Source organism: Synechococcus sp. MIT S1220 (genome assembly GCF_047303025.1).
In the GTDB taxonomy this organism is placed as follows: Bacteria; Cyanobacteriota; Cyanobacteriia; order PCC-6307; family Cyanobiaceae; genus Parasynechococcus.
In genome coordinates, this window is sequence record NZ_CP138939.1 from 112,556 (window position 1) to 168,446 (window position 55,891).

The 55,891-nt window shown below is 56.3% G+C and carries 60 protein-coding genes and 1 riboswitch (2 of these 61 cut by a window edge); of the genes, 27 read left to right on the plus strand and 33 right to left on the minus strand.

The window, feature by feature from the left end; all coding sequences use genetic code 11:
• The 3 genes in view from SIB64_RS00610 to SIB64_RS00620 are tightly spaced (at most 11 nt apart) and all read right to left on the minus strand, a layout consistent with a single transcriptional unit that may run on beyond the window.
• Nucleotides 1-81, minus strand: partial view of a DUF2157 domain-containing protein gene (locus tag SIB64_RS00610; RefSeq protein WP_413441422.1) — the start only. Its footprint begins 1,116 nt before the window's first position; the window shows 81 of its 1,197 coding nt (coding positions 1-81); it begins with the start codon at nt 79-81; its stop codon lies beyond the left edge, outside the window.
• Nucleotides 74-1,051, minus strand: coding sequence for a pseudouridine synthase family protein (locus SIB64_RS00615; protein WP_413441423.1), 978 nt, complete (start codon nt 1,049-1,051; stop codon nt 74-76). Before SIB64_RS00615 ends, SIB64_RS00610 begins: the two co-directional genes overlap by 8 nt.
• 11 nt (nt 1,052-1,062) lie before the next feature.
• Nucleotides 1,063-1,803, minus strand: a complete 741-nt coding sequence (locus SIB64_RS00620) for a response regulator transcription factor (RefSeq protein ID WP_413442802.1) — start codon at nt 1,801-1,803, stop codon at nt 1,063-1,065.
• 133 nt (nt 1,804-1,936) lie between these two features.
• On the opposite strand from SIB64_RS00620, the gene SIB64_RS00625 reads away from it, so the two are divergent.
• Nucleotides 1,937-3,631, plus strand: a complete 1,695-nt coding sequence (locus tag SIB64_RS00625; protein WP_413441424.1) for an alpha-keto acid decarboxylase family protein — start codon at nt 1,937-1,939, stop codon at nt 3,629-3,631.
• Nucleotides 3,632-3,640: 9 nt separating this feature from the next.
• Here the strand turns inward: SIB64_RS00625 and SIB64_RS00630 are convergent, their stop codons facing one another.
• Nucleotides 3,641-4,165 carry a hypothetical protein gene (locus tag SIB64_RS00630; protein ID WP_413441425.1) on the minus strand — a complete coding sequence of 175 codons (525 nt, stop codon included), beginning with the start codon at nt 4,163-4,165 and terminating at the stop codon, nt 3,641-3,643.
• A 27-nt stretch (nt 4,166-4,192) separates the two neighbouring features.
• Between SIB64_RS00630 and SIB64_RS00635 the strand changes: the two genes are divergently transcribed.
• Both SIB64_RS00635 and SIB64_RS00640 read left to right on the plus strand, forming a co-directional pair.
• A complete protein-coding gene (locus SIB64_RS00635; RefSeq protein ID WP_413441426.1) occupies nt 4,193-5,353 on the plus strand; it encodes a cysteine desulfurase family protein in 1,161 nt (386 codons plus the stop codon).
• A 47-nt stretch (nt 5,354-5,400) separates the two neighbouring features.
• The gene (locus SIB64_RS00640; protein WP_413441427.1) at nt 5,401-6,156 is read left to right on the plus strand and encodes a hypothetical protein; all 756 of its coding nucleotides are present in this window, start codon (nt 5,401-5,403) and stop codon (nt 6,154-6,156) included.
• Here SIB64_RS00640 and SIB64_RS00645 read toward each other — a convergent pair.
• Complete coding sequence (locus SIB64_RS00645; protein WP_413441428.1) at nt 6,143-6,688, minus strand: DUF456 family protein; 546 nt, start codon at nt 6,686-6,688, stop codon at nt 6,143-6,145. The genes SIB64_RS00640 and SIB64_RS00645 overlap by 14 nt on opposite strands.
• Entirely contained in the window at nt 6,681-7,601 is a 921-nt protein-coding gene (gene rsmH / locus SIB64_RS00650; RefSeq protein ID WP_413442803.1) for a 16S rRNA (cytosine(1402)-N(4))-methyltransferase RsmH, read from the minus strand. Before rsmH ends, SIB64_RS00645 begins: the two co-directional genes overlap by 8 nt.
• 50 nt (nt 7,602-7,651) lie before the next feature.
• Between rsmH and SIB64_RS00655 the strand changes: the two genes are divergently transcribed.
• A complete protein-coding gene (locus SIB64_RS00655; protein WP_413441429.1) occupies nt 7,652-8,836 on the plus strand; it encodes an NAD(P)H-quinone oxidoreductase subunit H in 1,185 nt (394 codons plus the stop codon).
• Between the two features lie 505 nt (nt 8,837-9,341).
• Nucleotides 9,342-9,797 carry an acyl-CoA thioesterase gene (locus SIB64_RS00660; protein WP_413442804.1) on the plus strand — a complete coding sequence of 152 codons (456 nt, stop codon included), beginning with the start codon at nt 9,342-9,344 and terminating at the stop codon, nt 9,795-9,797.
• Here SIB64_RS00660 and SIB64_RS00665 read toward each other — a convergent pair.
• From SIB64_RS00665 to menA, 3 genes are read right to left on the minus strand one after another with little or no spacing between them, the layout of a single operon-like run.
• Nucleotides 9,784-10,983, minus strand: a complete 1,200-nt coding sequence (locus tag SIB64_RS00665; RefSeq protein ID WP_413441430.1) for an AMP-binding protein — start codon at nt 10,981-10,983, stop codon at nt 9,784-9,786. The two genes, SIB64_RS00660 and SIB64_RS00665, sit on opposite strands and share 14 nt — an antisense overlap.
• Nucleotides 10,983-11,951, minus strand: coding sequence for an o-succinylbenzoate synthase (locus SIB64_RS00670; protein WP_413441431.1), 969 nt, complete (start codon nt 11,949-11,951; stop codon nt 10,983-10,985). The genes SIB64_RS00665 and SIB64_RS00670 overlap by 1 nt, the downstream gene beginning before the upstream one ends.
• A 10-nt stretch (nt 11,952-11,961) precedes the next feature.
• Complete coding sequence (gene menA, locus SIB64_RS00675; protein ID WP_413441432.1) at nt 11,962-12,900, minus strand: 2-carboxy-1,4-naphthoquinone phytyltransferase; 939 nt, start codon at nt 12,898-12,900, stop codon at nt 11,962-11,964.
• A gap of 71 nt (nt 12,901-12,971) precedes the next feature.
• On the opposite strand from menA, the gene SIB64_RS00680 reads away from it, so the two are divergent.
• A complete protein-coding gene (locus SIB64_RS00680) occupies nt 12,972-14,387 on the plus strand; it encodes an isochorismate synthase (protein WP_413441433.1) in 1,416 nt (471 codons plus the stop codon).
• Here SIB64_RS00680 and SIB64_RS00685 read toward each other — a convergent pair.
• Genes SIB64_RS00685 through grxC form a run of 3 tightly spaced genes read right to left on the minus strand, consistent with a single transcriptional unit; the run spans nt 14,349 to nt 17,582 of the window.
• Entirely contained in the window at nt 14,349-16,355 is a 2,007-nt protein-coding gene (locus SIB64_RS00685) for a S9 family peptidase (RefSeq protein ID WP_413441434.1), read from the minus strand. The two genes, SIB64_RS00680 and SIB64_RS00685, sit on opposite strands and share 39 nt — an antisense overlap.
• A 42-nt stretch (nt 16,356-16,397) precedes the next feature.
• Entirely contained in the window at nt 16,398-17,321 is a 924-nt protein-coding gene (gshB, locus tag SIB64_RS00690) for a glutathione synthase (RefSeq protein WP_413441435.1), read from the minus strand.
• A gap of 3 nt (nt 17,322-17,324) precedes the next feature.
• Nucleotides 17,325-17,582: a glutaredoxin 3 gene (gene grxC, locus SIB64_RS00695; protein WP_413441436.1), complete on the minus strand. Its 258-nt coding sequence runs from the start codon at nt 17,580-17,582 to the stop codon at nt 17,325-17,327.
• A gap of 80 nt (nt 17,583-17,662) precedes the next feature.
• Between grxC and prfB the strand changes: the two genes are divergently transcribed.
• The 6 genes from prfB (at nt 17,663) to SIB64_RS00725 (ending at nt 21,494) form a co-directional block, all read left to right on the plus strand.
• Nucleotides 17,663-18,791, plus strand: a protein-coding gene (prfB, locus tag SIB64_RS00700; protein WP_413441437.1) for a peptide chain release factor 2 whose coding sequence is annotated in 2 segments (ribosomal slippage) — nt 17,663-17,737 and nt 17,739-18,791 — 1,128 coding nt in all. Because the reading frame shifts where the segments join, the coding sequence is not laid out codon by codon here.
• Nucleotides 18,792-18,906: 115 nt separating this feature from the next.
• Nucleotides 18,907-19,026 (plus strand): DUF3285 domain-containing protein, encoded by a 120-nt coding sequence (locus tag SIB64_RS00705; protein ID WP_413442805.1) that lies wholly within the window; start codon nt 18,907-18,909, stop codon nt 19,024-19,026.
• Nucleotides 19,001-19,591 carry an rRNA maturation RNase YbeY gene (gene ybeY / locus SIB64_RS00710; RefSeq protein ID WP_413441438.1) on the plus strand — a complete coding sequence of 197 codons (591 nt, stop codon included), beginning with the start codon at nt 19,001-19,003 and terminating at the stop codon, nt 19,589-19,591. Before SIB64_RS00705 ends, ybeY begins: the two co-directional genes overlap by 26 nt.
• A 34-nt stretch (nt 19,592-19,625) precedes the next feature.
• Nucleotides 19,626-20,039: a diacylglycerol kinase family protein gene (locus tag SIB64_RS00715; RefSeq protein ID WP_413442806.1), complete on the plus strand. Its 414-nt coding sequence runs from the start codon at nt 19,626-19,628 to the stop codon at nt 20,037-20,039.
• A gap of 23 nt (nt 20,040-20,062) precedes the next feature.
• A complete protein-coding gene (locus tag SIB64_RS00720; protein WP_413441439.1) occupies nt 20,063-20,656 on the plus strand; it encodes an anthranilate synthase component II in 594 nt (197 codons plus the stop codon).
• A gap of 115 nt (nt 20,657-20,771) precedes the next feature.
• Complete coding sequence (locus SIB64_RS00725; protein ID WP_413441440.1) at nt 20,772-21,494, plus strand: MBL fold metallo-hydrolase; 723 nt, start codon at nt 20,772-20,774, stop codon at nt 21,492-21,494.
• 118 nt (nt 21,495-21,612) lie between these two features.
• Here the strand turns inward: SIB64_RS00725 and SIB64_RS00730 are convergent, their stop codons facing one another.
• A complete protein-coding gene (locus SIB64_RS00730; protein WP_413441441.1) occupies nt 21,613-21,753 on the minus strand; it encodes a hypothetical protein in 141 nt (46 codons plus the stop codon).
• Nucleotides 21,754-21,843: 90 nt separating this feature from the next.
• On the opposite strand from SIB64_RS00730, the gene SIB64_RS00735 reads away from it, so the two are divergent.
• The 3 genes from SIB64_RS00735 to SIB64_RS00745 all read left to right on the plus strand — a co-directional run bounded on the left by SIB64_RS00735 (nt 21,844) and on the right by SIB64_RS00745 (nt 23,483).
• Entirely contained in the window at nt 21,844-21,975 is a 132-nt protein-coding gene (locus tag SIB64_RS00735) for a hypothetical protein (RefSeq protein WP_413441442.1), read from the plus strand.
• A gap of 240 nt (nt 21,976-22,215) precedes the next feature.
• Nucleotides 22,216-22,521: a hypothetical protein gene (locus SIB64_RS00740; RefSeq protein ID WP_413441443.1), complete on the plus strand. Its 306-nt coding sequence runs from the start codon at nt 22,216-22,218 to the stop codon at nt 22,519-22,521.
• Between the two features lie 716 nt (nt 22,522-23,237).
• Nucleotides 23,238-23,483: a hypothetical protein gene (locus SIB64_RS00745; RefSeq protein WP_413441444.1), complete on the plus strand. Its 246-nt coding sequence runs from the start codon at nt 23,238-23,240 to the stop codon at nt 23,481-23,483.
• 446 nt (nt 23,484-23,929) lie between these two features.
• Here the strand turns inward: SIB64_RS00745 and SIB64_RS00750 are convergent, their stop codons facing one another.
• Entirely contained in the window at nt 23,930-24,754 is an 825-nt protein-coding gene (locus tag SIB64_RS00750) for a hypothetical protein (RefSeq protein WP_413441445.1), read from the minus strand.
• A 49-nt stretch (nt 24,755-24,803) separates the two neighbouring features.
• Here SIB64_RS00750 and rnc point away from each other — a divergent pair, with 49 nt between their 5' ends.
• Nucleotides 24,804-25,517 (plus strand): ribonuclease III, encoded by a 714-nt coding sequence (gene rnc, locus SIB64_RS00755; protein WP_413441446.1) that lies wholly within the window; start codon nt 24,804-24,806, stop codon nt 25,515-25,517.
• Here rnc and SIB64_RS00760 read toward each other — a convergent pair.
• Both SIB64_RS00760 and SIB64_RS00765 read right to left on the minus strand, forming a co-directional pair.
• On the minus strand, nt 25,514-26,335 hold the full coding sequence (locus tag SIB64_RS00760) for an ion transporter (protein WP_413442807.1): 822 nt from the start codon (nt 26,333-26,335) through the stop codon (nt 25,514-25,516). The two genes, rnc and SIB64_RS00760, sit on opposite strands and share 4 nt — an antisense overlap.
• Before the next feature lie 5 nt (nt 26,336-26,340).
• Entirely contained in the window at nt 26,341-26,526 is a 186-nt protein-coding gene (locus SIB64_RS00765; RefSeq protein ID WP_413441447.1) for an NAD(P)H dehydrogenase subunit NdhS, read from the minus strand.
• Nucleotides 26,527-26,581: 55 nt separating this feature from the next.
• Between SIB64_RS00765 and rimM the strand changes: the two genes are divergently transcribed.
• Together rimM and SIB64_RS00775 are read left to right on the plus strand one after the other, a co-directional pair.
• Nucleotides 26,582-27,121: a ribosome maturation factor RimM gene (rimM, locus tag SIB64_RS00770; protein ID WP_413441448.1), complete on the plus strand. Its 540-nt coding sequence runs from the start codon at nt 26,582-26,584 to the stop codon at nt 27,119-27,121.
• 74 nt (nt 27,122-27,195) lie between these two features.
• Nucleotides 27,196-28,653 carry a mannose-1-phosphate guanylyltransferase/mannose-6-phosphate isomerase gene (locus SIB64_RS00775; protein ID WP_413441449.1) on the plus strand — a complete coding sequence of 486 codons (1,458 nt, stop codon included), beginning with the start codon at nt 27,196-27,198 and terminating at the stop codon, nt 28,651-28,653.
• Here the strand turns inward: SIB64_RS00775 and glmS are convergent.
• Together glmS and psaC are read right to left on the minus strand one after the other, a co-directional pair.
• Entirely contained in the window at nt 28,640-30,532 is a 1,893-nt protein-coding gene (gene glmS, locus SIB64_RS00780; protein WP_413441450.1) for a glutamine--fructose-6-phosphate transaminase (isomerizing), read from the minus strand. The two genes, SIB64_RS00775 and glmS, sit on opposite strands and share 14 nt — an antisense overlap.
• A gap of 62 nt (nt 30,533-30,594) precedes the next feature.
• Complete coding sequence (psaC, locus tag SIB64_RS00785; RefSeq protein WP_007099573.1) at nt 30,595-30,840, minus strand: photosystem I iron-sulfur center protein PsaC; 246 nt, start codon at nt 30,838-30,840, stop codon at nt 30,595-30,597.
• A 141-nt stretch (nt 30,841-30,981) separates the two neighbouring features.
• Here psaC and acpP point away from each other — a divergent pair, with 141 nt between their 5' ends.
• From acpP to rfbF, 4 genes are all read left to right on the plus strand, one after another.
• Complete coding sequence (gene acpP, locus SIB64_RS00790) at nt 30,982-31,224, plus strand: acyl carrier protein (RefSeq protein WP_413442808.1); 243 nt, start codon at nt 30,982-30,984, stop codon at nt 31,222-31,224.
• An 8-nt stretch (nt 31,225-31,232) separates the two neighbouring features.
• Nucleotides 31,233-32,480 (plus strand): beta-ketoacyl-ACP synthase II, encoded by a 1,248-nt coding sequence (fabF, locus tag SIB64_RS00795; protein WP_413441451.1) that lies wholly within the window; start codon nt 31,233-31,235, stop codon nt 32,478-32,480.
• 52 nt (nt 32,481-32,532) lie between these two features.
• Complete coding sequence (gene tkt, locus SIB64_RS00800) at nt 32,533-34,545, plus strand: transketolase (RefSeq protein WP_413441452.1); 2,013 nt, start codon at nt 32,533-32,535, stop codon at nt 34,543-34,545.
• A 145-nt stretch (nt 34,546-34,690) separates the two neighbouring features.
• Nucleotides 34,691-35,461: a glucose-1-phosphate cytidylyltransferase gene (rfbF, locus tag SIB64_RS00805; RefSeq protein WP_413441453.1), complete on the plus strand. Its 771-nt coding sequence runs from the start codon at nt 34,691-34,693 to the stop codon at nt 35,459-35,461.
• A 364-nt stretch (nt 35,462-35,825) separates the two neighbouring features.
• On the opposite strand, the gene SIB64_RS00810 is transcribed toward rfbF, so the two are convergent.
• The 12 genes from SIB64_RS00810 to ruvB form a co-directional block, all read right to left on the minus strand.
• Nucleotides 35,826-36,590, minus strand: a complete 765-nt coding sequence (locus SIB64_RS00810) for a cephalosporin hydroxylase family protein (protein WP_413441454.1) — start codon at nt 36,588-36,590, stop codon at nt 35,826-35,828.
• Between the two features lie 26 nt (nt 36,591-36,616).
• A complete protein-coding gene (locus tag SIB64_RS00815; RefSeq protein WP_413441455.1) occupies nt 36,617-37,411 on the minus strand; it encodes an NAD-dependent epimerase/dehydratase family protein in 795 nt (264 codons plus the stop codon).
• Nucleotides 37,412-37,816: 405 nt separating this feature from the next.
• Nucleotides 37,817-39,031: a methyltransferase domain-containing protein gene (locus tag SIB64_RS00820; protein ID WP_413441456.1), complete on the minus strand. Its 1,215-nt coding sequence runs from the start codon at nt 39,029-39,031 to the stop codon at nt 37,817-37,819.
• The gene (locus tag SIB64_RS00825; protein WP_413441457.1) at nt 39,031-39,561 is read right to left on the minus strand and encodes a dTDP-4-dehydrorhamnose 3,5-epimerase family protein; all 531 of its coding nucleotides are present in this window, start codon (nt 39,559-39,561) and stop codon (nt 39,031-39,033) included. Before SIB64_RS00825 ends, SIB64_RS00820 begins: the two co-directional genes overlap by 1 nt.
• A 350-nt stretch (nt 39,562-39,911) precedes the next feature.
• Nucleotides 39,912-41,120 (minus strand): NAD(P)/FAD-dependent oxidoreductase, encoded by a 1,209-nt coding sequence (locus tag SIB64_RS00830; RefSeq protein WP_413441458.1) that lies wholly within the window; start codon nt 41,118-41,120, stop codon nt 39,912-39,914.
• A gap of 1 nt (nt 41,121) precedes the next feature.
• Nucleotides 41,122-42,180 carry an SDR family oxidoreductase gene (locus tag SIB64_RS00835; RefSeq protein ID WP_413441459.1) on the minus strand — a complete coding sequence of 353 codons (1,059 nt, stop codon included), beginning with the start codon at nt 42,178-42,180 and terminating at the stop codon, nt 41,122-41,124.
• Between the two features lie 1,504 nt (nt 42,181-43,684).
• The gene (thiC, locus tag SIB64_RS00840) at nt 43,685-45,085 is read right to left on the minus strand and encodes a phosphomethylpyrimidine synthase ThiC (protein WP_413441460.1); all 1,401 of its coding nucleotides are present in this window, start codon (nt 45,083-45,085) and stop codon (nt 43,685-43,687) included.
• Between the two features lie 48 nt (nt 45,086-45,133).
• Nucleotides 45,134-45,240: riboswitch (TPP riboswitch) on the minus strand.
• A 26-nt stretch (nt 45,241-45,266) separates the two neighbouring features.
• Nucleotides 45,267-45,881: a HEAT repeat domain-containing protein gene (locus SIB64_RS00845; protein ID WP_413441461.1), complete on the minus strand. Its 615-nt coding sequence runs from the start codon at nt 45,879-45,881 to the stop codon at nt 45,267-45,269.
• A 142-nt stretch (nt 45,882-46,023) separates the two neighbouring features.
• Nucleotides 46,024-46,248 carry a DUF3188 domain-containing protein gene (locus SIB64_RS00850; protein WP_413441462.1) on the minus strand — a complete coding sequence of 75 codons (225 nt, stop codon included), beginning with the start codon at nt 46,246-46,248 and terminating at the stop codon, nt 46,024-46,026.
• Entirely contained in the window at nt 46,245-47,414 is a 1,170-nt protein-coding gene (locus SIB64_RS00855) for an amidohydrolase (RefSeq protein ID WP_413442809.1), read from the minus strand. Before SIB64_RS00855 ends, SIB64_RS00850 begins: the two co-directional genes overlap by 4 nt.
• The gene (locus SIB64_RS00860; RefSeq protein WP_413441463.1) at nt 47,411-48,187 is read right to left on the minus strand and encodes a tetratricopeptide repeat protein; all 777 of its coding nucleotides are present in this window, start codon (nt 48,185-48,187) and stop codon (nt 47,411-47,413) included. Before SIB64_RS00860 ends, SIB64_RS00855 begins: the two co-directional genes overlap by 4 nt.
• The gene (ruvB, locus tag SIB64_RS00865) at nt 48,184-49,242 is read right to left on the minus strand and encodes a Holliday junction branch migration DNA helicase RuvB (RefSeq protein ID WP_413441464.1); all 1,059 of its coding nucleotides are present in this window, start codon (nt 49,240-49,242) and stop codon (nt 48,184-48,186) included. The genes SIB64_RS00860 and ruvB overlap by 4 nt, the downstream gene beginning before the upstream one ends.
• A 50-nt stretch (nt 49,243-49,292) precedes the next feature.
• Between ruvB and smpB the strand changes: the two genes are divergently transcribed.
• On the plus strand, nt 49,293-49,787 hold the full coding sequence (smpB, locus tag SIB64_RS00870; RefSeq protein ID WP_413441465.1) for an SsrA-binding protein SmpB: 495 nt from the start codon (nt 49,293-49,295) through the stop codon (nt 49,785-49,787).
• Here the strand turns inward: smpB and SIB64_RS00875 are convergent, their stop codons facing one another.
• On the minus strand, nt 49,788-51,875 hold the full coding sequence (locus tag SIB64_RS00875; protein WP_413441466.1) for a serine/threonine protein kinase: 2,088 nt from the start codon (nt 51,873-51,875) through the stop codon (nt 49,788-49,790).
• 198 nt (nt 51,876-52,073) lie between these two features.
• Between SIB64_RS00875 and egtB the strand changes: the two genes are divergently transcribed.
• From egtB to SIB64_RS00895, 4 genes are read left to right on the plus strand one after another with little or no spacing between them, the layout of a single operon-like run.
• The gene (gene egtB / locus SIB64_RS00880) at nt 52,074-53,237 is read left to right on the plus strand and encodes an ergothioneine biosynthesis protein EgtB (RefSeq protein WP_413441467.1); all 1,164 of its coding nucleotides are present in this window, start codon (nt 52,074-52,076) and stop codon (nt 53,235-53,237) included.
• On the plus strand, nt 53,234-54,187 hold the full coding sequence (gene egtD / locus SIB64_RS00885; protein ID WP_413441468.1) for an L-histidine N(alpha)-methyltransferase: 954 nt from the start codon (nt 53,234-53,236) through the stop codon (nt 54,185-54,187). The genes egtB and egtD overlap by 4 nt, the downstream gene beginning before the upstream one ends.
• Nucleotides 54,188-54,207: 20 nt before the next feature.
• Entirely contained in the window at nt 54,208-54,444 is a 237-nt protein-coding gene (locus SIB64_RS00890; protein WP_413441469.1) for a hercynine metabolism small protein, read from the plus strand.
• The gene (locus SIB64_RS00895; protein WP_413441470.1) at nt 54,441-54,920 is read left to right on the plus strand and encodes a hercynine metabolism protein; all 480 of its coding nucleotides are present in this window, start codon (nt 54,441-54,443) and stop codon (nt 54,918-54,920) included. The genes SIB64_RS00890 and SIB64_RS00895 overlap by 4 nt, the downstream gene beginning before the upstream one ends.
• A gap of 26 nt (nt 54,921-54,946) precedes the next feature.
• Here the strand turns inward: SIB64_RS00895 and SIB64_RS00900 are convergent, their stop codons facing one another.
• Both SIB64_RS00900 and lysS read right to left on the minus strand, forming a co-directional pair.
• Nucleotides 54,947-55,210 carry a hypothetical protein gene (locus SIB64_RS00900; protein WP_006851112.1) on the minus strand — a complete coding sequence of 88 codons (264 nt, stop codon included), beginning with the start codon at nt 55,208-55,210 and terminating at the stop codon, nt 54,947-54,949.
• 27 nt (nt 55,211-55,237) lie between these two features.
• Nucleotides 55,238-55,891: the end of a lysine--tRNA ligase gene (lysS, locus tag SIB64_RS00905; RefSeq protein ID WP_413441471.1), read on the minus strand. Its footprint extends 855 nt past the window's final position; the window shows 654 of its 1,509 coding nt (coding positions 856-1,509); its start codon lies off the right edge, out of view; its stop codon occupies nt 55,238-55,240.

The following is a 55,891-nucleotide window of genomic DNA, read 5'->3' on the forward strand; positions in this document are numbered from 1 at the left end:
CGGATCAATCAACCCTGCGTCCTGCCAACGTTGAAGATGGAATGTCCAATCAGCAGGAGAATCGGAGGGAGGCTTAGCCATCTAGCCGTTTCGTGACCGTCCGATCCTGACGTGATTCAGTGACCGGACAGCAAAGGCGTAAGCCAGGGGCATCCAACCGCCAGGCATGCAACCGATACCCCCCATCACCCGGCGTGACGGACGCAGCGATCTCCCGGTCCAGCAGGTAAAGCGGATCCCCAAGCAACGGACTCCCTAGCTGGGCCAAATGAATGCGGATCTGGTGGGGCCGTCCGGTATGAATCGTCACCTCCAGCCGATCCCCGGCAGGCGTCCGCTCCAGAAGCCGCAGCTCGGAATGGGCTGAAAGCCGCCTGCGAATTGGCTCCTGCCGCAAGGGCTCGGGTCCCCAGATCCAACCCAGGCGCGGATGAGGCCGCTCGACCACATCACTTTTCACGCTGATGGGCTGTTCGATCTCCAACCCCGGAATCCGATGCGCCCATGCCTGATAAACCTTGCGGCAGTAACCATCGGGCCGAAACTGACGGGACAGCGATGCCCTGCGTTGAACAGTCCGAGCACAGACCTGCAGCCCGGAAGTGAACCGCCCGAGACGATGCACAGGCTTGGGGGGGTGACGTTCACCAGCAGCTCGGCTGCGTTGCTCCAGCAGTGATGTGAGCGTGTGCATCAGGAACCCGCCTCCCGGCATCACAGGCAGCCCGGCGGGTTTGTTGATCACAAGAAGGTCGCCATCATCCTGGATCACATCCCAGACATCAGGGATGGCGTCCTCCAGCCAAGGCGGGCGCACCCAGGTGATGAGCTCTCCTCCAGTCAGGCGGAGATCAGCCGTGATCTGCTCACCGTTGCGACGCAATTGGCCCGCCACGAGGCGACTGCGCCAGAGCTCCAGGGAGGAATGGCGATAACGACTGGTCATCCAGGTGCTCAGGCGTTGCCCGGATTGGGCTGCTGGAACACGGTCCTGATAAGACCAGCCGTTGTTGAATCCCGCCGGTAGCCAGCCCTCCTGCGGGTCCTCCACCGGCGTTGGCCTCAATTGACCAACCGATGTTCCAGGGCGTAACGCACCAGTTCGGTTCGGCTGGACGTGCCCGTCTTGTTAAACAGGCGACTGACGTACTTCTCGACATTTCGGATCGAGGTCTCCAGCTGCCGAGCGATCTCTTTGTTCATCAGTCCCTCCGCCACCAGCTGAAGCACGCTTGCCTCTCGGGGCGTGAAGCTGTGCACCACTGGATCCTTAGCCGGCAGCGCCTCTGCCTGGGCCAGCAGTGAGCGGATTTCAGTGATTTGCTTGGCCATCTGGCCCATGTCCGTGTCGGCAAAGCGGGCCGCCTCCTGCAGTAACCGCTGCTGACGTTGCGCCACATTGCGCACCCGAGCCACCAGCTCATCGGGATCGAACGGCTTCGGGATGTAATCGTCAACACCGGCGAGATAGCCCTGGGTGCGATCCGCCGTCATGCCCTTGGCAGTGAGAAAGATCACCGGCGTGCCGCCGAGCCGTTCGTCATCCCGCAATTTCTTCAGCAGTCCGTAGCCATCAAGTCGCGGCATCATCACATCGCTGATCACCACATCAGGCAGCATCTGCTGAGCCTTCGTGAACCCCTCTTCGCCATCCACTGCTGTGGTTACATCGAAGCCCTCGTCTTCGAGATAGGCCTGCACCGCGGTCCGCAGGCCAGGCTCGTCATCCACCAACAACAGCCGTGGAACGGGAACCGCAACCTCCTGCTCATCGGTGCTGGGCGTGGTGGGCGCGTCGCTCATGGCTGGGATCGCTCTTGGCGCAATGTATGGAGCCAACGCCTGGTGGACCAGTGCGGGTAACTCAACCCGTTCCGAACCGGTCTTCCAGCTGCAGCAGCGCTGACCAGACTTCGGGAAGTCGTCCTGGTCCGCCGTGTCCCCCAGCGTTGCGGAGTACACCCTGAACCGACTCGCAGACCTGGGCATCGAGCATGTCTTCGGGGTCCCCGGCGACTACGCGTTCCCGATCAACGACGCCGTTGAGGTGCATCCACGCCTGACCTGGGTGGCCTGCGCCAACGAACTCAATGCGGCCTATGCCGCCGATGGGTATGCCCGTCGCCGGGGGGCAGGCATCCTCTGCACCACATATGGTGTTGGAGAGCTGAGTGCGATCAATGGGGTGATGGGCTCCATGGCGGAGCGGCTGCCGGTGTTCCATCTGGTGGGCACTCCAAGCCAGCGGATCGTGAAACAAGGGCTGATCTGTCACCACACCCTCGGTGATCAGACCTACGAACGTTTCGAGGCGATCTCCGCAGCTGCCTGCTGCGTCAGCGCCCGGCTCACGCCAGACAACGCCGTGATCGAACTGGAACGGGTCATCAACAAAGCCCTAGAGGACTCCCGACCGGCTTACCTCACCCTGCCTATGGATCTGGCTTTGATGCCGATCAACGGCAGCCCGATCAGCGGTGAACCGCTCGGCAGCATCACGCAGCACCAGAGCGTCCGCCACGAACTGGATGCGGCGATTGAGCTCGTGATGACGCGACTCGCTGCCGCTGACCAAAGCGTTGTGATTCCCACAACCACTCTGCAGCGCTACGGCCTCATTGAGGTCTTCAACAACTTCCTTGAGGCCTCCGGCCTGCCCTATGCCACCACACCGATGGACAAGGGACTTCTCAGTGAAGACCATCCGGCCTTTATGGGCATGTACAACGGCACTCGCTCCTCGCCGAACTCTCTTGAACAGGTAATCGAACGGGCCGATCTGTTGCTGGATGTGGGTGGACTCGTCATGGAGGACCTCAACACAGGTCTTTGGAGCGATCAACTCGATCCACGCCGGATCATCAGCCTCAGAGCCGATTGGGTTCAGGCCGGAAACCAAGTGTTCACGGGCGTCAGCTTGGCCGATCTCCTCGCAGGACTGACCGATCGCCTAACGGCGGAAACCAGCGGCGAGAAGCGATGGGGGGAGGCGCGCCCTGTGCAGCCATCGCCCTTCCTGCCTCTGGTGGGAGATGGCGACGAGCTGATGCAATCCTCTCTGTTCTATGCCTGCTTGCAGCGCTTCCTGCAGGCTGGGGACCTCTTGGTCGCCGACACCGGCAGCTGCCTGCTGCAGCTCAATGCCCACCGTCTACCGGCCGACGTAGCGATGGAAAGTCAGACCCTTTGGGGATCGATCGGCTGGGGAACTCCCGCCACGCTCGGCTGCGCTTTGGCGGAGCCGGATCGGCGTGTGGTGTTGGTGAGCGGCGATGGAGCACATCAGCTCACGGCCCAGGAACTGGGGGTGATGCACACCGCCGGGACACAACCGGTCGTGATCGTGCTCAATAACGGTATTTATGGTGTCGAGGCATTGATCAGTGAAACCGGGCACGCTTACAACGATCTGCCGAAATGGAACTACAGCCGCCTGCCGGACGTGTTCGGTTGTGAAGGATGGTGGTCAGCTCGAATCAGCAGCCGCAGCGCGCTCGAACGGGCTTTTGCAGAGATCCGAAACCACAGGGGAGGTGCCTACCTGGAGGTGATGATTCCTGCGGAGGAAAGCCAACCCCTACCTGAGGGGCTGATCGAACAGCTGCATCAGACGCACACACCGAACGTTTGAACCGATTCCTCAGCGCGGGACAACCGGCAGCTTCTCCTGTCGCTCGGGGACCAGGGTTGAATAACCAAGCGAGAGAGCCTTCTCTTTCAAGGTGGAAGGGTCGGTCCCGGCCAGCTCAGGGAAGCAGGCAGCCCACCACACCAGGTGGTCCTCCCGGTTTCCCTCAATGATCGGCCCACCAGGATTAATCGTGCGTACGAACACTGCGGTCTCCGTGCGTTTCACCCGAACAGGGTCTGATGGACTGCAATACACCGTCTCTTGATAGATGTTGATGTCTGCAGGGGATTCCTCCCAGATGCTGAAGCGCCGGAGGGTGGGATCGCCGGCCTCCTTCTTCAGGCCATACATCCCGATGAGACGATTGCCGCCGGCATCGGGTTCTTCAATCAGCACGATCAAGTCCTGAGGACGCGATTTCTTCATCTGCTCGAGCACGTCCTTCCGATCGATCGACCATGCCCAATCCGGACGGAGCAGTGAGGACGCGACCACGATCGCCCCTGCAAGCGGCCAGGAAATCCACGAACGCATGCGCGGCAGCGGCTGAAGATCTGCACCATGGTGGCAAGAACACCCACAACCCACCTGTCCCAGTCACCACTTTCTCTGGATCACCAAGCCACCACGCCCTGTGCGCCGGAGGTGGTGGAAGCGATGGCGCCGTACTGGAAAGAGCACTGGGGAAACCCCTCCAGTCGTCAGCATCGGCTTGGCCTGAGCGCATCAGCCGCTGTGAATCTGGCGCGTCAACAGCTCAACAAGAGCCTGGCGCTGCGGCACTCAAGCCTGGTGTTCACCAGCGGAGCAACGGAAGCCAACAATCTGGCGCTGCTGGGACGAGCACGTCATCACGGCCAGTCTGGTCACCTGATCAGCGTGAGCACCGAACACCACGCTGTTCTGGATCCCCTAAGGCAACTGCAGCGTGAAGGATTCCGGGTCACGTTGCTGTCCCCGGGGGGTGATGGCCTAATCACAGCGGATCAACTCCGGACGGCCCTGGAACCCGACACGTTTCTGGTGAGCGTGATGGCGGCCAACAACGAGATCGGAATTCTGCAACCGCTCCAAGCGCTCGCTGCACTCTGCCGCGAACGAGGCATCAGCTTTCACTCCGATGCTGCCCAGGCCTTCGGCAACATGCCTCTGGAACCGGAACGTCTCGGCCTCGATCTTGTCAGCCTCAGCGCCCACAAGATCTACGGTCCAAAAGGGATCGGAGCTCTGGTGATCCGAGACGGGGAAAGGCTTTCACCACTCCTGTGGGGCGGGGGACAGCAGGATGGCTTAAGACCCGGAACGCTTCCAACGCCGCTGATCATGGGTTTTGCAGCGGCGGCCAGCCTGGCCGTAAGCGATCTGGAGCAAAGCCGAGCGCGCCGCTCGACGCTGCGGAACAAACTCTGGGAAGGACTGCAGCATCGCGTTCCTGGGGTGCTGATGAATGGTGCAGCAGAGCCACGACTGCCGCACAACCTGAACATCACCATCCCGGGGCTGAATGGGCGACGCCTGCATCAGGCCTTGCGTTCAAAACTGATCTGCAGCAGTGGGTCCGCCTGCAGCCGAGGGGAACCGTCCCATGTACTCCAGGCCCTTGGCCGCAGCCGCGCCGATGCGGAGGCCTCGTTGCGCCTCAGCCTGGGACGTGACACCACCGAAACAGACATCGATCGAACCATCGAGCTGATCAGTGAGGTTGCATTTTCACTCCGATGAAAAAACTGTCAAATCGGCTACCTTCCGCCCCATGCAGCTGGTGCGTGATGAGCGAAACCCCCACCGACGGAAGGCTTCACGTTCTCAAAGCCGTTGAGGACGGCTGGACTGCATTCACCAAGGCACCGTGGACTTTTGTTCTGTTCACACTGCTGCTGGGCGTCCTAACGATTTCCTTTCAGGTCGTCAGCGCCATCGTCTCAGCATTTGCAGGCAACGTGGTGATGAACGGAGGGGAGATCGTCCTCACCATTGCAATCTTGCTGGGTTCCTGGATCGTGAGTCTCTGGGGCGTGACCGGGATGGTGCGGGGATCCTGGATCGCGCTCGAGGGTCGCAAACCTGAATTCTCCGATTTCATTCGCTGGGACGGGAGGGCAGCCGGACGCGTGTTCCTGCGCTGGATTGCCCTGGGCATCTGCTTTGCAGTGATCGGTGCTGTCTGTGTGTTGGCTGGCTTCGGCCTCGGCCAGCTCAACGAGCTGCTGATCATCATCCCCGCCGTCGTGGCGATTGTTCTGTTCACCTACCTCTCGGTCAACCAGAAATTTCTTCCCTATGTGGCGATGCTGGAGGAGAAGGGGCCGATCGAGAGCATCCAACGGGGGCGCAGCGCCGTTGATCCGTCCTGGTGGTGGGTGGTTCTGCTGCTGATGGTCGACTCGATCATCATCAGCATCGGCGCTTTGCTCTGCGGCGTCGGACTGTTGGTGGCAGCCCCCGTTGTTGCCTGCATCACCACGGCCGCCTACCGCCAGTTGTTCGGCACAACCGATGGATTGGCCCTGATCAGCTCCGACTGAGCAGCACAAAACCACTGATTCCCATCAGCGCCAGAGCGACCTGGGCCACCCTGCTCACCAGAAGGCCAGCCACCACAGCCAGGCCGACCACGGCTCCGCGACGGCCAGCGATCAGCCAGCCCTGAATTCCAGGGCTTTTTATTGAGGCCAACCCTTCCGCCACAGCAGCTCCCAGCCAAGGGCCGAAGACTGCACCCAGGAGCGGACCACCCAGCGGCAAGGCCGGCAGCAGGCCCAACAGCCCAAGCATCAATCCCAGCCCTGCCCCAAGGGGCGCCCAGCGACTGGCCTGCAGCCGGCTCGAGGCCAGACCGAGCGCCATCAGGTCGGCGGTGAAGCCGAGTGCAAAAACCGCCAAAGACAACAGCACGGCGGGCCAAGCCGCTGCCCAACCGACGGCGAGCCACCAGAATCCCGCTCCCACCGGCAGCCAGATCAGCCCTGGCAGCAAGGGCAGCAACGTTCCGGGAACCGCCAAGAGCTGAATCAGCAGCGCAACCCACCAGAACCACGGCAGCAAGGGCTCAGCCATCGCCACCTGCTTGCTGAATGTTTGTGCGGCGACGGGCTATCCGCAGCTTCGCGCTGCGGCTGCGCGGGTTGCTCATTTCCTCCTTTTCCGAAGCCACGATGGGTTTACGGGTGACCCGCTCCAGGCGCGCATCGCGCAGAAAAGCGGTCTTCACCCGCCGGTCCTCCAGCGAATGAAAGCTGATGACCCCCAGCAGACCATCCGGTTCCAACCAGTCCGGCGCCCGCTGCAGCAAGTCGTCCAAAACGTCCAGTTCACGGTTCACGGCAATCCGCAGGGCCTGGAACGTCCGGGTCGCCGGATGAATCCGGCCCCGTCGCGCCTTGGGGGAGTAACAGCCCGCCACGGCATAGGCCAGCGCCGCTGTGCCTTGATAGGCCCCGGTTTGCGCCAGGTCTGATTTGATTCGACGCGCGATTCGACGGGAGAGGCGTTCCTCCCCATAGCCATAGATCAGATCGGCCAGTTCATGTTCCTCCAGCCGATCGATCAGTTCTGCTGCGGTTTCTCCCCCTCCCTCGGGGTTCATTCGCATGTCGAGCGGCCCATCCAGACGGAAGCTGAAGCCCCGTTCCGGCACATCCAGCTGGGGACTGCTCACCCCCAAATCGGCCAGGACCATCAGGGCAGGCTCTCTCGGGGTGTAATCCGCGAAGTTGGTGGCCACGATCTGAACCCGCTCACCAAAGGCATCCAGCCGCGCTGCCGCCGCCGCCCGTGCGGTGAGGTCCTGGTCGAGACCGATCAGACGGAGCCCTGGACGCTGTTCCAGCAGCAAAGCGCTGTGGCCACCACCGCCGAGGGTGGCATCGATCAGCAGGCCTTCCTGGCTTGGCAGCGCCTTCGCCGCCGCCAACACCGACTCCGCTAGTACGGGAATATGGCAAAACCCAGACGATGAAGACAAGCGAATCGTCAGCGGGGACTCCTTAAGATCTACCTAACGACGTCGCCATCGCTCCCATGACGCAGCTGGAAACGCGCACGGAGCCGATGGTCGTCAACTTCGGCCCACATCACCCGTCCATGCACGGTGTGTTGCGGCTGGTGGTGACCCTGGACGGTGAGGACGTCGTGGATTGCGAGCCGGTGATCGGCTATCTCCACCGCGGCATGGAAAAAATTGCCGAGAACCGCACGAACGTGATGTTCGTTCCCTACGTCAGCCGAATGGACTACGCGGCTGGAATGTTCTACGAAGCTGTTGTGGTGAACGCCCCGGAGCGGCTGGCGGACATTCCGGTGCCGAAACGCGCCAGCTACATCCGCGTGTTGATGCTGGAACTGAACCGCATTGCCAATCACCTGCTCTGGCTTGGCCCCTTCCTTGCCGATGTGGGCGCGCAGACGCCCTTTTTCTACATTTTCCGCGAGCGGGAGATGATTTATGACTTATGGGAAGCCGCCACAGGCCAACGGCTGATCAACAACAACTATTTCCGAATCGGTGGCGTTGCCGCCGATCTCCCTTGGGGATGGCTTGAAAAGTGCCGCGATTTCTGTGATTGGTTCGCTCCGAAAATTGATGAATACGAAAAGCTGATCACCAACAACCCAATTTTCAGACGCCGCATTGAGGGGCTGGGAACCATTGAAAAGCAAGATGCGATCAATTGGAGCCTGTCAGGACCAATGTTGCGCGCTTCAGGTGTCCCCTGGGATTTACGCAAGGTTGACCATTACGAGTGTTATGACGACTTCGACTGGAATGTGGCTTGGGAAAACGAGGGCGATTGTTTTGCTCGTTACAGAGTTCGGATCGAAGAAATGCGCCAGTCGTTGAAAATCCTGCGTCAGGCCTGCGACATGATCCCCGGTGGCCCCACTGAAAATCTTGAGGCCAAACGACTGAACGAAGGCAAAAAAAGCGAAGCCGCGGGATTTGACTTCCAATACGTCGCCAAAAAAGTGGCTCCTACATTCAAGATCCCCAACGGTGAACTCTACACCAGGCTGGAATCAGGAAAAGGTGAAATCGGCATCTTCATCCAGGGGAATAACGATGTCACACCATGGAGATTCAAAATCCGTGCTGCTGACAGCAACAACCTCCAGATTCTTCCCCACATCCTTAAGGGGCACAAAGTCGCCGATATCATGGCCATCCTTGGATCAATTGACGTCATCATGGGATCGGTAGATCGCTGATCAATTTGCCTAATTGATTTAACCGCTTGTGATCACTGCTACGTCAGAATCTTGAACATAATGCGTCGTTAATTTGCTCGGCCTGCATCAGGTCCCAAATCAATCAGACTTCCAACATTTGTGGATGTCTATGGGATTAATAGTGGTAACATCTTTTTACAAACTTTTCAGAATCGTCGCAATTTTCGCTTTTACCTGATGGCAGAAACATAAGACTCAGAAGACCCCTCTACGCAACATCCAGGCAAAGAATTGGATGCATTAACCGATCACATCATCTGCTCTCCGCCAATCCCAGAACGATTGAACACCGGCCATTTCTTCCCTCCTTAAATTCACTTCTGAAAAATCATATTTTGAACTAACAACGCTCACCAATGACTGTCACAAGTACTCCTACCCAATTACAATCCCCACACCTCAAAAATTGCTTTGAAGCATCGTCTTGCATAAAGGTATAAATAGTGAAGAGATAACAGCTGAACAAACTTAGGAGGAGTGATCTCTGAAAAGCACCAACTGGCTCGAACTGCAGCGGCGGGTCCGCTTTGGTGATACCGATGCAGCAGGTGTGATGCATTTCCATCAACTGCTCCGCTGGTGCCATGAAGCCTGGGAGGAGAGCCTTGATCTGTACGGCGTGGCAGATGCTGCGGTCTTTCCCGGCGGCCGCGGCCAGGCTCAATGGCCAGAGGTTGCCTTGCCGATCACCCACTGCAGTGCCGATTTCCTGAGGCCCATCCATGGCGGCGACCACTTGACGGTGCAATTGGAGCCGGTTCGGCTTGATCCCTGCACATTTGAGGTGCGCAGTGTGTTCATGTTGGAGAGTCAACCCGTTGCCAGAGGCCTGATCCGACACGTGGCGATCGCCATTGAAAATCACCGGCGATGCGCATTGCCAGAAGCCATTGATCGATGGCTGGAGGCCTCCGGCATGGGACAACTCAGAGCGTTCTGAACCACTGCAGCCAGCGGGAGCGCTCCCATTTCCCCGCAGCTGTGGGGGCAAGCGCGTCGCACAGCACCCAGCGGCGCGGTCGCTCCGCTGGGGGCCAGCTGGCGGTGAGGCGGTCCAGAAGCGCCAGCTGGGCAGGATCGCCAAGGCGCACGAGTGCTACCAGCCGTTCCCCCCACTCTGGATCGGGCACGCCCAGCAGCAGCACCGCCTCCAGAGACAGTTGATGCCTACTGGCCAGCGCCAGAAGGCGAGCCTCGAGGGACTCGGGATGGATAATCTCTCCACCGGTTTGGATCGCACCATCGCGTCGGCCCAACACCTGAAGCCCTGCGATGGACTTCGCCCGATCACCGGAGCACCACCAGCCTGAGGGGCCAGCCAACGGAGCCAGACGATCAGGAACCGTGGCCTGCCAGCACCCCACAGCCAGGCGTGGTGTCTTGACCAGCAGCGCACTGTCGGCATCAAGGCGCAGCTGAACGTCGATCAAGGGATCGCCACAACCGACCTCCCCATCAAGAAAGCGCTGGGGAGTGAGGGCCGTCACCATCGCCGCCGTTTCAGTGGCCCCGTAGCAGGGGGCGAGGCGCAATCCATGCAGCCTGGCCTGATGCGCCAACGGGCTGGAAAGCGCCGCACCTCCCAGCCAGATCACCTTGAAATGCTGGAGCCAGCTCACGCCAATGGGATCGGCCATCAAGCGCATCAACTGAGTCGGCACGAGAGACAGCAGGGCTGGCCGGACGCACCACCCCTCCTGCTGTTCGCAGTAACGCATCAAGGCAGGGATATCCCGCATCAGGGCCGGGGGAAGCCAGACATGGGAGACCCCCCAGCGGCGGCTGCGCCACCAGGGCATCAAGCCGCTGACGTGATGCATCGGCAACGGGTTGAACAACTGCACCTCAGCCGCTGCGATTCCGATGCGGGCGAGCCACAGCGCCGTGGCGCTGGCGGACTGGTCGAAATGCGCGACGGGATGCAGGCATAACCGTCGGCTGCCGCTGCTGCCTCCCCCCGCGAGAAGCAGACCGGGACCAGGCGGGATGATCGTCTCCGGAACACGTGATTGCTCGGCCCCGGGGCCGATGAGCTGCACCCAGTGGTCATCGTTCAGGGCGGCTTGGAGGCTCACCGCTGCGCGGGCGGGCCAACGGGGATCGCAGGACAGGCACTGCAACCGCATCAGATCACGGCGGCCCAGACCTGCTCGGGATCATCACTGAACAGCGGGCCCGCCGGACACCATCCAGGAGCAAGACCTGGGGCTGTTGGGGTAGGCCCGGTCATCTGGAGCGCTGCCAGGTGGTGAATTAGTCGGCGACCGATCCCTGTTTCAAAGGCCGTGCTCACCATTCGCCATGGCACCCCTTCCTGCAGTTGGCGCAAGAGCGGACGGGGGTCTCCCTCCAAGGCGGGGCGACGCACTTGCCAGCCTGGCCAGCTGTCACGCAGCTGAGGATTGCACGCAAGCGATTCATCAAGGGCCACGGGTCCGTACTTCGCCAAACATTCGAGACCGTCATGATCGTCGGGCGGGAGGGGTTGCTCGAGCCAGGCAAAGCGGGAATCCCCAGCCAGCGCATCAAGCCAGGACCTGGCGGTTCGGCGATCCCAGCCGCCATTGGCATCCAGACGCAGCTGCGCCGTCGATGGCAGACGCTCCATCAGCTGCTCCAACCAGCGGCGCTCCAGGTCATCGGAGGCTGCCGCCACCTTCCACTTCAAGGTGAGCTCACGGCTGCGTCCCCGTTGCTCCAACACCTTGTCGAGCTGGGGAAGCATCAGTCCGCCAGCCGGGAGGAGCTGGGCGGCGGCCGGCGGGGGCAACCAACCGGTCCGCGAACGCGGACCGACCAGCCCATCCAGCTCTGCTAAAGCACTGCCCAGACCAAATCCAAGGGCTGCTGAGAGCTGCGGCAAGCGCTCCTCCAGTTGGTCTCGCTGGAGCAGGGAAGGCATCGCACCAAGTTCCTGCTCGCAGCGAGTCAGCCAGCTCCCGTCCAGCGGGGCCACCTCCCCCCAGCCGATCGCCCCATCAAAACCCTCCAGGCGCAACAGCCATCCGCATCGCTCGCTCAGCACGCCAGCTGCGGTCCGCAGCGGTTGACTCAATCTGAACCGGAACGGACGGAAGGTGAGCGCGAAGTCCATTCCCTCATCATTAAGGCCACAATGCTCCCAAGGCCAACCCAAAGCTGAGCCCCAGCCCATTCCATGCCTGGAAGCGCAGCGCCAGAAATTTGCTGCCTGCGATGTGCTCCGGTTGGTGGTGATGACGCTGCAACAGGCGGATCAAGACAATGGCCGCCGGCAGTCCGAGCCCAGAGAGGAAAACAGTGATGGGCCAGAGACCCAGCAGAGCCGGCATCCACTCCAACGCCATCGTCAAGGCCACGAACCAGGGGATCAGCGCCGCCGCACGATGGGTTCCAAGGCGAACCACAGGAGAGCGCTTGCCGTGGGACGCATCCTCCTCCACCTGATGAAAATGGGAACAGAACAACACCAAGGTGGTTGCCACAGCTGGCCCGGAACCGAGACGAAACGCCGTGGACCAGGGAATCGGCGCTGCGGATTCCGGCCCCAGAACCACGAGTGCTGCTGCTGTGGCCAGAGGTCCGAAGGCCAGCCAGCACAGCGGCTCACCCAAGCCTTGATACCCGAGCCGTAGCGGTGGCCCCTGATAGGCATAACCGATCCCGCAACAGAGCAGCACCAGAAACAAAACGGAGCTCTGGCTGCGCCAGGCCAGCCAAGCCATCAGCCCAACGCCGAGCACCAGTACAACCAGTGAAAGCACAGCGACCCGATCCGGGCGACCCGTGAGATTGACCACGGAATGGGGCTTGCCAGCCCTGTCGACCCCGGTTTCTGCATCGAAGAGATCGTTGCTGAGGTTTTCCCACAGCAGCAACAGTATTGCCGCCAGCAGAAATCCCAGCAACTGATCCCAGCGCATCACCGCAGCGGTACCAAGCCGCCAACCCGCAGCCAGCAGCACAGGCATCACGGCGACCGAATACATCGGCCACTTGATCGCTGCCTTCCACAATTTTCGGTTTGAGTCGTAACGGGATGCGACAGCCTGCGGCTCTGGCATGGACTGAAGCGCTTCGGCCAGTGTGATGACTCATACATTTGAACAGTTCACATGCACCGCCTCCGCCACGGATGCAGGCTGACCACCGTTTCAGCACGCTGCTCGACGCCGCCCTGCGGGGCTGGCGGGAGCACCCCTGTGATGAAAGCCTGCTGAGCCTGGCCATCCCCCTGGACGGGATCGATCCGCTCTGGGCCCTGCCCCAGCTGGCCAAGACCGAAAGCTTCCGGATGCTCTGGGACTGTGCACCAGGCCTCTCCCTCGCCGCGGCAGGACGTTGTCAACACCTTGAACTGGCTGGTTCAAGGCGCTTTGAACTGGCCCAGCGCTTCTGTGATGTCACGCTCGGCCGCCTGAGCGACGGCTTCGCCTCTGCTCCTGCTCAGGCAAGACCGAGAGTGCTGCTCGCCTTCAGTTTTTTTGAACAGAGCGGTGATCGCCATCAGCACTCCGATGCTGTCCCATCTGTGCAGGCGGTTCTGCCCCGCTGGCAGCTGAGCCGTCAGGGCCGGCGAGGCTGGCTCCGTCTCAACGGAGCCATCAGTGATGCAGGGGATGCCCGGGGATTAGCGGAACTGCTCTGGTTCAAAGCGAGCGAACTGCAGCAACAGCTCAACAGAGAGAACGGCGACGCCCAGCCGAATGGAATCGGCCGGACCCTGGCTCGCCCATGGCAAGACTGCTACCGCACCGCTCTCGACCGGGGGCTGGCCCTCGTCAACGAGAACGAACTGCACAAGCTGGTTCTTGCCGTTCGACAGTCGATTGATCTGGAACGTCCACTGGATCCCCTTCCACTGTTGCAACGTCTGCGACGACAACAGGCGGGCAGCTGCCGTTTCCTCTGGCAACGGCAGAGCAGCGATGCCTTCTTCGGAGCCTCCCCGGAACGGTTGCTCAGCCTGCGAGGCAATTGTCTGCGGAGCGATGCCCTCGCCGGCACTGCCGGCCGCGGTGACGACGGGACACTACTCATGCAATCCGACAAAGACCGACGGGAACACGAACTGGTGGTGGCCACCATTACTGATCTCCTGCAGCAGAAAGGACTCACCCCATGGCGTCGCCGTCGCCCACAGCTGGCACGGCACGGCAAGCTGACCCACCTCCACACACCGATCACTGCTGACACAGGCGGCCTCGCCGCACTAAGCCTGGCCGAACAGTTGCACCCAACGCCTGCTGTGGCCGGTTTGCCACGCCGGGAAGCCATGGCTTGGTTGCGAGCACTCGAGCCGTTCGAGCGGGGTTGGTATGCGGCTCCGATCGGGTGGATCGACAGCGCTGGGGATGCTGAGCTGCGCGTCGCGATCCGCTGCGGACACGCCCGCGGCCTGCGGCTGGATCTCACAGCAGGTGCTGGGCTAGTGCGAGGTTCAATCGCGGAACGGGAACTGCAGGAGGTGGGCCTGAAGCTGGCCGTGCTGGCTGACCAGCTTGATCAGGTTTCAGGGCTCGGGAAGCGAACGCAGGCGCCACTCCATTGAGGAGTTCTCCAACACATCACCCAGGGGCTCAGCACGTCCACCAAGGTGCTGTTTCAAAAAGGCTTCGACCAGGGCGTTCATGGCGAGGGCATTGCCCGGTTGATCGATGCCATGGCCCTCGTCCGGAAACACCACGAAGTCCACAGCCAATCCGCGTTGGTCCATGGCAGCGGCGATGGTCTCACTTTCCTGCAACTTCACCCGAGGATCGTTCGCACCATGACCAAGCAAGAGGGGGCGCTGAATGCGATCGACGTGGCTGAGCGGTGAAATGGCATCAAGATCCACCTCCCCAACCCCGATCGACCGTTCCATATTGGCGCGACCCGCCTCCCAGTAAGGAGGCAACGTGTCCAACAACGTCCTCACATTGGATGGACCGACCTGGGCCACCGCCGCAGCAAACAGCTGAGGATCCCGGGTGAGGCCAGCCAAGGCTGCGTAGCCGCCGTAGGAGGCACCCATGATCGCCACCCTGTTGGGGTCAGCCATTCCCTGGTCAATGGCCCAGTCCACCGCATCGACCAGATCGTCCTGCATGGCGGCGTACCACTCACCATTGCCAGCGGTGAGATGGGCTTTGCCGAAACCGGTGGAACCCCGGTAGTTAACGCTAAGGACGTGGTAGCCACGATTGGCCAGCAACTGATGCATGGGGTCGAGGCCCCAGTAATCCCTGGCCCACGGGCCACCATGGACCAACAGGACCAGAGGTTGCGGCCCTGAACCGGCGAGAGTGGTGCGCGTTAAGTAGGCGTAGAGAGGCAGTCCGTCCCTTGCCTTGAAGGTCCAGCTCTCCATCGGAGCGAGCTGGTAACGATCCAGGCTGGGTTGCACGGAAAAGAGCTTCCGACCGTTCTGCTCCCTGCGATCCCAAAGCCAGTATTCCGGGCCTGCATGATCCGACGCAAGCAGCACTAGCCAGAGCTGATCGTCGCGGGTGCGATCGATCACAGTGAATTCCCGATCACCGGCGAGAGCGTTGAGTGCGGCCAGATCCTGATCAAAGTCCGGCCTGAGCACGATGCGTTTGCTCCGCAAGGCGATTTCGGTCAGCACCACCGGCTCACGGGTCTCGAGATCCGAGAGCGACCCCGCCAGCACACCGCTGCTGGAACGGTGGATCAGTTCACTGGGACATTCAGCCGTGCAATCGGCCAACTGATCTTTGTTCCAACGAACCAGACGAGGCATGTCCTCGCCCACACTGAGCATCGCGTAGAGCCAGCGTCCATCACGGCTGAAACCCGACAGGCCTGAGCCGCTGCTTTCATCTTCGAACGAGAGGGTGAGAAAGGGATGCCAAGCGTCGCTGCCGGGACGGCGCAGATCAAAAGCACTACCGCCATCGGGCAACATCCGCTTGCGGATCGTGAGCTGCCAGCCACCGTCCAGCCACTGCACAACCACAGAGTGGCCGTCCTCCGCCCGGTAGAGCAGGCGACGCTCGCCCGAATCAACATTCAAGACGTACATGTCGAAGAACCGTGGGTCGCGGTCGTTCATCCCCACCACAAGTTCTTGCGGTGCATCTCGCGACGCCCCCACCACAGCAGCCCTTACCCCACGGGAGGGCGTGAGCTCGGTGATAGCACCCGTCGCGGGATCAATACGGGTCAGGACGGTGTTCTCATCGCCCTGGTTGTCCCGGGATGAGATCAGGTATCGGCCATCCTTGGTCCAGAACGCGCCCCATTGCGGACGATCCTGCTGATTGGTAAGGCGACGGGGTGGACGGCGACCGTCAAGATCGCGAATCCAGAGATTCATCACGCCTTGATACGGAGCCAAGTAAGTCAGCTGCTTGCCGTCCGGACTGAGATCCAGGCCGGTGATCTCAGCGTTGCCAAACAGCACCTCCCTTGGGATTAGCTCAGGCTGACTGGCCTGAACGGTCAACGGCAATGCCAAAGGAGCGAGCAAAGCCAGACTTCCCAACGCTGCGACCAAGCGCCAACCCTTTGCCATCTCAATTTCCGATGCACAACCAACCATTGTTGTGCGACTGAGTCAGTTCTGCCGCTGCAGCCTCTCAATCACCTGATCCGCCAAGGGCTGCTCCATCAACCGCTCCACTTCGCGAATGCCCGTGGGACTGGTGACATTGATTTCGCTGAGCATGCCGTCGATCACGTCGATGCCGACGAAGAACAAACCCTCCGCCCGCAGAGCCGGTGCCAGGGCCGCGCAGATCTGGTGCTCACGCTCGGTCAATGCAGTGGCCTCCGCCTGACCCCCAACCGCCAGGTTGCTGCGGAAATCACCGCTGGTCGGCCGACGGTTGACGGCACCGAGGGGATCACCATCCACCAACAGGATGCGCTTGTCGCCGTTCTCGACAGCAGGCAGAAAACGCTGTGCCATCACCGGAAGGCGCTCCTGTTCCGTCACGAGCTCGAGCAAGGCCTTCAGGCCCGGAGATGAGGCCGCAACACGAATCACCCCCTGACCGGCCCTTCCCCCAAGCGGTTTCAACACCACTTCACCCTGTTCCTTGGCGAAATCCTCCAGCTCATGCACCCGGCCGGCCACCAGGGTGGGAGCCATCCAGCGGGAGAAACGAAGCGCACCAAGCTTCTCGTTCCAGGCCCGCAACGCACTGGGACGATTAAACACACGCACACCAGCGCGCTCGGCCACTTCGAGCAGATGCGTGGCGTAGAGATAGGCCTCATCGACCGGCGGATCCTTTCGCATCCAGATCACATCAAACCCGTTCAACCGAAGGCGTTCGCATGCACCGGCGGTTATCCAAGGATCTGGCGTCACGGGAAGCGCCATCGCCAATGGCTCATCACCGCGAGCAATCAGATCCTCAGGAGTGCACACCCACACCTCATCACCGGCGCGCTGGGCCGCCTGCATCAATGCTGCCGAGGAATCCTTCTGCGGATTGATCTGCGCGAGCGGGTCAAGGACGAACAGCTGCCGCATCACTCAGGACGCCAGAAGCGAATCCAGCTCTCCGGCGCGATCGAGGGCATGCAGTTCATCGCAGCCTCCGATGTGGCTGTCATCAATGAAAATCTCCGGCACGCTGCGCCGTCCACCGCTGCGTTCGGCCATGGCATCCCTGGCTGGGTTGTCACCATCGATCGCATACTCGGTGTACGCGACGCCCTTTCTGTCGAGAAGCCGTTTGGCACGGATGCAGAACGGGCAGGCGCGCCAGGTGTAGATCTCAACCTTGGCCATGGCGAAGAATGAAGCCGATATGCGGATCTTATGCAGTGTCGATGCACTGATAGCGTCTAAACCTGATCAGCACTTCCATCTTGCTGGATCTTACGGATTTCAAGCGCGATCTTTCCGAGCTCACTGACCGCCTGGGCAATGCCCAGGACTGTCTTTGACGTTCCTGCCCTGAATGCTCGCCAGCGGGATCTGGAACAACTTGCAGCACAACCTGATTTCTGGGAGGACCAGCAGAATGCCCAGAAGCAGATGCGCCGTCTCGACGAGGTAAAAGCCCAGCTGCAGCAACTGGCGGGTTGGCGGAGCTCGATTGACGATGCCCAGGCCACTCTGGAGCTCTATGACCTCGAGCCCGACGAGGACATCCTCAATGAAGCCCAGGGTGGTTTAAACGACCTCCGGGCCGGGCTGGATCGCTGGGAACTCGAACGTCTTCTCAGCGGTGAGTACGACAAGGAAGGCGCAGTTTTGACAATCAACGCTGGTGCCGGCGGCACCGATGCCCAGGACTGGGCCCAGATGCTGCTGCGGATGTACACCCGCTGGGCCGAGGATCACGGCATGAAGGTGAGCGTGGATGAACTGAGCGAAGGGGAGGAAGCGGGGATCAAAAGCGCCACGATCGAAGTGGAGGGCCGCTACGCCTATGGATATCTGCGCAACGAAAAGGGAACGCACCGGCTGGTGCGCATCTCGCCGTTTAATGCGAACGACAAACGCCAGACCAGTTTCGCCGGCATCGAAGTGATGCCGAAAATTGAGGAAGAGGTGGACATCGACATCCCTGAAAAGGATTTGGAGGTAACCACCAGCCGCTCAGGTGGTGCAGGTGGCCAGAACGTAAACAAGGTGGAAACGGCGGTGCGCATCCTCCACATCCCGACCGGATTGGCCGTGCGGTGCACGCAGGAGCGTTCACAGCTTCAGAACAAGGAAAAGGCGATGGCACTGCTGAAGGCGAAACTCCTGGTGATCGCCCAGGAGCAACGCGCGGCTGAAATCGCCGACATCCGAGGCGACATCGTGGAAGCAGCCTGGGGCAACCAGATCAGAAACTACGTTTTCCACCCGTACCAGATGGTGAAGGATCTGCGTACAGCCGAAGAGACCAATGATGTGCAGGCTGTGATGGATGGCGCACTCGATCCGTTCATCGATGCGTCCTTGCGACAGGGTGTGGACCGTCCCGGCGATGACGCCGACACCTGATTCCATGGCCTCTGCTGCATCGTCCAAGGACAACAGCTCCTCAAACAACACTGCAGTCAGCATCACTGCCACGGACAACCCGGTGACCCCTCCTCCGAGTTTCGTCAAACAGGCGATGCGAAACATGGTGCGGAAAGGCCGTCAGAGCCTGCTGCACTTCGGCCTAACAGCGATGGGCTTCCTGGGATTCATCGTGCTGGTGGCCTGGCTTGGCCGTCCGACCCTGCCGCATTGATGTGCTGAGCATTGACCTCGCCTTTGATGCCAGCGGTTCAGACCTGAGCGATCCCACCTCTCTGAGGCTGGGCGAGGAACATACCTGGATCAAGCATCTGCAGCCGTGGATCGAAGCGATCCGCTCCAACAGCGACTGGGCCTGTCCTGCCGTGGTTCGCGCAACCGATGCAGTGAGCCTTGGCCTGACCCTGAGCGACGATGCAACGCTGAAGGAATTGAACAACAGCTGGCGAAAGCGCGACACCGCTACGGATGTGCTCTCCTTCGCGGCCCTGGACGACGCTCCCGACTTTCAAGCCGATCCATGCGTCGAATTGGGAGACATCGTTGTTTCTGTACAGACCGCCCGTCGCCAGGCGATCGAGCAGAACCACAGTCTTGAGCGCGAGCTGCGCTGGCTGGTGAGTCATGGCCTGCTGCATCTGCTGGGCTGGGACCATCCCGATCCGGAGGCCCTCCAGCAAATGCTGGCGATGCAGGAGCGATTACTGGAGATCAGCGGTAACGTTCAGAGCCGGGGGCACCTCCCGGTGGACGTTGACTCCAAACTCGATGGCCACTGACACCCAGATTCCGGTGCCTGACGAGGTGGCCGCCATGCCTTCAAACGGACAGCGTGGCCTCCGCTCGAATGCCTGGAGAATCGCTGGTGACCTACCAGCCAGCTTTCGTTATGCAGCCCAGGGACTGGGATATGCATTTCTAACGCAGCGAAACTTCCGGATTCACGTGATTACTGGGGTCGTGGTGTTTGCCATGGCCACCTGGCTGCAGCTTGACCTGGCACAGATGGCCGTGCTCGCGCTCACGGTTGCGGCTGTTCTGGTGCTTGAGTTGTTGAATACAGCCATCGAAGCCGTGGTGGATCTGGCGATCGGACGCCGCTACCACCCCTTGGCCAGAATCGCCAAAGACTGTGCGGCCGCCGCGGTGCTTGTGGCAGCGATCAGCTCACTGCTGATCGCCTTGTTCCTGCTGCTACCACCGCTCATGCTCCGTCTGGGGCTCTGATACCCGACCCATCCTCTGCGCCGATGTTGCTGGTCATCGATAACTACGACAGCTTCACCTTCAACCTGGTGCAGTACCTCGGAGAACTGGCCCTGCACCATCCAGTGGCTGCTGACCTGCGCGTGGAACGGAATGACAGCCTCACCCTTCAGGAGATCGAAGCACTTCAACCCGAGGCGATCCTCTTGTCTCCCGGACCTGGGGATCCCAATCAATCAGGGATTTGCCTCGACGTTCTGAGGCGCTTGTCTCCTTCGATTCCAACCCTGGGAGTGTGCCTAGGGCACCAGGCACTGGCCCAGGTGCATGGCGGACGGGTGATCCGCGCTAAAGAACAAATGCACGGCAAAACTTCACCCGTGCTTCATGAAGGCGAGGGGGTCTTTGCGGGGCTGCCCCAGCCTCTGACAGCAACCCGATATCACTCTCTGATCGCCGAACGGGAGTCACTGCCGGACTGCCTAGAGATCACGGCCTGGCTGGAAGACGGCACGATCATGGGATTGAGACACCGGCAGCATCCCCACATGCAAGGGGTGCAGTTCCATCCGGAGAGCGTGCTTACCGATGCTGGTCATCAATTGCTGGCGAACTTCCTCAAGGACGCCGAAGCCTGATCGCACTCAGGGATGCGACTGAACTTGCACGAAAAGATGCAATTGGTTTGCCCGCGCATCCTGCTTTTTCTGAGGGATAACGCTGTTAGCGTCCGCTTCGAGTTGAAGGCACCCCATGTCCGCCCTGCGTTCCGCCATCACTGTCGCCGCTGGACTGACGCTTGGACTTCAAACTGCGGCCACAGCAGGCGGCGGTGTCACGATCAGCAGTTATGGCCAACGGGCCCTGTTGATCCAGGGTGGTGGACAATCCGTCCTGCTGAATCCATACCGTGCCGTTGGCTGCGCAGCGGGATTGCCGGAACCACGCGTCAATGCCGGTGTGATTCTGGCCAATTCCGAACTCGCAGATGAAGGAGCCCGCGGTGTGGCCAGCGGACGGTTTCTGGCTGCTCCGGGCTCCTACCGCATTGGAGGGCTGACCCTGGAAGGATTTGCCAACCCGCACGATCGACTCGAAGGACGGCGCTTCGGCAACGCCACACTCTGGCGCTGGAGCCAAGGGGGATTGAATTTCGCCCATCTCGGCGCCACCGCTGGCCCCCTCAGCGGGGCTGACAAGGTACTGCTGGGCCGACCGGACGTGCTGATCATCGGAGTTGGAGGGGGCAGCAAGATCTACGACGGCAATGAAGCGGCTGAAATCGTGAAACAACTGAATCCCAAGCAGGTCATTCCAGTGCAGTACGTCCGAGGGGAAGCACCGTCTGGCTGTGATCAAGACGGAGTCCAACCCTTTCTGGATGCCATGGGAGGAACCACGATCCGCACGACCGGTCGTAGCGTGAGCCTGCCAGGCAGCCTGCCTGAGAAAACCATTGTGACCGTGATGCGCTGAACGTCAGAGCAAAAATCTCAGAGAATCAACACTTCGAGCTCAAGACAGTCCACAACCCAAATCACATCTTACAGCCAAGCTGTTTGAGAATTATTTCCTACTATTTCCGAGCTCAGCACTACATCAACACTCCAATGTTGCGCCCGTCGTCCTTGCTGATCGCTGCACTCCTCGGCTCCTTCAACCTGCTATCACCATTATGGGCCACCCAGCCGATTCGATAGCGGTTTGCCCGGGCGATTACGAGTTCTACGGACATCTAAATCCCCACTCGGATCTGCAGATCCTCTACGTGATAGCTGCGCGAAAAGAAGACCTCACAACCTTCTGGTCACTGATCAGAACAAGGATGGAAGGTGCATTACCACTTCATCAAGATCTAAGCAAGCGTGGTCCATCTTTTTCCGATCAACGGCAGCTAAAAGAAACCGCCGCTCAACTTGGCTTTCAAGATGCCTATGTTCAGAACCTCGGTGCATAACCCGCACGACAAAGCAAAATCAGACGTGATGATCAAAACCTTCACCGCCCAGTGAGTTTAAGGAAAAAGCAAGAAAAAGATCCTTTCAATCTTCATCTGAATGGCGCCAATAACGCCAGCTCATTCGCTCGCCAACCAGTGAGACCTGCCAACCCACAGAATGCCTCTACCTGAAAAAATAACTCAAACAACTTGACAAATGAAGATCGATTTATACATTTGAATAAATCAGATTTCTGAATGTTGAAATCACTCTGGAAGGCGGCATTGCTCGTGGCCTTGCTTCATACAACAGTCTCAGCGCAAACACGAAGCTGGCAGAGCTTCAGGGATGAATTCCTTGGCGAAAGCAAGGAACAGCTGCAAAGCTTCTGTCAAAAGGGACAACAGGACAACAAGCAAGGCCTCTCGCTGTTCAATGATGTATGGGTCAAACAGATCAGCCAATTGCGAATTAATGCCGGAGTTGATCCACACTCGGGCTCTGACGACTTCTTCGCTGGACTGGCTGCCGCTGTCCGCGAAACGTGTCCAGAAGTGTGGTGAAGCGCACCAACAAACTGGCTTGCGGGAAGGGTCGTAAACTCAACAAATTGATCGAATCTTATAAATCCTGGCCAACACCTCTCGGCATGTCCCAAAGAATCAATTCACAGACTATTTACCATCCAGAATCAAAATCATTTCATTGACATCTTCAGCGTCAACATAACATATCTTCGTTACCGTGAACCCGCAAACCATAAAAAAGGCATACACATCAACACCTACTAATCAATGTATTAAGTGCAAAACCCTATTACATCGTTCGACGACACGGTTGCATGCTTCTAAGACAGCAAAAGAGAAGGCCGCCCTTCCCGATGGAAAGACGGCCTACCTCGCTCGTTTGTGCATATCGCTACCTGGTATTCAGTGAAGCTGTATCCGTGAAGCGTTGAAAGCTAATCGAACGACAGTGAACTGAAAGAAAAGGTGCGAAGCGTCTGGCTTAAGGCAAACCCTGGGGCCATTGGATCCAGGTGTGTAGCAGTACTCCTGCAGGGCACCTATGCACGGTGCGGAGGAGTATCGACTGGGTTGACGCACATCTTTGTCGCACCAGACGAATTGCTCACGGTTGGGTTGAAAAGTTGGAGCAGGGGCCAGAAAAGTCAGGATGCTTCTACGGCTTGCTCAGGTGGAGTGTCGGCCGTCATTGGCTCCTCCGATCTCAATGCACATATTCTCGTCAGCGAACGCGCATCAGGCAATCAGCCTTCATGCTTATTGCCTTCGGGGCAGCGGTCACCAAGAGTGGGAATGGCGTGGCAATTGAAAACAAAGCCAAATTGGCTTCACGATCTGGTGGCCAACCCCAGATCACCCACTGCCCCTTGTGCGCACTGCTCAACACAGGAGAAAGTCTCGGTATCAAACATTGGTTATCCGTGTTGTCGACAAAACACTTCCGGCATATTCCTTACTCAATTCAGTTTTTTGAGGTGATCCTGACCTGGATGGATTGATCTGGTGATAAGTGATGCATCGCACCGACATCTCACCGCAGAAAATCGACATAGACGAGCCATGGGAACGTGTGCGAAGAGATCACAATCACTCCGTTCAAAACTGCGGTCAAAAAAATGGAGGATGGTCGCTATTTGGTTTGCGTAACGGATGGGACCTGCTCAGAGTTCACTGACCGATGGGAGGCGGAAGAACATGCCAGAAACCTGGAGCGATCTGGCCTAACAAGCAAACGTTGGACCGATACACAGTCCTGGTGATGAACGAAGCAGGAGATACTCAGTGCGATTGGGTTGAATGCAGAGCAGCACCAAGGCAGAATCTCGATTCAACGCCAGGAACCAAATTCGAATGAGTCACATTGGCGGTTCATCACTCAAAAGCTTGCGCCACCTACTTGAAAGCGGTCTCCCGATCGTAACTGAGCAATATCGAAGGCCATCAATCATCCAACAAAGCCAGGACGCAACCCAGGCACAGTTGTTGGCTCGATATAAGTGAAGTCATTGGGACCCGTTCCATAACGGGTTAATTTCTGGCGTTGCTCCTGTTCACGGGCCTGATCACACCTCGCAGCATAATCAGCCATTCTGGTATCGCGATCTGGCATTGCAGCAAGGTGATCTTCAAGCCGCTCCGTAGCACGTTTGTACAGCTCAAGATCATGCCAATAGCAAGTCATCGTCAAGGCATCATCAATTGATCTTGAGTCGATAGAACTTGATTGCGAGGCTCGATTTTTACTGCGATTTTTTTCGCCAGGATAGGCCAAATTTAACTTCACACCTTGGCGTTCAAGCAACCACTCGAACACCACCATTGACTCCTCAAATCGCTCCAAGATACCAAGATTAAATCGATTTAAAACATCTTCAAGGGATTCAGAATTGACTTTTTCACCACCAAGAACACGCGACTGAAAGTCATGATGTTTCTCCAAATAGTCTCGATAGCCAAGCCCCTCCTGCAATGTGCCCTGGCGAATCTGGAAGTGATAAGCAGACCAATTTCGATCTGAAGGAACCCTGAGGATCGAACAAGGAAAAAGGGCTAAGTCCGCACAAGCTGGTTCGGCTAGATGGGAAGACAGGGCATCGTAGGTGATCTCAGTGTGCCGTGAAAGATAGTCTTGAACCGAAGCTCCCTTTAAACGACCACGGCACGGAACAGGCTTTTCAGCGTAAAGAACACGCCCCGAAAAATTATTTTGCAGAATCCAATTAAAGGTTGTTCCACCACATTTAAACAAATGAAAAAAACTGATTTTCATTGCCTAGAACAACCTACGTTGACTATAGCCTGAAGGATTAGATCCAATCATGCAGAACGTCGGGGAAAGAAGGTCAGACGAGCTGAAACGCTTCCTGTCACAACTCGGCGTTGAAGGGCTCTACACAATCTCAGATCTTTCACTCATTGACGAAGCTCTCACGCATACATCTGCCAGGCTCAACAAAAACCATGAGCGGCTTGAGTTTTTAGGCGATGCCGTTCTTCGTTTGGCTTGCTCGGAATACATCGACCGTGAGCATCCAGATCTGCCTGTCGGAAAACGATCTGAACTGCGTGCTCAACTCGTAAGTGATCAATGGCTAGCTGAACTTGGAGCATCCATTGAAATCGAAACGATCCTGCTCACTGGCACCCATGCCAGGCGAGATAACAATGCCAGACATACGCTTCGAGCCGAAGCAGCGGAAGCCTTGATCGGCGCGTTGTATCTCCAACCGAATGGCCTCGAGCAGGTGCACGCCTGGCTGACACCCCACTGGAAGCAGCGCAGCATGGCGGTGTTGGCCAGGCCTGACCTTTTTAACAGCAAATCAGCCCTGCAGGAATGGAGCCAGGCCCAGAAGCTGGGACTGCCGAGTTACGAAACAGGGGAGCACAACCTGCACCATGGCGACCCTTGCCGCTTCCGAAGCTGCGTACGGATCGGCAACCTGATCACGTCGGAAGGGTTTGGACGCTCCCGCAAGGAAGCCGAGCAACAAGCAGCCCAGGCTGCACTTCAAGCCCTTAAGGAGCTTTAATCGGGCAGAGGCGTGCCGCACTGATCGCAGTGCACGGCATCCTTTCGATGGCCGGCACGCCCACAAGCAATGCAAGCCGGGCCACTTTGATCCCTCTGGTGATGACGAACTCCGGAATAAGTGAGGATTCCGGTGGGAATCGCAATAATTCCAAAACCCAACATCATCACCACAGATGCAAGCAAACGTCCAAGGCCTGTTTGGGGTACATAGTCTCCATAGCCAACGGTTGTCATCGTGACAATCGCCCAATAAACACCATTGCCGATCGTCCGAAATTGACTTTCTGGGTTCACACTTTCAATCACAAATATGCAATAGCCAAGAACCACCTGGAGCAAGAATACAAAAAATAAATAAACAACGATCGTGCGTGCACTAGCTCGCAACGCCTCCCCCAAAACCCTCGCTTCATCAACGAAACGAAGCAGCTTGAACACCCTCAAAATCCGGCCAAATTTAAACACCCAAAGCAAGATCTCACTGCTGACTTCAGGGATAAAGAAGAACACAACGGCCATCAAATCGATGAAACCGTAAAAGCTGAAAACATAACGAAACGGCCGATCGCTGACATAAACATTCAAAACAAAGTCTGTGACAAAAACGAGCAGGCACAGGCTCTGAATCAACTGAATCCAGCCATGTGCACTACCGCGCACCACAGAACTGGTTAATGGATTCGGATCCATTAACAGCGCCAGAACGCTCAGCAAAATCGCCCCGAAGACAAGAACGTTGTAAAAACGCCCTGCGGGAGTCTTCGTTTCCTGGACGATGGCTTTGAGTGGCTTTCGCCAGCGGTGTCGTAACGCGATCACACTCAGGCTGGTTGCAGGTCCTTGATCCGCATCGTCACCAACTTGTCCCAGTTGCCCCCTTCGAACAGCACCGCTGCACGATCACCGCTGATCCGTTGCACGAAACCGATATAGCCGTTGTAAATCGAGCGGGGATCCCGAACCGTGATGGTTGAACCGGGAAGGATCGGAGCTTCAGATGTCGCCATCACTCAGGCCTGGGCAGGTCTGCGGGCATTATCGGCAGAGCGGTCGCGTTTCGTCATGCCTGCTCCAGATTCCTTGGACTGGCTCAAGGTTGGCCGTGTCGTCGGAGCACAAGGGCTGAAAGGAGAGCTCAAAATCAACCCAAGCAGTGATTTCCCCGAGCGCTTCACCCAACCGGGCCCGCGCTGGCTGCAAGCCTCCAATGGCGGTTCTCCCAAGAAAATGGAACTAATCCGCGGCCGCCAACTGCCGGGTCGGTCGCTGTTTGTGGTTCGTCTTGAAGGCATCAACGACCGGGCAGCAGCGGAGACCCTGGTCGGTCAGGATTTCTTGGTCCATTCGGACGATCGACCCACCCTTCAGGAGGGTGAATTCCATCTGCTCGATCTGGTCGGTCTCGAAGTCCGGCTGAACGCGGAAGGGAGCAGTCTGGGCACAGTTCAGGATTTGATTTCGGCGGGGAACGACCTCCTTGAAATTCAACGTCCGGATGGCCGCACGCTTCTGGTGCCTTTTGTTGAAGCCATCGTGCCGGAAGTTCATCTCGATGAGGGCTGGCTGCTGGTGACTCCCCCGCCAGGGCTGCTCGAGCTCTAGGGCCTCATCAACCATGGCCCATCGACAGGAGAGGGGCGCTCGGGCGATCCTGGGTAACCCTGGTTACGGACAGCTTGGCCGCCACACCCCTGATCCCGGTGATCCTCTGCGGAGGAACAGGCACACGCCTGTGGCCATTATCCCGGGCCAGCTATCCAAAGCAGTACTGGCCACTCAGTGGTGGAGGCGATTCCACCCTCCTGCAGCAAACCCATCAACGCCTGAACGGTCTGGACGGCCTCGCTCCGCCGCTGCTGATCTGCAATGAAGACCATCGCTTCATCGTGGCGGAGCAGATGCGTCAGATCGGCATCGAACCGAATGCCATCCTGCTCGAGCCAATCGGACGCAACACGGCCCCGGCCGTCACCGTGGCAGCACTGCAGGCCACTGCGAACGGCGACGACCCCCTGCTCCTTGTGCTTGCCGCCGATCATCTAATCCGAGATGCCCGTCACTTCCGAGACGCGATTGAAGCTGGCCGCCAGCCCGCCGAGGAGGGGCGTCTGGTGACCTTTGGAATCGTTCCCACCGCCCCGGAGACGGGCTACGGCTACATCGAGGCTGCACAACCGTTCAACAACAGTCAACTGCTCGATGTGCCAATCGCCCGCTTCGTCGAAAAGCCCGACCGTGCCACAGCTGAGCAGTTTCTGGCCACAGGGCGTTTCACCTGGAACAGCGGCATGTTCCTGTTCCGCGCCAGCGCCATGCTGGCCGAATTGGAGCGACTCTCCCCGGAGGTGGTGAGTTGCTGCCGCGCGGCTCTGGAGCAAGACACCGCCGATCTTGAATTCCTGCGGCTTGAACGCGAAGCCTTCGCCAAATGCCCGAACGTCGCCATTGATGTGGCGGTGATGGAAAAAACGGAACTGGGCTCAGTGCTGCCGCTCGATGCCGGCTGGAGCGATGTGGGGAGCTGGAGTGCGCTTTGGGAAACGGGTGAGCGTGACCAGAACGGCAACGTGCTGCAAGGGCGAGTCATCTCAGAAGGCAGCCGCAACTGCTATCTGCGCAGCGAACATCGTCTGGTGGTGGGGCTTGGCGTCGAAGATCTTGTCGTCGTGGAAACCGACGATGCGGTCCTAATCGCGGACCGCTCCCAGGCACAGTCGATCAAAACCGTTGTGAAACAACTGGAAACTGATGGCAGCCCTGAGGGCAAGGCCCATCGCAAGATTTACCGCCCCTGGGGGGCCTACACGGGAGTGGTGGAAGACCACCGCTGGCAAGTGAAACGGATCAGCGTCAAGCCGGGAGCCAGCTTGTCGCTACAGATGCACCACCACCGGGCCGAGCATTGGGTCGTGGTTCGAGGAACGGCTCTGGTGGAACGCGATGGCGAAGAACAGCTGCTCGGCGAAAACCAGAGCACCTACATCCCGATGGGATGCAAACACCGTCTCTCCAATCCTGGAAAGATCCCCGTTGAACTGATCGAAGTTCAGAGCGGCGAATACCTCGGTGAAGATGACATCGTCCGTTTTGAAGACCGCTACGGCCGCAGTGATCTGCGCGTCACTCCACGGTGACGCTTTTCGCGAGGTTACGGGGCTGATCGACGTCCAGGCCCCGATGGGCCGCAATGTGATAGCTCAGTAACTGCATCGGCACGACGGTGAGCAGGGGACTGATCCATTCGCTCACATCCGGCACCGGCAGAAGTTCATCGAAGAGCTCTGTGTCGGGCCCTTCAGGTGCCACACCGATCAGCTGGGCATCACGGGCCTTCGCTTCCTGAGCGTTGCTGAGCACCTTCTCAAACACCTGACCGGGCACGGCGATGGAAACCACCGGCACGTGGGAGTCGAGCAAAGCGATCGGTCCATGCTTCATCTCCCCGGCGGGATAACCCTCGGCGTGGATATAGCTGATCTCCTTGAGTTTGAGGGCACCCTCAAGGGCGATGGGATAGTTGATGCCGCGACCGAGGAAGATCACATCCTGGGTTTCTGCGAAGCGGTGAGCAAAGGCTTCACAGCGCTGATCATGGAGATCGACCAATGTTTTCAGCTCTTTCGGCAGACGCCGCAACTCCTGCACCAAAGACGCGATCTCCGCAGGGGAACGGCTGCCTCGACGGGCGGCAAACGCCATGGTGAGGCTGTAGAAGGCCAGCAGTTGGCCCAGAAAGGTTTTGGTGGCAGCGACACCCACCTCGATTCCCGCACCAATGTCGAGAATGTGCGACACCTGGCGTGAGAGGGAACTTTCCGGGCGGTTGGTCACCCCAAGTTGACGAGAAGCATAGGCAGGATCACCGTGGACCTCGCGGCGCCGGGCTTCCATGGCCAAGGCTGCCAGCGTGTCGGCCGTTTCACCGGACTGGGTGACCCCCACCGTGAGCGTATGGGGTGCCAGTGGTGGGGGGGCGTAACGAAATTCACTGGCGTAATGGACTGCCGTGGGAATCCCCGCGAACTGCTCCAGCAGATGTCCCCCCACCAGTGCGGCATGACGGCTTGTGCCGCAGGCGAGGATTTCGATCCGTTCAATACCGGCATAGAAGGCCTCATCGAACGGCAGTGCCACTGGGTTGGCTTCCGTCAGTCCCGGAGGAAGGTGACGTGAGACCCAGAGCTCTGCGGTTTCAGGCTGCTCATGAATCTCCTTGAGCATGAAGTGGCGGTAGTTGCGTTTGTCCGCCACGTGATCGGCACCCGACAGCACCGATGGCATGCGTTGCTGCCGCCGTCCTTCAGCGTTGTACAACTCCACACCGAGAGGTGAGAGCAGCGCCACCTCGCCATCTTCCATCGGCAGGATCGTGCGCGTGAAGCCCGCCAAAGCCGGAGTGTCACTGGCACAGAGGAACTCTCCTTCACCGAGACCGATCAGCAATGGTGCGGCCCGTCTGGCGACCACCAGAGCGCCAGGGGCTTTGTCCCAAATCACAGCAAGGGCGTAGGCCCCCTGCAAACGGGGCAGCACGGACTGCACCGCGGTCAGCAGTTGTTCGGCCGGACGCTCCACTCCGTCAGCTCCGCAGCACTGAAGCGCTGCACCGATCAGATGGGGAATGACCTCGGTATCGGTCTCTGAGCGAAACACCACCCCAGCCCCCTCAAGCTCTTCGCGGAGGTTGCGATGGTTCTCAATGATGCCGTTCTGCACCACCGCCACAGCTCCATCTCCGCTGCGGTGGGGGTGGGCGTTGCGTTCCTCGGGCTTGCCGTGTGTCGCCCAGCGGGTGTGACCGATTCCACATTGACCGGGAGCACCCTCGCTGTCCACACGGGCAGTGAGATTGGCCAGCTTGCCGCTGGCCCGCAGGCAATGCAATTGCCCCGTGTCGGACTCAACCGTCGCGATTCCTGCGGAGTCGTACCCCCGGTATTCCAGCTGCCTCAAACCTTCGAGCAGCTGTGGTGCAGCCTCACGGGAGCCCACCAAAGCAACGATTCCGCACATACAAAAAGCCCGGCTATCGCCGGGCAGAGCTTATGGGGTCTTGGGATAAACGTTGAAGGACTTCAGTACGCCAGTCCCATGCTGCGGCTGGTCTCGTCTCCCAAATAGACGCGAATGCTCAGGAAGTCGGTGGGACATGCCGTTTCACATCGCTTGCAACCAACACAATCTTCAGTGCGTGGAGAGGATGCAATCTGCCCTGCCTTGCAGCCATCCCAGGGCACCATCTCAAGGACATCGAGAGGGCAGGCCCGGACGCACTGGGTGCAGCCGATGCAGGTGTCGTAGATCTTGACGGCGTGGGACATGCCCTGTGCTGATCGATGGCTTGGGTCCAAACGTACTTGCCATGACGCACCCTGTGGCGTGGGCCGTCACTGTTGTTAATGACGCCCAATCCATGGGTCTTAAGGCGTGCCCGTAGGATGCAGCGTCCCGTTGCCACGGCTATGTCCCAGGAAGCGATCCTCGAAAAAGTGCGGTCGATCGTTGCGGAGCAACTCAGCGTTGATGCTGCTGAGGTGAAGCCGGAATCCAACTTTCAGAACGACCTGGGCGCTGACTCCCTGGACACCGTTGAACTTGTGATGGCCCTGGAAGAAGCATTCGACATCGAAATCCCCGATGAAGCGGCCGAGGGCATCACCACCGTGGGCGATGCCGTCAAATACATCGAAGACAAGCAGGCCTGAGGAACGGCATGGTGGACGGTCTTCATCGCGTCGTGGTTACAGGGCTCGGCGCGGTTACACCGATCGGCAACACGGTTCAGGACTACTGGGATGGCATCACCTCCGGCAAGAACGGAGTCGAAGCCATCAGCCTGTTCGACGCGTCGTCTCATGCCTGCCGTTTTGCGGCGGAGGTGAAAGCGTTCAACCCGTCCGGATTGATTGAGCCCAAAGAGGCGAAGCGCTGGGATCGATTCTGCAAGTTCGGGGTGGTCGCGGCCAAGCAAGCGATTGCTGATGCCGGTCTATCGATCACAGATGCAAACGCAGAGCGAATCGGCGTGATCATTGGTTCAGGCGTCGGTGGTCTGCTGACCATGGAAACCCAGGCCCATGTGCTCGAAGGCAAGGGCCCCGGGCGGGTGAGCCCGTTCACGGTGCCAATGATGATTCCCAACATGGCGACTGGCTTGGCCGCCATCGCTCTCGGCACCAAGGGGCCGAGTTCAGCGGTCGCCACGGCTTGCGCCGCTGGATCCAACGCGATCGGTGACGCGTTTCGGCTGCTGCAGCTCGGCAAGGCCGATGCGATGGTTTGCGGAGGTGCTGAATCAGCGATCACTCCCCTCGGTGTGGCGGGTTTCGCAAGTGCGAAGGCGCTTTCGTTCCGCAACGACGACCCCGCAACGGCAAGCCGCCCCTTCGATGCCGAACGGGATGGCTTTGTGATCGGAGAAGGGGCCGGCGTCCTGGTGCTTGAGACGCTGGAGCATGCCCAGGCCCGCGGCGCCTCGATCCTTGGCGAAGTGATCGGTTACGGGATGACCTGTGACGCCCACCACATCACCTCACCAACCCCTGGCGGGGTCGGAGGGGCCGAAGCGATGCGACTGGCGATGAGCGATGCCGGAATCGACCCTTCCGAGGTGGATTACGTGAATGCCCATGGCACCAGCACTCCGGCGAACGACAAAAACGAGACATCTGCGATCAAAACTGCGCTGGGGGATCGTGCCCACCAGATTCCGGTGAGCTCCACCAAGTCGATGACCGGTCATCTGCTCGGTGGATCGGGCGGTATCGAGGCCGTAGCTTGCATTCTCGCGATCCAAAACGGTGTGGTGCCACCCACGATCAACCACAGCAATCCAGATCCTGACTGTGACCTGGATGTCGTACCGAACACCGCCCGGGATCACAAACTGACAACGGTGTTGTCCAACTCCTTTGGCTTCGGCGGTCACAACGTCTGCCTTGCCCTTCGACAGATGCGCTGAGCGGCGACGCCACTCCCATCGGTCAAACTCTTACCCAATTTCCTTTACAACCATGGTCGCTGCTCCCGCTTCTCTCGACACGCTCTGCATCAACAGCATTCGCTTCCTGGCGGTTGATGCGGTCAACAAGTCCAAGAGCGGGCATCCCGGCCTGCCCATGGGTTGTGCCCCCATGGGGTACACCCTGTGGGACAAATTCCTGAAGCACAACCCGAAGAATCCCAAGTGGTTCAACAGGGACCGCTTCGTGTTGTCAGCGGGCCATGGCTGCATGCTGCTTTACGCGCTGCTCCACCTCACCGGTTACGACTCGGTGACGATCGACGACATCAAAACCTTCCGCCAATGGGGCTCCAAGACCCCCGGCCACCCAGAAACCTTTGAGACTCCCGGGGTTGAAGTCACAGCCGGCCCCCTGGGCGCTGGTATTTCAAATGCGGTCGGCCTGGCAATCGCCGAATCCCATCTGGCGGCCAAATTCAACAAGCCCAATGCCACGGTTGTGGATCACTACACCTATGTGGTGATGGGTGACGGCTGCAACCAGGAAGGTGTGGCCTCCGAAGCCGCCTCCCTGGCGGGTCACCTGAAACTGGGCAAGCTGATTGCCCTGTACGACGACAATCACATCACCATCGATGGCCGCACGGATGTGTCCTTCACCGAAGACGTCCTGAAGCGCTACGAAGCCTATGGCTGGCATGTTCAGCATGTGGCCGACGGCAACACCGATGTGGATGCCATCGCCAAAGCGATCGAAGCGGCGAAAGCGGTCACAGACAAGCCATCGATCATCAAGATCACAACCACCATCGGATACGGCTCCCCGAACAAGGGCGACACAGCCGGGGTACACGGCGCCCCCTTGGGAGAAGAGGAAGCGGATCTGACCCGCAAGCAACTCGGTTGGAGCTACGGCCCCTTTGAAATACCTCAGGAGGCCTACGACCAGTTCCGGCAGGCCATCGATCGGGGCGCCAGCCTTGAGGCCGAATGGAACCAGACACTCGCCACCTATCGAACGCAGTACCCCAGCGAAGCTGCTGAATTCGAGCGAATGTTGCGCGGCGAGCTCCCTGAAGGATGGGACAAGGACTTACCGAGCTACACCGCCGACGACAAGGGTCTGGCCACCCGCAAACATTCCCAGATCTGCCTGGGCGCCCTCGGACCAAACCTGCCTGAACTCATCGGCGGCTCCGCCGACCTCACCCACTCCAACTACACAGACATCAAGGGTGAAACCGGTTCTTACCAGCCGGAAACCCCTGAGAAGCGCTATTTGCACTTCGGTGTGCGGGAGCACGCCATGGCCGCCGTGCTCAACGGCATCGCGTACCACGACAGCGGCTTGATCCCCTACGGCGGAACCTTCCTGGTGTTTGCTGATTACATGCGTGGCTCCATGCGCCTATCGGCGCTGAGCGAGCTCGGTGTGATCTATGTGCTCACCCACGATTCCATCGGTGTGGGAGAGGACGGCCCGACCCACCAGCCAATCGAGACCATTCCCTCGCTTCGTGCCATGCCGGGGATGCTGGTGTTCCGTCCCGGCGACGGAAACGAGACAACAGGGGCCTACAAGATCGCCATCACCAACCGCAAGCGCCCCAGCTCCCTCTGCCTCAGCCGTCAAGGGATGGCCAACCAGACCAACTCCTCAGCAGACAAGGTGGCCCTGGGCGGTTACATCCTCGAGGACTGTGATGGAACGCCCGATCTGATCCTGATCGGCACCGGCACCGAACTGGATCTCTGCGTTCAGGCAGCCAAGCAGCTCACAACTGAAGGCAAGAAGGTCCGCGTTGTTTCGATGCCTTGCGTCGAACTTTTCGACGAGCAGAGCGACGCCTACAAGGAAGAAGTACTGCCCAATGCCGTCCGTAAGCGGATTGTGGTGGAGGCCGCTGAATCCTTCGGTTGGCACCGCTTCATCGGTCTCGATGGAGACAGCATCACGATGAACCGCTTCGGGGCCTCAGCTCCAGGCGGAACCTGCATGAAGGAATTCGGCTTCACCGTTGAAAACGTGGTGGCCAAGTCCAAGGCACTTCTAGTGGAATAATTGTTAAATCCGTTTTTATCGAAGATAAAAGCCTTGCACCCAAGCAAGGCTTCTCCCCAATCAATTCGTGTCGCAAATACCATAAAATCTAAAAACATTACAAAATTTTGAAACTATTGTTTGCAGCATCGGAACCAATCAAATCATGAAAGCGGTAATCCTTGCTGGCGGCTACGGCACCAGATTAGCTGAAGAGACTTATTTGAGGCCAAAACCAATGGTAGAGATTGGAGGAAAACCAATACTTTGGCATATTTTAAAAATCTATAGCTCATACGGAATTAACGAATTCGTAATTTGCTGTGGTTACAAAGGTTATATGATCAAAGAATATTTTGCGAATTATTTCCTCCACACAAGTGACGTAACATTTCACATGGACGTCAACCGAATGGAGATCCACAAACAAAAAGCAGAGCCGTGGAAAGTCACACTGGTTGATACTGGGGAGAAAACATTGACAGGGGGGAGGTTGGCACGCGTCCGCGAATATATTCAAGACACTTTCTGCTTCACCTATGGCGATGGAGTGGCAAACGTAGATATTAGGGCCTTAATTGAAAACCATAAACAAGCAGGAAAACAAGCTACGCTAACAGCGGTTCAGCCCCCAGGAAGATACGGAGCAATTAAAACGAATGATAATTTAGTAAGTCATTTCCAAGAAAAACCAGTTGGAGATGGAGGCTGGATCAATGGGGGATTTTTCGTTTTAGAGCCAAATTCACTTGACCACATAAAGGACGATTGGTGCAGCTGGGAAGAAAAACCTTTAAAAACTTTAGCGAAAAAACAAGAACTAAACGCCTTCTTTCACAATGGATTCTGGCAACCAATGGATACATTGCGTGATCAACAAAAACTAGAACAACTATGGGCCGATGGCCAAGCGCCATGGAAAACCTGGGACCAATAGCCCAATGATAAATAACTTCGCGTCATCAAATAATTTATTAACTAAAATGATGCGCGCCATATCGAAAATGATTACTTTGAATAATCTTGAAGAGGCTCAAGAAAATATGTCCAAGCTGTCGAGAAAGCAGTGGCCACCGTTTCCAATCAAAAACCCAGTTCCAATCAAAAACCCAGTTCCAATCAGAAACCCAGTTTTACGATTTTATATGGAAAATAAACCCTTTAACAGAGCAAATCGGCTTCAACCAAAACACTAAGAACATAACCAACTTGAAAAATTCACCGGAAAATATACAAATTTTAGAAAGATAATTTACACTCGCAAAAAGCGAGCACTTTGAAAACAACAGATATGAAAAAATTCAATTAATTTGTTTCCGCAAAAAAGCTTTTGGCCAATATGTTACACGATTAGAAATACTTCCTTCATTGAAAACTCTGGCAGGCTCAACGCATTCAAAATCAGGGTGATATTGGAGAAACTCCTTTACAGCGCTTAGAGGATTGTCCCAAGACCAATGTTCAGCAGTACGTGGTGCCCCTACTAACTGCTGCATAATCCCATCGCAAGCGACAATGTAGCTACCGGGACTAACCAAGGCTGAATACGCCTCTAACTCCGCAAGAACATGATCCTTAGAGTGATTACTATCAAGAAGAACAAGAACAGTCTCAGAAGCGCCTATTTGATCCTTAACAGATTGAACAACTACATGATCAATAGAACTGCCTTCAACCAAATAGATCAAAGGGCTAAGACGATGCTCTTCAATGGCTGTACGATTGTGCGAACGGATTTCAATATCAATTCCTATCACACGACCTTTTCCAATAGAGGCACATAGGCTTGCATAAAAAACAAGAGAACCTCCATGAGCAACACCCGTTTCCACAATAACATCTGGTTTTATATCGTAGATCACTTCTTGAACTCGCAACATGTCCTCAGGGAGTTGAATGACTGGACGTCCTAACCAGCTAAAGCTATACACATATTTTGTATCCCAACCCACTCTTAACCAAGCCTTACTTACAAGATCAAAAGCTTTTGGATCATCAAGAGAAAACTCATGGCCCTGAAACCTCACTATTCCTGCGGATTCATCGTACTCGAACTGTAGAGTCATTTGATTGAGATAATAAAAATTCCGGACTAACTAAAAGGACATGATGGCGATTCAAATTCTGCGCTTAATCGATCAATTACAAGAGGAGAAAAGCTTAGTCCATTTCTGGTCTCATTTCGAGAGGCAAAACGAACGTTTACACCTTGCCTCATTAGCCACAACGCAACCTCCCTATGGGATGAATTTCGATCACTTCCCAAATTGTAAATACGCTGGCGACCCCGCTCAGCAATCGCTGGTAGTAATCTTACTACGTCATCCAACGCAACGTAATTCTTGGATGTATCTTCTGGCTGCACAATGGTCGCCGACCCCTTAGCAGTGGCCTCTGCAAGAAGAGCTCCAAGGAAAGTATTGGGAGGCTGTCCAGGACCAACAACATTACTAAGTCTTACAACTTTTAATCCAGGACGAGAATCCTGTAGAAGCAAAGCCTCGCCTAAAAGCTTAGAAATATTATAAATATCCGATGGATCAGAGCTTAAGCAAGGTAATATAGTGGTCTCACTTGTATCTAAGGCTCGTGCATACACACGAGTTGAAGATAGCAAAACAAGCTTCTCAATGCCAGGCCTCCGCAATACTTGACTGAGTAACGACACGTGGGCTTCGACAGTTTCATGAGGCCTGTGTCGAAAATCTGATGTAAGACCAATGGTATAAATGACAGGACCATAGGAATCATGATTCGACAACCAATCAGACAAACTTTTACGAGTAATAGCTCTAACCGATCTTCCCTGGCCCTTTAGCTCAGCAACTAACGCTGAACCTATCCAACCTTTGGCCCCTAAGACGGTTATGGAGTTTTCAGTAGTCATTGTACTAAATTATAAATAAAAACATAATCAACTATAGCAACCCAAGGGAATCCCATGTAAATCAAAAACACTTATCTAGGCATCTCGTCTCTATGCCAAGGAAGTAAGAGAGGTCCTGTGCCTTGAAGGCATCAAATCAAAATTTTATCCTATAGCTTTTAAATTTATTCAAGTTACCCGATTCAATAAATTAGCCGTAAATTATTTTTTTATGCAAGGCTATTTCTAAGACACAAATGAATCGCATAGATCAAGACGTGAAATAAATTTTTATCACTAAGTGTTCCAATGCATCCTTCTCGCCTGGGTTATTAATTTTTTAGGGATAAAATCGACATCACTAGTATCTCATTAGAAATAGAAGGAAAATTTCAATTAATGTCATTTATCTGGACTTGCAGATTGTTAAGTGCCGGACCATATTCGGAGATCAGGTATAGCAGTCACTAATTGTTTGCCAGGGAATTGGCTCCTTAGCTCATCCATCAGATTCCAAGGAAGTATTAGAAGTGAATCAAAAGTCTCAGTTGAGAGCTGCTCGGGACTTATAATAGGTATGTGATTACCAGGAAGAAATTTACCTTGCTTACTGGAAGCACGGTCAGCTACGGCAGGAAGGAGATCAGAACGAATTCCGGCATAATTGAGGAGTGTATTACCCTTGGCTGCTGCTCCATAACCAAGTACACGTCTGCCTTGACGTTTAGATTTTAAGAGAAATTCCAATAGATCATTTTTGGCGGCTTCAGCTCGTTGCTGAAAACCTAAATAAGCCTCAACAGTTTCAAGACCCGCAGCATCTTCTGCAGCCAGAACAGCTCTCATTCCCGGAGAAAAGTCTTTAGGAATGCTATCTTGGTGTGCAAGCCAAACCCGAAGGCTGCCCCCATGGGTGGGCAGCTGCTCGACGTCTACAACAATAAGACCAGCGGCTGCAGCGATGCGCATAACTACATGCAAACTTAAATAGCTATAATGCTCATGATAGATTGTATCAAATTGATTACCTAAGAGTAATCGAAGCAAATGTGGAAACTCTATTGAAGCGAGTCCTTTAGGCTTAAGAATCCTAGAAATGCCAGCAACAAAATCATTAATATCGGGGACATGCGGTAAGACATTATTTGCAACAACTAAATCTGCAGGCTCAAGTTGTTCAGCAAGTGCAACCCCGAAGAAACGTTCGATTGTCTCGATGCCCTTTGCTCGTGCGACCTCAGCCGTGGAATGGGTGGGCTCTATCCCAAGGCAAGGTATACCCAGATCTTTAACGTATTGCAATAAGTAGCCGTCATTTGATGCCAGCTCTACCACATAACTCTTAGGCCCAAGGCTCAAGCGCTCCACCGCTGCGTTTACAAATCGTTTGGCGTGGATGCACCAGCTAGTAGATGTACTCGAAAAGTAAGCGTAATCAGCAGTAAATAGTTCATCTGCGGAAGAGTGTGCCGGTAGCTGTACTAACCAGGAAGTTGTACAAACAAATACCTTTAGCGGATAGGTTGTCTCAGGCAGCTTCAGCTGATCAGGCCTGAGATAAGCGTTGCTAGGTGGTTGGTGGCCAAGATCAATCACTTCATGAGTGAGAGGCAAACAAGAGTAGCGACAGTAATGGGACATCAGGTCGAGAGAAAAGAAAGGCTGCGATCGCGAGGACTCATGTCAGAGACTGGCAAGGGCCAAGGAATAGCCAAATGGGGGTCATCCCATCGCACACCAGTTTCAGACTCCGGTACCCAGCGACCAGAATGCAAATAAAGGATTTCGCTTCCGGGTTCAAGGACCTGGAAACCATGGGCAAAGCCTTCTGGGATGAATAGAGCATTCCCGCAACAAGGGCTTAGCTCTATCGCATGCCATCGACCATATTGGGTGGAAGAGTCCCTAAGATCAACAGCAACATCCCAAACCCGCCCCTTGAGACAACGCACCAGCTTTGCTTCGCTATTTGGGAAGGCTTGCAAATGCAGCCCCCTTATTGTTCCAACCTCATCTGTACGGCTCAGATTCACCTGAGAGATGGTACGATCGCCCCAACATTTTTTAAAGATGTCTTCCTGTGCACGAAAAGCATTTAAAAAAGCGCCTCTAGAATCTATAAATTCAACACTAACCAACTCGAAGAGTCCATTAATTGGGGTTCTGCGCAACTCAAAGCTCATAAGCCTTCACTCTTGAATTAAAATTTTTCATAAGTGTATAATTAGCCATAGAACAATACACCCCTCGCTCGCAAGACCCAAACCAAGACATAATTTTTTTCATATATGCGGATTTGACCGCTGCAACCTTTGACAATCAAATACTACACTCCTCAAGACACTTCTAATAAGTAGGCCATTAAAGATGACTTTACTATTAATTACAGCCACAACTTCCAGAGTCAATTAAACAGACAGCGAAGACATTCACCGAAGAAAACCTTTACAAGTCCTGGACAACTTTCAGATAAATCACAAGAAATAAAATGGCCGGAGCACTTAGACGGTCATTGAAAATATTATTTCAAACGGGTCAACTTTTGAGAGACTCTTTCGCTAATAAATCTCGAAGTCTTGAAGCAACAGGTCCAGGCTGGAGAAATGCAATTCAAAAGGTGAATAGAATTATCAGTTTCTTTGACAACGAAATCAGATACCAAAGTTTTATTACTCTTGTCGAAAAGCTGAGCTCGTATACCAGGACTATACCAATCAAAATCTTCAGGGGTAAGCTTAGCATTAAGAAGACTATTGGCTGAATTTAATATTTGAGTTTTAGCTAAATACTTCAACTCACGCCATGCTAGATCCCGAAATCCAAATGTATTCTGAAAAAAAAGCGAAATATGAAGAGGAAGCACCTCCATAAAATCGCCAAAAGTAATTCCTTGAAAAAGCGAATAGTTTTCGGGGCTAATTACTGGTATTGCGGTCGGACCTAGCTTCAAAAAATTATCAAAAGTTAGAGTTGTATGAACACCTAAAAATGTCTGCTTTAGACTTGGAACTGGATAAATATGCCTTGCAAAACTTTTTGACTTCCGCTTGCTTTTTAGATATAAACCTTTGAAAGGCAAGATTGCATAATCTGTATCAAGCCCAGCTCTATGTGCTAATTTCAATGAATATCCACCCGCAGCATTGATCAAAAAATCAAAAGGAATAATGCCTCCTTTTTTTGAAGCAATAGACTCTTCTTTAATCACACAAACCTCAAAATTAAATATAAATTCAACACCTCTGTCTTTACATTCTCTGACAAGTGAGTTCAGCAAATGCTTCGGTGAAGCGCTCCAAGTATTGGGTGACCACAAAAACTTTTTAAACGTTTTTGCAAGTGGTTCGATTTTATGAAGATATTCAGCGTTTAATAATTCTAATTTTGCACCATTTGCAAGTCCCCGTTGATACAACTCACGCAAAATCAACCCTTCATCTTCATTTTTAGCAACAACGACCTTACCGCAACGATTTACTGGTATTTCATTTCGCCTACAATAATCGCGCATTATTTTATTTGCTTCCGAACAAAATCTACCTCTAAAAGAGTTTGGATCATAATAGAAGCCAGCATGAATTACTCCACTATTTCTAGTAGAAGAATGCATGCCAAGATGGGTTTCTTTTTCAATCACACTTATTTGACTGAACTGACTGGAAAAGGAAAGCTCTCGGGCAATAGCAATGCCTACAATTCCTCCACCAATAATTACCAACTTATTGCCCATATCAATAATTAAGCCATCTTAGATCGCTTGATAAAGTGTTGCTATCAATCAACTTTTTGATGTGCACCAACCTAACCATATAACTCGTCCTTATATTAACATTGTCTAGATTCAAAGAACCAGTCACTTGAATAAGTTCATTTATTGTGGTTTCAATTGATTTTGAAGGATAAAAAGAACCAGATATTGATTTGTAAAGTGAAAAATCTACTTTGTAAGAGCGCTTGTCAGCAGGAGCATCTTGATTTATTTGAACTTTACAGCCACCAACTAAATCTGCAACCAAGCAAGCCAATTGCTTGACAGTAAAATTCCAGGAGTTTGAACCTATATTAATTTTCAAGTGATTCTTACCAGTATTAGCTGTGACTTCATAATCTATAGCCCAAGCAATAGCCTTACACATTTCTTCTACATCAATTAGAGGTCGCCATGGGCTACCATCGCTTAGAACTGTTATTTTTTTGTGAGCGACTGCACAAGCTACAAAATCATTAAGAACTAAATCAAGCCTCAAACGATCAGACTTTCCACAAGCAGTTGAAAATCTAAGAAAGATGAATTCCATTTCTGCGTTAGAATAATATGTGGAAAGATAACTTTCGCATTCTATTTTTGATCGAGCATATGCAGTTAGTGGATTAGTTTTGTCAGACTCAATTTTCGCACTGTTGCCGCCATCACCATATATACTACAACTAGAAGCTAATATATACTTTTTGACGCCATTTTTAAGGCACAATTCTGCTAGGCGAATATTTGCTTCATAATTAATATCTCTTGTAGCAATTTCAAAATTGTTACCTATTGGATCATTCGATACAGCAGCCAATGCAACAACAACATCAACCCCTTCAAGATGTTCTTTTCGAATATCACGAACATCAAGATTATATTGAACGTCATAGCAAGTATCTCCAATCCTCCCATTGGCCGTTATGCATCCTAAAAATATTCCTGTGTCTAGTCCGCAAAGGAATAATCCGGAACGCCATTCTTTTAATTGTTTCCCAAGTTCTGTTCCAATGTAACCTTGATTGCCTGTGACAAGAATTTTCACTTTTTAGCAAATGAAAGGATTTTGGCTCTCTAACAGAGCCTCTGGATTTGATCTTACTCCCCAAGGCTTTGAGCAATATTTCGGAGTATCCCTTGAAACCCACAGTTAGCGAAAAAAAGTCCAAAATGTCTTGAGAACCCAGTGGATGTGTGTTATGAAAGATTTTAGATCGTATATTACAAAAAAATATCACCTGAGATTGTTCCTTTTTTTAATTTACTAATTTATAGTCTTATTTGTAATGTCTTTCTATAATAAATTGAAGCATTGAATTACAATTGTATACAAAAATCTATATAAAAATTAAATCGTCAAAGACTTAATAATCGTCTTAAACATCTATAATAAATGAGTGAGGAATGCAAAATATTTCATTTTACACGCCAATGATAAAGCAAGTCTCACTCACAACAACTCAAGACTGAAAGCAAACACCAACTATGGCTGCGTTTCTTGAAAAAATCTAAGATTTAAGGTAAAATTTTATTTTAACATTACTCATTACGGGCAAAAGTCCCTCGCAAGATCAATTTAGAAATAATTACTTTAGATCTGCCACTAATTTCTTGCCTAGAAATGAAATTAAGACTGTAATCAAATCTTAGAAAAGTTGTCCTGCAGCTTATCATCGGGGTTTTGGCAACATAAATATTATGCTTTACACTACATTAATATTCTTTAGATTTGCCATATACTTATACCATTGACAAAATTATATCCTTTATAGACCAAACCACAAGATAATAAGAATAAGGAAAGATTCATAATTTTTTTATTTACTTCAAAGAAATGATCAAAAAATACGTAGCCGGGGAACGGGTATCTTATGTCCGTATATCTTTACTAGCAGCATTATTCCTTGAATCAATTCATAAGTTGATAATTCCTGAAAACGTTTACCCAAAAATTTCAACAGTAAACTTTTAGTTAAATCGCAAAATTTCATTATCTGCATATAGATTTCTCTTGCTATTAAATGCTGTCTAATTACAAGGCTACTCAGAAAAATCTAAAAAATAAAGCTTGAGAGAATCATAAAAAAATTTATTTAAAAAATATAATCATTACGCTAGATTATTAATCATGCCATAATCAAAACCACTCAAAAGAGCTATCAAAATTGATTTACGTGTTATATTTGAAATCAATTCCGTTGATTGACTTAAAAATGACAAATTGAATGAAGATTCTAAATTTCATTTGATATCATAAAAACTCTCTTTGTAGCGTTAATGCTTTCATCAACAAAAGCGAGAGGTGGATGTTGGTGCGGTGTTAGCCATTGCAAAGGCAGACTAGGGAAGACTTTCAAAAAGATCGATTAATAAATTATCGAAAACTTTAAATTTAATTTCCAACTTAAATACTGCCCTTATTTTATCAAGCATTTATAAGTAAATAATCTATGTTCAACCGATCAAAAAAGGCAGTTTGCTCTATAAAAAGTGCAAATCCAGGGAATTGATGCAACACATAACCCAAGGCTGTTTATGAGCTTGATTATTCAGTCAAGCTTGTCCAACTTGACCGGCGTCAGCTCAGCCGCACCCTTGGATTCCAGCACCTTCTCCAGGCCTTCGAGATCCTCATCCGTGATCTTGGTCTGCATCGGGCAGTGCTTCGGTCCGCACATTGAGCAAAACTCGGCCTGTTTGTAGATGTCGGCCGGCAGCGTTTCATCGTGATACTCCTTGGCCCGCTCAGGATCCAAAGACAGCTCGAACTGCTTGTTCCAATCGAAGGCGTAACGGGCCCTGCTGAGCTCATCATCACGATCGCGGGCACCAGGGCGATGTCGTGCGATGTCGGCGGCGTGAGCAGCGATCTTGTAAGCGATTAAGCCCTCCCTCACATCCTCGGCGTTGGGCAGACCCAGGTGCTCCTTCGGGGTCACATAGCAGAGCATCGCCGTGCCATGCCAACCCGCCATGGCGGCACCGATCGCCGAAGTGATGTGGTCGTAACCCGGAGCGATGTCGGTGACCAATGGGCCCAGCACATAAAAGGGCGCTTCATTGCACTCCTCCATCTGTTTTCTCACGTTGAACTCGATCTGATCCATCGGCACATGGCCAGGGCCCTCCACCATCACCTGAACGTCATGCCTCCAGGCGCGGCGGGTGAGGTCACCCAGGGTCTTGAGCTCAGCGAGTTGCGCTGCATCGGAAGCGTCGTGCTGACAGCCAGGGCGCAGGGAATCACCCAAAGAGAAGGTGCAGTCGTAACGCTTGAAGATCTCGCAGATGTCGTCGAAACGGGTAAAAAGGGGGTTCTGCCGGTGGTGATACAGCATCCACTGCGCCAGGATGCCGCCTCCGCGGCTGACGATGCCGGTGATCCGGCCCTTCACCTTGGGAAGGTGCTCAATCAGCAGGCCAGCATGGATGGTCTGGTAATCAACGCCCTGCTGGCAGTGCTTCTCGATAATGTGCAGGAAATCATCCTCATCGAGCTTCTCGATCGAGCCGTGCACACTCTCGAGCGCCTGATACACCGGAACGGTGCCAATCGGCACCGGTGAGGCCTCAATGATCGCGGTGCGGACCTCATCCAGGTTCACGCCTCCGGTGGAGAGGTCCATCACCGTGTCGGCGCCATACTTCACTGCCAGCCTCAGCTTGTTCACCTCTTCCGCCGCATCGGAGGCATTAGGGGAAGCGCCGATATTTGCGTTCACCTTGCACTTGCTGGCGATGCCGATCGCCATCGGCTCGAGGTTCGTGTGATTGATGTTCGCCGGGATGATCATCCGCCCACGCGCCACTTCCTCCATCACGAGTGACTCAGGCAGGTTCTCGCGTTTGGCCACATGAAGCATCTCCTCCGTCACCATCCCCTGCCGGGCGTAATGAATTTGGGAAACGTTCGCCTGTCCCGTCCGGGAGGACACCCAAGCAGCGCGCATGATCAAAGTTGCGATGGTGAGTCCAGGGGCGGCGGCTCAGGCCTGTGTGATCACGGATGGTCACTTCCCTTCGCCGGCATGACCCGGTTCAGGTTCCGAGGGTGTGATCTCAGCCCGTCCGCTTTAAAAAAACGGGGGCACCCCTAGTGATGCTTGAAAACTAGCAATCACGCTCGAGATGTCAGGTCTGCAGTCCGTTCAAAGCAGCTGCCACCACCCGGTGATCACCGTCCTGCTGGAGAGATTGCAGCAGGGAGCGCGAGTCTCTCCCTAGATCTCCCACCGATGCTTCCCGCACAAGCCGACCCAGGATCTCGGCGCCACTGACCCGAACGGTGCCGTCTGCATCCTTGATCGCCACCTGGGCCAACTCGTACAGCCACTTGAGGTCGATCTCCTGCTGTTCGGCGAAGGCGGACAGGATGCTGCAACGCACCAACCAGGCCTGATCAACTGTGAACACATCCTTCAGCAGGGGCCAAGCGCGCTGCACGCCATTACTGACCAGGGCATTCGCGGCTTCAGCACGCACATTGGGATCAGCGTCCGCCTGAACCAAACGACTCAGCACGGTCCACCCCTCCTCGCTCTGCTTGTATCCCAGCCCGCTGCAACTGAGCGATCGCACCAAAAAAGGAGTCTGTTCAGTACCAAGAACCAGCAAGGGCACGGCGTCCTCGGCAGAACAAAAGCGAAGCTGCGTGATCGCCGGCATGGCCTGGAGAGGGTCTCCGCTACCGATCGCCTCGCGCAAGGCTTCAAGATCGGGATGTTGATCCTCTGGGGATTGGGTCATGAATTAAGGATGCAACGGATGCAAGTACATCACGACAACATCAAATGGCTCGTTCAGTCTGGAGGGTTCAGGCTCGATTCGGTCGGATCAAACCGCAGCGAGACCGGCATTGATCAGAGCTCAGCTTTCAAAACTCAGCCTTTCAGTGCTCAGCCTTAGCGGCACGACTCCGAGACAGCGCCTCGAGCAACCGTCCACGACGGCGGCGGCGACCGACCGCACTGCTGACGATCAATCCAGACCCGACAAGCACAGCTGGAAGAGCCTGCACCTTGTCGCTGCCCTGACGATGCTGCGCCACCAAAAGCGCGAGCAGAACCAACAGAGGTGCTCCAAAGGACAGCCAGATCTGAACCTGCCGTCTCATCCGCCGCACCGCTCATGCATCCAGGCCAGGAGGGTGGCGCTGAGCACCTCGATTCCGGCCCCCAGAGCCTGTTCGTCAGGCTCAAAGCGACCGTTATGCAAAGGGGCGCATCCCTCTGGCCCCGCCACACCCAATCGCATCATCGTGCCCGGCACATCGCGCAGCAGCTCTGCGAAGTCCTCCGCCCCCAGGGAAGGCTGGCGAACCGGTTGCACCCTCTCTTCGCCAAGACAGGACCTGGCCGTTCGCTCAAGCAGTGCTGTGAGCTCAGGATCATTAACCACCGGCGGTGCAATGCACCGGTATCGCACCGTCGCACTGCCACCAGCACTCCTGCACAGGTCAGACACCGTGGACTCGATCCAAGCCGGCAGTCGATCATGGAGGGCGAGATCAACACAGCGCACTGTCCCGAGCAGACGCACCTGATCAGCAATCACATTGAACGCTTTCCCCCCTTCAATCTTGCCGAAACTGATCACCACCGGATCGAGCGCATTAAGGCGACGGGCGATGGACTGCTGCAGATCCGTGACCACCCGAGCCGCCATCCAGATCGCATCCACGGCCTGATGGGGCCTGGCGCCATGCCCGCCCACCCCGCGAACCGTGATCTCGAGTTCCCCGGCAGCGGCCGTGAGACATCCACTGCGCACACCGATCACCCCACCCTCGAGATCGGGGACCACATGGACCCCAAACAGGGCCTCCAGGCCAGCGGTCGCCCCTGCATCCCGCATCCAGATCGCCCCTTTGGCCAGCTCCTCCGCCGGCTGAAACAGCAAGCGGACTCGAGCGGGCAGGCTGGCTTCAGCGGCCAGCAAACGCGCCACACCCAGGCCGATGCAGGTGTGGATGTCGTGGCCACAGGCATGCATCACTCCCAGGCGCCTGGAGGCATAGGGCAGGCCGGTCTGCTCCTCGACCGGAAGAGCATCCATATCCACCCGCAAGCCAACCAGCGGGGCGTCCTCAGGGCCGCACTCCGCTACCACCCCGGTATGCCCGACTCCTTCCTGGACCCGCCAACCGATCCGCCGTAACTCCCCTGAAACAAGCGCTGCGGTCTGATGTTCCTCCCCGCTCAGCTCAGGGTGGGCATGAAGATGACGTCGCAAGTCAATCAGCTCAGGCAAGGCCTGATCCAGCAGTTCGCGGCCATTCATCTTGGCGTCAGAGCCAGGAAGGCCATCAGGTCCTCCGCTGGCTGAGGCGGCCAACGACGGATCTCCCGCAACCAATCGAGCTGTCGATAACGCTGATCAAGGCCAGCAGCAGCTGCCCAATGGCTTTCGGCCTCTCCAGACATCCCGCGTCGCCAAAGCAACCCACTGAGCGCTGCCCTGGCATCAGCAAACATCGGGTAGCGGCGAATCAGCTTGCGCAGCTCAGCCTCCGCCAAGCCAAGGTCGCCCACCTGCCAGGCCGCCAGCGCCTCACTGGAGCGGGCCATCGCGAAGCCAGGCTGCACCAGAAACGCTTCTCCAAACAAACGCCGAGCCTCGGACCAGTTGTCTTCCGATCCCCTCACGTTCCCGAGGTTGTACAAAGCTGCGGCGTCACTGGGATCGCGCTCCAATATCCAGAGATAATCCTCCGCCGCGGCCTGCCAATCCTGCAAAGCCTCTTCCGCGGTGCCGCGGTTGAGATGGGGATCAGCTTCGTCGGGAGCCAAGGCCATGGCCCGGGTCTGATCAGCGATCGCTCCATCCGGATCACCAAGAGCGAGACGCACGTTTCCACGGTTGCTGAGCGCAGCGGCATCCTTTGGTTGAAGTGTCAGCACCTGATCCCAGAGCGGCAAAGCCTGCTCGAAATCTCCAGTCCGACTCGCAGTCAGGGCCTGCTCATACAACTGTTGAGTGCTCGACGCAGCCCAGGCCTCAATGGGCCAGGTCACCTGCAAAACCAGCGCCAGCAAGACAAAGATTCGAATCATGCCGCCAGATCAGCTTGGAGATGATCTCTCCCGGCCTGGGTGACGACACGACCGCGCGGAGTTCGCATCAGGAAACCCTGCTGCAGCAGAAAAGGCTCAACGACCGCTTCAAGGGTGGCAGGATCATCCCCAAGTGCTGCCGCAAGGGTATCGAGGCCAACCGGGCCACCGCCGTACTGGTCCAGAAGTAAAGCAAGCAAGCGGCGATCGCTGGCATCCAAACCGCGATGATCCACGCGATGCAGACGCAACGCGTCTGCCACAAGCAATGCATCGATCGACTCCGTGGCTCCCTGCACGCTGGCCACATCCCGAACGCGCCGCAGCAACCGATTGGCAATCCGAGGGGTGCCACGACAGCAGCCTGCAATCTGGGTACAGGCAGCCGGCAAGAGACCGATGCCAAGCAAGCCGGCCGTGCGCGCGACGATTGATTCGAGATCGTCCTGGCCGTAAAACTCCAGACGTTGAATCAAGCCAAACCGATCGCGAAGGGGGGAACTGAGCGAACCAGCACGGGTCGTGGCGCCCACGAGGGTGAACGGCGGCAGCTCGAGCGAACGGGTGCGAGCGGTGCTGCCCTTGCCCACAGTGAGGTCCAGACGTCGATCCTCCATGGCGGGGTAGAGCAATTCCTCCGCCACCCTTGTCAGACGATGGATCTCATCGATGAATAACAGATCACGGGGCTGCAGGTTCATCAGCAGGCCAACGATGTCGCGAGGCCGCTCCAAAGCCGGTGCACTGGTAATCCGGCAAGACACCCCCAACTCCTCGGCCAGCACCAAGGCCATGGTGGTCTTCCCCAGACCAGGCGGCCCGTAAAGGAGGACATGGTCCAGGGCATCACCACGGCTGAGAGCGGCCTTCACGGCAATCCCGAGAACCTGCTTCAGCTCGCTCTGACCGAAGTAATCCTTCAGCCGCTTCGGTCGCAGACCATCTTCAGGCCGCGCCGCAGTTTCGTCCGGAGCTTGCTGCGCATCCAGCAGCGGCGTTGCGGCGGGTTGCCGGCGGGGAGTGTTGCGGCCAGCGCCGGAAGAAACAATCGCCATGCGGGAAGGGTACCCAGACCTGGATAGGGTCGGAAGACGCGGGCGTTGTCATGGGCAAAAGGGGAAAGAAAGCCGCTGCGGCAGCCAGGGCTGCCGCCAACCGACTGCTGGCGGACAATCGCCAGGCCAGACACCAATACGAGATCCTCGAAACCCTGGAAACCGGCATCGAATTGGTGGGCACTGAGGTGAAATCCATCCGGGCTGGTAAAGCCAACCTGCGCGACGGTTTCTGCCTCATCCGCAGCGGTGAATTACAGCTGCACAACGTGCATATCTCTCCCCACACCCATGCCAGCGGCTATTTCAATCACGATCCGCTGCGAACGCGCAAACTCTTGGCCCATCGGCGCGAAATTGACAAACTTCGAGGCCAGCTCGACCAAAAAGGTCTGACCCTTGTCCCGCTGAACCTTCACTTAAAGGGATCCTGGATCAAACTCACCATTGGCCTTGGGAAAGGCAGGAAGCTCCATGACAAACGTGCCGCAGAGAAGGAAAAACAAGCCAAAAACGAAGTGAAGGCCGCGATGGCCCGCTACTAGTCAGTCCTCATTAACAACCGAGTCATCGATCAACCATGGATCCTCCGCAGGAGCGAGATCCTGGACGTCCGATTCAGGTTCCATCAGGTCCCCGGTTGCAGAATCAGGGATTGGATTCGGATCCAGTTCCGGATTCGTTGACGAAGGAGGCATGGGACGCGGCACCAAGCCAGGCACTGGAGCTGGCATCGGCTGGATCACCGACGGGGATGAAGGAATGACGATCCGATCCGCACGGCAGGACATGGTGAGCAGCCCAGAGGCCACGCCTTCATTCGTGACCATCACCTGAACGGGCGATCCAGCTGCTGCCGACAGCTGGACCACTCGCAGGGGACCACGCTCCTTCTCCACCTGACCGTCCGACCTGAATACGGTCATCTGCATCAACGGTGTGCCGTTGATGCCGAGGACAAGGCCCAGGCCACGCGGCACAAGCACCGACATCAGACGCGCGCCCCCAGGCGGAACCCGGACAGAGAGTGTGGTGGGTTGCTGCGACTTGGCGGTGACCGACTGAATCGTCACATCCGCAAGACTCTGCATTGCCGCGGCATACCAGAGCTGCCGGTAGGGCTCCTCAGGGATCCGACCCTGCGCATCTCCTAGCAGCAGATTGCGTGCACCGGCGCTCACCAACTGCTCCACGACCCGCGCATGCACACCCTGTTCCACGAGGGACTGCTGCTGCTGGAGCCAATCGGCCTCCTGCAACTGGCCAAGCTGGGATCGCATCATTGGTGGCAGCTGTTCGATGCGGGCCATCCATTCCTCCGCCAGCTCGTTCCAGACCCGACGCAAGGGCGCATCGTCGAGGGAATCGGTGGGGAGCCGGCCACCGCGCTCAGGGAAACGACTGAGCAGGCTGCTGTCCACCAACTTCAAGAACCAACTGCGGTCCACCTGCAAAGCCCGCAGACGACTGAGCAGCTGCTGCCGTTCATCCACCTCCGCCGGAGGAAGACTGACAGCGGGCATACGGCCCACCACATCCCTATTCGTAGACGGCGCTGCACCACGGGAGGCATCCCTGGACAGCAGATACCAGCCGATGGCAGTGCCACACAAAGCCGACAGAGCCAATGCAGCCACGACGGGCCAAAGCCGACCTTCCGCTCCTTTCTCGCGTTCCTCAGCGCGGTTGCGCCGGCGTTGCGGAACCTCCAGCTCCGGAGCATCCGCCGGGGACGGCGGCGGAGCTGGGACCTGGACACTCGGCAAATCAAGGGCAATCGGCGCAAGCACAACCGTCCGATCCGATCGCGCCGTCGGCCCGGTTGTATCAGGCATTGACACCGCTTCCAGAGCTTTGAGCACCTCTGCAGCCGTTTCAAAGCGTTGTCCAGAGGACTCACTGATCAGACGCTCGAGCACGGCCCTGAACGCTGGATCGAGTTCCAGACCTTCGGGCCAGAGCCAGTCAGCACCACTGACGTCTATCAGTCCCTCAGCTGTCTTCCCGGACAGGAGCACGAGGGCGGTCACACCCAAGCCATGCAAATCCATCCAGGTAGCAGCCGCATCCTGGCGTCCCTGTGACCGCGGGGCGTAACCGGCTGTGGCTCCCGCCAAGGGAGCATCACCGATCGCCTGGATCAGACCAAAATCCAAGAGCACCGGAAGACCATCCACATCCCGGCGGAGCAGATTGCGCGGATTGATATCACCGTGCACAACGCCACGGCCGTGAACCATCGCCAGCACCGGCAGGATCTGGCGCAGCAACAACAGCACTTCACCAGCCCCGAAAACCAGCTGACGCTCTATGCGTTGCTGCAAGATCCGATCGAAACCGCTGCCCTCCTGCCAATCACGCACCGTCCAGAGCGAGCCCTCAGCATCGAACAACTCGCCGAACCGAGGCAGCTGGGAGTGCAGCAAGGACTGCAACACCGGCCAAAGCCGTCGGATCCGCGCAGATGGATCGTCAGCGCTGATCTGGCGAATCACCAAAGGGGTTTCGCCCGCTAGACAATCGACTCCTCGCCAGAGGCAACCCTGAACGGCATCAGGCTCGGAGAGACGCTCCTCCAGCCGGTAGCGATCAACCAAGACGATGCCTGCTTCTGCGACGCTGGATTCAGTCACAGACGGCGCGACTCAGACGGGCTGATCGTACCGGCGGTTTTCAGGTTTTTCTCCCTGCCAATTCGGTCGTCGGACCAAGGCCTTGAGGCTGTTTAGAGAGAAGCAATGGGTCGAAGACGGCTATCGACGGCTGGAATTCCCGCGTCCTGCAGTGACCATGCCACGCCTTTACCCTCATCGACGCAGGCTCCAGCGTCCGTGCCGATCTCTCTGCTTCTCAGCCAATCCCTCCGCTCGGTGCGAGCCCATACAGAAGCTTTGATCGCTCCCCTTGAACCCGAGGATCTTTGTCTTCAAGGGATGGCGGACGCTAGTCCGCCGAAATGGCATTTGGCCCACACCACGTGGTTCTTTGAGACCTTCGTTCTCCAACCGCATCTACCAAACCATCGCGCCTGCGATCCGCGCTGGGGCTATCAGTTCAATTCCTATTACGACGCCGTCGGCGACCGTCATCCCAGGCCCGAGCGAGGCCTGCTCAGCCGTCCTCCCATCCGAGACGTCCTGAGCTGGCGGCGCGATGTGGATGCAGCGCTGCAGCTGCTCCTCAACGACCCGCCCCCTGATGTACTCCCGCTCGTGGAACTGGGGCTTCATCACGAGCAACAGCACCAGGAACTCCTACTGATGGATCTTCTCGATGCCTTCCATCGACAGCCCCTCGCTCCGATCTACAACCAGGCAGCGGATCTGACAGCCCGCACCACGTCTCCGCAGTGGTTGAGCTGTGATGGCGGCCTTGTGGAGATCGGATTCGAGGGCAGCAGCTTTCATTTCGACAACGAGGCCCCGTGCCATCGGATCTGGCTGGAGCAATTCGCATTCAGCAGTGAGCTCGTCAGCGTTGGCGATTACCTGACGTTCATTCACGACGGTGGCTACCGACGGCCAGACCTCTGGATGAGCGAGGGCTGGGCCTTGGTGCAACAAGGGGGTTGGAGCGCGCCACGCTATTGGCGGCCCGGAGAACTGGAATTCACCCTGGCGGGCCTTCAACCCCTCGATCCCACCGCGCCGGTCCGCCATCTGAGCTGGTTTGAAGCGGACGCCTATGCCCGCTGGCACGGCAGCCGGCTGCCCAGCGAAGCGGAATGGGAGGTGGCCTGCGCCCTGCACGGTGATTCCGTCCAACACGCCCATGGCGTGCTCTGGCAATGGACCTCAAGTCCCTACCGGCCCTATCCAGGCTTCAGCCCGGCCGCCGGAGCGATCGGTGAGTACAACGGCAAATTCATGAGTTCCCAGATGGTGCTGCGGGGCAGCAGCTGGCTCACCCCCGAGGGCCATGCCCGCAACACCTACCGCAACTTCTTCCCTCCGGCGAGTCGCTGGATGGCCTCCGGACTGAGACTGGCGCGATGAGTGTGGATCTGATCGATCTCCATCCCACGCCCGACGATCTACAGCAGCTGGTGGAGGAAGGCCTGCGCAAGACACCCCGCCAACTGCCTGCCTGGTTGCTCTACGACGCAGCGGGGTCGCAACTGTTTGAAGAAATCTGCGCACAACCTGAATACACCCTGACCCGGACCGAAATCAGCCTTCTGCAAGAACGCGCCAAGGAAATCGCGACGTCGCTGGGCAGCGGTGTGATCGTGGAATTCGGGATCGGCAACACCCGCAAAGTGGCCCCCCTACTGCAGACGATCCAACCCAGCGCCTTCATCGCCCTGGAGATCAGCCGTTCCGCCCTTGAAAACACGCTGCAGGACCTGGATGATGCCCATCCAGGGATCAACATGTTGGGAATTTGCTGCGACCACAGCAACCTGCAGAGCTTGCCGACCCATCCCTGGCTGGAGGGACAACGGCGCATCGGATTTTTTCCCGGCAGTTCCCTCGGCAACTTCCAGCCCAAGGAGGCCGTGGCAGTGCTGGCGCGATTCCGTCAGTTGCTTGATGGCGGTCCGTTGTTGCTCGGCCTGGATCAACCCAGAGATCCCGCCCAGCTCGAGGCCGCCTATGACGACGCCGCGGGAGTCTCCGCCGCCTTTGCCCGCAATCTCTTGCATCGGCTCAACAGGGATCTGCAGGGAAGCATCGAACCGGAACGATTTGCCTATCGCGCCAGCTGGCAGGAGGCCCAACAACGGATCGAGATGGCCCTGGTCAGCCGCTGCGACCAGACACTGCAACTGGCCAACACCCGTTGGCACTTTGCGAGCGGGGAAACCCTGATCACGGAGCACAGCGTCAAATACAGCCCACAAGCGGCAGCGGAGCTGGTCGCCCAGGCGGGCTGGAGCATCCGCCAGCGCTGGCATGACTCCGACGACAACCTGTCTCTGCATTGTCTGGAGCCGTCAGACTGAAGTGGGACAACACCAACGGCATGAAACAGGACGCGCGTCGGCAGGCGATCAAGACTCAGCGTGAACAACTGATCCAGGATTTAGAAAGCCTCTACATGGATGCCTTCGACCGGCTAGGTCAGTTGGAAGGCGAGATCGGAGAAGTCAAGGCCGCCCAGTTCACCCAGATGATCCTGAACTCCAAGACGGCAGCGATTGAACCTCTGTTGAAGGAGATCGAGAAGCCTGTGATCACAACGCCCGGGAATGAGCCATGAACTGGCTCGAGCAACTCGAACGGGAGCTGGATCAACGCCTCTCAGCGTTCCTGCGCAACAACCCCATCCAGGATCAGCTGTTCCGCGATCAGCACCTACAGGACCGGGCCGCATCACTCAAACGCCAACGGCAGCAACTCCAGAAGGAAGCGGAGGAACAACGCCGCCAGCTTCTTGACCTAGCCGCCGATGTGCGCGGATGGCGCGACCGCACGATGCGGGCCAGACAGGCTGGAGCCAGCGATCTCGCCAGCAAAGCCGAGCGCCACCTGAGCGGACTGATGGAGCAGGGACGCAGCCTTTGGGGGGATCTGGAGGATCTTGGCCGCCGTTTCGAGGAGGTGGACCGCCAGCTGGAAACCCTCAATCAACAGCAGAAAGCCTCCAGACCCACCTCAATCGAACAGGACTGGGCGATGTTCGAAGCTGAGCAGGAACTGGAGGAGTTGAGACGTCAAAGCGGTCTGAACAAATGAATCAGCCATGGTTCAGACCTTCACCTTCATGCCTTCGGAGCGGGGGGCTCGAGGCTGACGCCTTCGGGGGGGGGCGTTGGATCAGGATCAGCGATCAGCATGTGCTGCAGAACGATTTCGGGTCGTTCGCTGTCTCTCCAACGGATGCGGTAGGCCGGCATCTTGGTTCCGCGGCTGGTGGTCTGCTCAACGGGCTCCATCACCCAACCACGGCGGGAACGACCCTGGGGATTCCGCTTGACCACGGCGTCAGCGTGCTTGAAGCGAAACCCTACGCGCTCACCACTCATGAGGTTTGGACCATGCCACTGCGTTCATTATCCCACTGAAGGGGCATCCTCTCCGCGTGACTCTGGACGAAGCAGCGGAAACGCGATCACGTCGCGGATTGACGGGCTGTCGGTTAGCAACATCACCAGCCGATCGATCCCGATTCCAAGCCCGCCGGTCGGTGGCATGCCCACTTCCAGCGCATTGACGAAATCCTCATCCAGTCCCTGTGCTTCCAGATCACCGGCAGCCTTTCGTGCTTGCTGGGCTTCCAGCCGTTCCCGCTGATCGACCGGATCGATGAGCTCACTGAAGGCATTGGCAGTTTCACGGCCGACGATGAACAACTCAAAGCGTTCCACAAGCCCAGGCTTGCTCCTGTGTTTGCGCGCCAAGGGGGAAATTTCGATCGGGTAATCGATCACGAATGTCGGCTGAATCAGCGCCGCCTCCACCTTCTGTTCAAAGGCTTCATTCAGCAGCCGACCGAGGCTGTCAGCGGCATCAGGAACCTCAAGGCCCACTTGCCGCATCGCCGCGGCCGCCTCATCCCGACTGCCGAACTGCTGAAAATCGAGTCCTGTGGCTTCCTCCACCAGCTCATGCATCGTCGCCCGTCGCCATGGAGGGGTCAGATCGATGTCCGTGTCCTGATAGGTGATGCGAGTTCCACCGCATACCTGCTCACAGACGGAGGCAAT

Excerpts from the sequence above, each read along its gene's own strand:
- SIB64_RS00620 (WP_413442802.1), bottom strand. The coding sequence starts at position 1,803 with ATGAGCGACGCGCCCACCACGCCCAGCACCGATGAGCAGGAGGTTGCG.
- SIB64_RS00630 (WP_413441425.1), bottom strand. The coding sequence starts at position 4,165 with ATGCGTTCGTGGATTTCCTGGCCGCTTGCAGGGGCGATCGTGGTCGCG.
- SIB64_RS00635 (WP_413441426.1), top strand. The coding sequence starts at position 4,193 with ATGGTGGCAAGAACACCCACAACCCACCTGTCCCAGTCACCACTTTCT.
- SIB64_RS00640 (WP_413441427.1), top strand. The coding sequence starts at position 5,401 with ATGAGCGAAACCCCCACCGACGGAAGGCTTCACGTTCTCAAAGCCGTT.
- SIB64_RS00645 (WP_413441428.1), bottom strand. The coding sequence starts at position 6,688 with ATGGCTGAGCCCTTGCTGCCGTGGTTCTGGTGGGTTGCGCTGCTGATT.
- SIB64_RS00655 (WP_413441429.1), top strand. The coding sequence starts at position 7,652 with ATGACGCAGCTGGAAACGCGCACGGAGCCGATGGTCGTCAACTTCGGC.
- SIB64_RS00665 (WP_413441430.1), bottom strand. The coding sequence starts at position 10,983 with ATGCGGTTGCAGTGCCTGTCCTGCGATCCCCGTTGGCCCGCCCGCGCA.
- SIB64_RS00670 (WP_413441431.1), bottom strand. The coding sequence starts at position 11,951 with ATGGACTTCGCGCTCACCTTCCGTCCGTTCCGGTTCAGATTGAGTCAA.
- menA (WP_413441432.1), bottom strand. The coding sequence starts at position 12,900 with ATGCCAGAGCCGCAGGCTGTCGCATCCCGTTACGACTCAAACCGAAAA.
- SIB64_RS00680 (WP_413441433.1), top strand. The coding sequence starts at position 12,972 with ATGCAGGCTGACCACCGTTTCAGCACGCTGCTCGACGCCGCCCTGCGG.
- SIB64_RS00685 (WP_413441434.1), bottom strand. The coding sequence starts at position 16,355 with ATGGCAAAGGGTTGGCGCTTGGTCGCAGCGTTGGGAAGTCTGGCTTTG.
- gshB (WP_413441435.1), bottom strand. The coding sequence starts at position 17,321 with ATGCGGCAGCTGTTCGTCCTTGACCCGCTCGCGCAGATCAATCCGCAG.
- grxC (WP_413441436.1), bottom strand. The coding sequence starts at position 17,582 with ATGGCCAAGGTTGAGATCTACACCTGGCGCGCCTGCCCGTTCTGCATC.
- SIB64_RS00705 (WP_413442805.1), top strand. The coding sequence starts at position 18,907 with ATGCGAAACATGGTGCGGAAAGGCCGTCAGAGCCTGCTGCACTTCGGC.
- SIB64_RS00715 (WP_413442806.1), top strand. The coding sequence starts at position 19,626 with ATGCCTTCAAACGGACAGCGTGGCCTCCGCTCGAATGCCTGGAGAATC.
- SIB64_RS00720 (WP_413441439.1), top strand. The coding sequence starts at position 20,063 with ATGTTGCTGGTCATCGATAACTACGACAGCTTCACCTTCAACCTGGTG.
- SIB64_RS00725 (WP_413441440.1), top strand. The coding sequence starts at position 20,772 with ATGTCCGCCCTGCGTTCCGCCATCACTGTCGCCGCTGGACTGACGCTT.
- SIB64_RS00730 (WP_413441441.1), bottom strand. The coding sequence starts at position 21,753 with ATGTCCGTAGAACTCGTAATCGCCCGGGCAAACCGCTATCGAATCGGC.
- SIB64_RS00735 (WP_413441442.1), top strand. The coding sequence starts at position 21,844 with ATGGAAGGTGCATTACCACTTCATCAAGATCTAAGCAAGCGTGGTCCA.
- SIB64_RS00740 (WP_413441443.1), top strand. The coding sequence starts at position 22,216 with ATGTTGAAATCACTCTGGAAGGCGGCATTGCTCGTGGCCTTGCTTCAT.
- SIB64_RS00745 (WP_413441444.1), top strand. The coding sequence starts at position 23,238 with ATGCTTATTGCCTTCGGGGCAGCGGTCACCAAGAGTGGGAATGGCGTG.
- SIB64_RS00750 (WP_413441445.1), bottom strand. The coding sequence starts at position 24,754 with ATGAAAATCAGTTTTTTTCATTTGTTTAAATGTGGTGGAACAACCTTT.
- rnc (WP_413441446.1), top strand. The coding sequence starts at position 24,804 with ATGCAGAACGTCGGGGAAAGAAGGTCAGACGAGCTGAAACGCTTCCTG.
- SIB64_RS00765 (WP_413441447.1), bottom strand. The coding sequence starts at position 26,526 with ATGGCGACATCTGAAGCTCCGATCCTTCCCGGTTCAACCATCACGGTT.
- rimM (WP_413441448.1), top strand. The coding sequence starts at position 26,582 with ATGCCTGCTCCAGATTCCTTGGACTGGCTCAAGGTTGGCCGTGTCGTC.
- glmS (WP_413441450.1), bottom strand. The coding sequence starts at position 30,532 with ATGTGCGGAATCGTTGCTTTGGTGGGCTCCCGTGAGGCTGCACCACAG.
- psaC (WP_007099573.1), bottom strand. The coding sequence starts at position 30,840 with ATGTCCCACGCCGTCAAGATCTACGACACCTGCATCGGCTGCACCCAG.
- acpP (WP_413442808.1), top strand. The coding sequence starts at position 30,982 with ATGTCCCAGGAAGCGATCCTCGAAAAAGTGCGGTCGATCGTTGCGGAG.
- fabF (WP_413441451.1), top strand. The coding sequence starts at position 31,233 with ATGGTGGACGGTCTTCATCGCGTCGTGGTTACAGGGCTCGGCGCGGTT.
- tkt (WP_413441452.1), top strand. The coding sequence starts at position 32,533 with ATGGTCGCTGCTCCCGCTTCTCTCGACACGCTCTGCATCAACAGCATT.
- rfbF (WP_413441453.1), top strand. The coding sequence starts at position 34,691 with ATGAAAGCGGTAATCCTTGCTGGCGGCTACGGCACCAGATTAGCTGAA.
- SIB64_RS00810 (WP_413441454.1), bottom strand. The coding sequence starts at position 36,590 with ATGACTCTACAGTTCGAGTACGATGAATCCGCAGGAATAGTGAGGTTT.
- SIB64_RS00815 (WP_413441455.1), bottom strand. The coding sequence starts at position 37,411 with ATGACTACTGAAAACTCCATAACCGTCTTAGGGGCCAAAGGTTGGATA.
- SIB64_RS00820 (WP_413441456.1), bottom strand. The coding sequence starts at position 39,031 with ATGTCCCATTACTGTCGCTACTCTTGTTTGCCTCTCACTCATGAAGTG.
- SIB64_RS00830 (WP_413441458.1), bottom strand. The coding sequence starts at position 41,120 with ATGGGCAATAAGTTGGTAATTATTGGTGGAGGAATTGTAGGCATTGCT.
- thiC (WP_413441460.1), bottom strand. The coding sequence starts at position 45,085 with ATGCGCGCTGCTTGGGTGTCCTCCCGGACGGGACAGGCGAACGTTTCC.
- SIB64_RS00845 (WP_413441461.1), bottom strand. The coding sequence starts at position 45,881 with ATGACCCAATCCCCAGAGGATCAACATCCCGATCTTGAAGCCTTGCGC.
- SIB64_RS00850 (WP_413441462.1), bottom strand. The coding sequence starts at position 46,248 with ATGAGACGGCAGGTTCAGATCTGGCTGTCCTTTGGAGCACCTCTGTTG.
- SIB64_RS00855 (WP_413442809.1), bottom strand. The coding sequence starts at position 47,414 with ATGAATGGCCGCGAACTGCTGGATCAGGCCTTGCCTGAGCTGATTGAC.
- SIB64_RS00860 (WP_413441463.1), bottom strand. The coding sequence starts at position 48,187 with ATGATTCGAATCTTTGTCTTGCTGGCGCTGGTTTTGCAGGTGACCTGG.
- ruvB (WP_413441464.1), bottom strand. The coding sequence starts at position 49,242 with ATGGCGATTGTTTCTTCCGGCGCTGGCCGCAACACTCCCCGCCGGCAA.
- smpB (WP_413441465.1), top strand. The coding sequence starts at position 49,293 with ATGGGCAAAAGGGGAAAGAAAGCCGCTGCGGCAGCCAGGGCTGCCGCC.
- egtD (WP_413441468.1), top strand. The coding sequence starts at position 53,234 with ATGAGTGTGGATCTGATCGATCTCCATCCCACGCCCGACGATCTACAG.
- SIB64_RS00890 (WP_413441469.1), top strand. The coding sequence starts at position 54,208 with ATGAAACAGGACGCGCGTCGGCAGGCGATCAAGACTCAGCGTGAACAA.
- SIB64_RS00895 (WP_413441470.1), top strand. The coding sequence starts at position 54,441 with ATGAACTGGCTCGAGCAACTCGAACGGGAGCTGGATCAACGCCTCTCA.
- SIB64_RS00900 (WP_006851112.1), bottom strand. The coding sequence starts at position 55,210 with ATGAGTGGTGAGCGCGTAGGGTTTCGCTTCAAGCACGCTGACGCCGTG.